We start from the raw sequence: 57,671 nt of genomic DNA, 5'->3' as shown, positions 1-57,671 counted from the left end.
AAACAGAAGAAGATGTCTTGGGAACTATCAACGAGGTCTTCACACCCGGTTCTGTGGTCAAGGGAGCCACTTTGACATCTGGTTGGCAAAATGGTGTTCTGTCTGGCAATGAAATCATGATGGACATGCCGATTGTTTTTGCAGGTGACAGCACTAGCATCAAGTCTTGGTTTACGAATGGTTCTATGCCAATCTCAGCGACGCAGGCTTTGGAATATTCATCCAATACTTACATGGTTCAATTAGCTCTTCGAATGATGGGGCAAAATTATAGCTACAACATGCCCTTGACGGAGGCAGGCTATAAGGAAACTATGGAAAAATTGCGTAACACATACGCAGAATACGGTATGGGGACATCAACTGGTATCGACCTTCCAAATGTAACAGAAGGATTTGTCCCAAAAGGTTTCACGGTATCAAACACCTTAACAGAATCATTCGGTCAGTTTGATAACTATAATACCTTGCAATTAGCCCAGTATGCAGCAACGGTTTCTAATAATGGTAATCGCATGTCTGCACATTTAGTGGAAGGGATTTATGGAGATAAACCTGATGGTAGTTTGGGGGACTTGACCAAGTCAACAGATGTCAAATCTTTAAACAAGGTCAATATCACCCCGGATCAGATGGGAATTATTCGCCAAGGTTTCTACGATGTTGTTAATAGTAACAGTAGTCTTGCGACTGGTTCTGATATGAGGGGCAGAAATACAGTTATTAGCGGTAAAACGGGTACTGCAGAAACCTTTACAAAAGATACAAGAGGTCAGACGGTTAGCACTGTTAACCTCAATGTTGTGGCTTATGATCAAAACAACCAAATTGCCGTGGGCGTCATGTATCCTAACTCTTCTAATTACCTTTCAAAAGCCCATCAATACATTGCGCGTGACATCATTGATCTCTATGTCTCAAGCTTTGCTCAATAATTTTGATAGAAGGAGAACAACGTGTTATACCCAACACCAATAGCTAAATTGATAGATAGCTTTTCAAAGTTACCAGGTATTGGTATCAAAACAGCAACCCGTCTAGCCTTTTACACTATCGGGATGTCTGATGAAGATGTTAATGAATTCGCTAAAAATTTATTAGCGGCAAAACGTGAGTTAACCTACTGTTGTGTTTGTGGGAATTTGACAGACGACGATCCTTGTAATATTTGTACGGATGAAAGCCGTGATCGTTCAGTACTTCTCGTGGTTGAAGAGTCTAAGGACGTTTCAGCCATGGAGAAAATCCAAGAATATCACGGACTTTACCATGTTTTACATGGCTTGATTTCTCCTATGAATGGCATTGGTCCTGATGACATCAATCTAAAGCCGCTTATTACTCGCCTGATGGATGGTGATATTAATGAAGTTATCATTGCGACAAATGCCACAGCAGATGGAGAAGCAACTTCGATGTATATCTCTCGTGTGCTGAAACCAGCAGGGATTAAAGTCACTCGTTTGGCACGTGGTTTAGCTGTCGGTTCAGATATTGAATATGCGGATGAGGTAACCTTGCTACGAGCGATTGAAAACCGAACAGAACTTTAAAATGATAAGATTCCAAAGAGCATTTGGAATCTTTTTTCTCTGCAAAGAATTCAAAAATGCTTATGCTTAACTTTGTCTTTTATTCGAATTATGATATGATAAAAAGGATTGAGACGTTACTGAAATAAGGAGCGTTAGTTCATCCAAGTATCATGTTTTCGGATTCTCATATTATAGTTAAATGAATTAGCTTTCAGATAAGGAGTTGAGATGCGGACAGCACTTGAGTAGGGCAAGTCGAAAGTGACCATGTCTCAAAGTTAATTCAAAAGACTATATTTAAACTAATGATAGAAAAGAGTAATTATGGTTAAACAAACACTAGTATTGCTTTATGGTGGCCGTTCGGCTGAGCGTGAAGTTTCTGTATTGTCTGCTCAGAGTGTAATGCGGGCTGTAAATTATGATAAATTTCAAGTTAAGACATACTTTATCTCTCAAAAGGGTGAATTCATTAAAACGCAAGAGTTCACTAGCCAGCCTGATGAGAATGAAAGTTTGATGACTAACCAGACGATCAACTTGGAACAAAAAATCAAACCTTCAGACATCTACGAAGACAATGCAGTTGTTTTCCCAGTGCTTCATGGTCCTATGGGAGAAGATGGTTCTATGCAGGGTTTCCTAGAAGTTCTGGGAATGCCATACGTTGGCACAAATGTTCTTTCTTCAAGTGTTGCTATGGATAAAATCACAACAAAACAAGTTCTCGAACATGCAGGTGTTCCTCAAGTTGCCTACACGGTTTATATCGAAGGTGATGATTTGGAAAAAGCTGTTGCTGAAAGCATGGCAAAATTGACATTCCCCATCTTTGTTAAACCAGCTAATATGGGGTCATCTGTTGGGATTTCTAAAGCCGAAGATGAAGTGGAACTTCGCGAGGCTATTGCTGAAGCCCTCAAGTTTGACAGCCGTATCTTGATTGAACAAGGGGTCAATGCGCGTGAGATTGAAGTTGGTCTCTTGGGAAATACAGATGTCAAAACAACTGAGCCTGGTGAAGTAGTCAAAGATGTAGCTTTTTATGATTACAAGGCTAAATATATTGATAACAAAATTACCATGGCTATTCCAGCGTCTATACCTGTAGAAGTGAAGGATCAAATGCGTGCCTATGCATCAAAGGCATTTAAAGCTATTGGTGGTTGCGGTTTATCACGCTGTGATTTCTTCTATACAGAGTCTGGTGATATTTTCTTAAACGAACTTAACACTATGCCTGGCTTTACCCAGTGGTCAATGTACCCATTGTTATGGGAGAACATGGGCTTGGCTTATTCTGATTTGATTGAAGAATTGGTAAGTCTGGCTAAAGAGATGTATGATAAACGCGAAAGTCATCTACAATAAGAAAAAGTTTCCAACAGGAAACTTCTAAATGTAGGCAAACTCTCTAAAATGATAGAGAATTTGAAAATGTAAGACCTGATTGTGTCGTCAAAGAATTAGCGTTCAGACAAGGAACAGAAAAAGACGCGAAACAGTACTTGAGTAGGGTGAGTCGAAAGTGATCATGTCTCAAAGTTAATTCAAAAGACTATAAATAAAACGAACTCTTAGAAGTGTTACTTTATATTCAATTCAAATCAAAATCAGAAAAGGCGACGCCGATGTTGATAGAACTGTCTTCATCAAATCAGGTCAACAAGGTCTGAAATTGATTTTCGAAAAGGATTAGTAAGCTTTTTGAGAGTTTTTCTTTACCCCAAAAAATAAAACAAGTTGAAGAAAATTGACCAAAATGGATGTTGTCTTCAACTTGTTTTCTAAGTGTAACTTTTTTCAGCCTAGGCTGAGGGCTTGATAGCTTACTAATTTTTTGGATTTAAGAGTTTGCGGTATTCTGGTATACGGGTTAACTGGGGCAAGATTGCCATAGTCACCAAGATACGAATGGGGATTTCAAAGATTTTGATCCAACGTCCTGCGACGAATTGTGCCACAATAGGAACATGGTAATAGTGTTGAATCAACCAAGGGGTCATAATGAAACTCCCTAAGATTGTGATGACAGTCATAGCTAAGGAGACATAAAGCCAGTCTTTCTTAGACGACCAGGTAAACGACTTGCCGTAAAAGAAGGCTCCGTAGAGGAATCCCATAATGGCTTCCATAATGGTCCAACCAATGAGGAACATGCCAGCTTTCTCAGAAAAGAGGGTATCGATAATATCAAAAAGCCCCAAAGTTAAAAATCCTAGTAGAGGACCAGTAATACTACCAATAATGCTTTCGAAGATAAAGGTGAAACTAATTACTAGTTGTTTCGGGATAATAGTGATGGAAAACCGTCCAACCAAGTAGTTCAGAGCAAGCAAAATGCCGATAGTTGCTAAGCGACGCACGCTTAGCTTTGGAAAAGTGAATAAAGTTTTCATGATAAAAGATCCTTGAAAAAATAGTAGGGCTGTTAATGCCTATTCAGGTCTCTTTTTATGAGAACGTTGAACATAGCTAACAGCAGCTGCAATGATTAATCGCACGATTTGGTATGTGATGTCATCTCATTTACAGACACATGACGCAAATCGTTTACACAGTTGATTATAAGAATAATCTTATATATCATATCATAAGTCTTCAAAATAGCAAGATGTGACAAAGTTTATGAAATAAGTTGGACAAGTGGGACTTTTTCTCATTAAAAGTTCTTTTAAAAATTATGATATAATGGAAACATTACTGAACAACAAGAAGGGTTGTAAGATGAAATTGCGATTACATGAAGTCGCCAAAGTTGTCGGCGCAAAAAATGATATTACAGAATTTGAAGATGTGGACCTGAGTCAGATTGAATTTGATTCGCGGAAAATTACAGTAGGGGATCTCTTTCTTCCTCTAAAAGGTGCGCGTGATGGTCATGACTTTATTGAGATAGCCTTTGAAAATGGTGCCCTAGCCACTTTTTCAGAAAAAGTGGTTGAAGGTCACCCTTATATCTTGGTTGATGATTGTCTAACAGCCTTTCAAACGCTAGCCAGTTATTATATTGAGCGTAGTCGGGTTGATGTCATTGCGGTAACGGGTTCAAATGGTAAAACAACGACTAAGGATATGATTGCCCAACTTCTTGCAACAACTTATAATACTTATAAAACACAAGGGAATTACAATAACGAGATTGGACTGCCTTATACTGTCCTTCACATGCCAGACAATACAGAAAAGCTTGTTTTGGAAATGGGACAGGATCATTTGGGTGACATTAAATTGTTATCAGAAATAGCCAGACCACATATTGGAGTTGTAACCTTGGTAGCAGAAGCCCATCTGGAGTTTTTTGGCAGTCGTGACAAGATTGCAGAAGGTAAGATGCAAATCACTGATGGCATTGACAGCGATGGTATTTTGATTGCCCCAGCGGATGTCATCATCAATCCTTACCTCCCTGAAAACCAGACAACCATTCGTTTTGGAGCGGATGAAGACATTTTTATCACAGAACTTCAAGAAGCAAAAGAATCTTTGAGTTTTAAAACCAACTTCCTAGAGGAGTCAGTGTTTCTACCAATTACCGGAAAATACAATGCCACAAATGCTATGGTGGCAGCCTATGTGGCTAAATTATTGATGGTCACAGATCAAGATATCTATCAAGCATTCCGAAACTTAGAACTCACTAAAAATCGTACTGAGTGGAAAAAAGCTGCAAATGGTGCTGATATTCTATCAGATGTCTACAACGCCAATCCAACAGCAATGAAACTGATTTTAGAAACTTTCTCAAGCATCCCTAAAAATGAGGGTGGGAGAAAACTTGCTGTTCTTGCTGATATGAAAGAGCTTGGTGATGCTTCAATTGCTCTTCATGAAAGTGTTATTGAGAGCCTATCTCCTGAAAGTCTCGACATGCTTTTCTTCTATGGAGATGATATTAGGTCTCTATCAGACTTAGCTATAGAAAAATTTCCAGAGAATCAAGTGTTCTTCTTTGAGAAATCTGCTGATAAGGATGACTTTGAAGCATTATCTGAAGCTATCCTTGACAATTTAGAGAAAAATGATCAAATTTTACTCAAGGGTAGCAATTCGATGAAATTGGCTAATATTGTGGCAAGTCTAGAAACAAACTAGGTAGGTAATTATGTTTACAATTCAATCGATGATAACTGGTACGGCTAGTCATGCGCCTAGGGTTACGCCTGTGGTATGTAGCTTTCTTGTGACGTTAGTGATTCTTTCTATTGGAATGACTCGGATTTGCTGTAGCATGTCTGGCTATCAGACTTTTTGGAAGAAGATACAATACCTTCAAATCATTTCTTTGTATTCTTGGTACCTCTTTGCTCATTTTGATGTGGTAGAATGCCTCCCTTTTTACCATTGTAGAATGGCTACGCTAGCCATTCTTTTTCTACCGAAGGGAAGACTTAAGACTTATTTTGCCTATCTCGGAATAGCAGGAGCTATCTGTGCCCTTTGCTACCCTGTTTTTGATCCCTATCCATTCCCTCATCTGACCATTTTGTCTTATGTTATTGGGCATATGGCTTTGCTAATTAACTGTCTAACTTATCTGTATCAAAATGAAGCTAGTATTCAACTTTCGTTTAAAAACATTCTTCAAATGACATTTTTGATGAATGTCGTTATTGGTGTGGTTGATCTAATCTTTCAAGCCAACTATGGATTTTTACGTGAGACACCGATTTTAGCAAGTAAGAATGGCATGTTTAATCTTTTAATCGTTAGTCTGGTCATTTCGATTTTAATGACACTGATTCAAGGAATCATGTCAAGAGAAATTGAGCGTCTGACAGTGAGAGTCTGACTTGCTAGACTATCCTTATTTAGCTATAATAAAGGAGTTGCAGATAGTGCAGCTCTTTTTATGTTGCGCCTAAAGCAAGTAAATCAATTAAAAACAGTAATCTAATACTCTTCGAAAAGCAAAAGCAGACGTTGTTGCCTTGATTTGATGAAGACAGTTCTATCTGCTATCTGTGTCGCTCAGTCTATTTTTGATTTTCATTGAGTATAAAATAATTATTTAACAGACTAGAAAAGGATAACTATGTCAATTCAAGACGAAATTAAACGCCGTCGTACCTTTGCCATCATCTCTCACCCGGATGCTGGTAAAACGACAATTACAGAACAATTACTCTATTTCGGTGGTGAGCTTCGTGAAGCTGGTACCGTCAAAGGAAAGAAAACAGGTAACTTTGCTAAATCTGACTGGATGGACATCGAGAAACAACGCGGTATCTCTGTAACGTCATCTGTCATGCAATTTGACTACGCAGGTAAACGCGTCAATATCTTGGACACGCCTGGTCACGAGGATTTCTCAGAGGATACTTATCGTACCCTTATGGCTGTGGACGCTGCTGTCATGGTGGTAGACTCTGCCAAAGGTATCGAGGCTCAAACCAAAAAACTTTTTGAAGTTGTTAAGCACCGTAACATTCCAGTTTTTACTTTTATCAATAAATTAGACCGAGATGGTCGTGAACCGCTGGACCTTCTAGAAGAGTTAGAAGAAGTCTTGGGAATCGCCTCCTATCCGATGAACTGGCCAATCGGTATGGGTCGAGCTTTTGAAGGACTTTACGATATTCACAATCAACGCTTGGAACTTTACAAAGGTGATGAACGTTTTGCAGAAATTGCTGATGGCGATACTCTCTTTGCAAATAATCCTTTCTATGAGCAAGCAAAAGAAGATATTGAACTGTTAAGTGAGGCTGGTAATGAATTTTCTCAAGAAGCAATCCTTGATGGTGATTTGACGCCAGTGTTTTTCGGCTCAGCCCTTACTAATTTTGGTGTACAAACTTTCCTTGATACTTTCTTGGAATTTGCGCCAGAACCACATGGTCACAAGACAACTGAAGATAAGCTGATTGATCCGCTGGACAAGGATTTTTCTGGTTTTGTTTTTAAAATTCAGGCAAATATGGACCCTCGCCACCGTGACCGTATCGCCTTTGTACGTATTGTTTCAGGTGAATTTGAGCGCGGAATGGGTGTTAATCTTCCACGTACAGGAAAAGGCGCTAAACTTTCCAATGTCACGCAATTTATGGCAGAATCTCGTGAAAATGTTGAAAATGCCGTTGCTGGCGATATTATCGGTGTCTATGATACGGGGACTTACCAAGTTGGAGACACTCTAACAGTTGGTAAAAATAAATTTGAATTTGAACCATTGCCAACCTTTACGCCAGAGATTTTCATGAAGGTTGCAGCTAAAAACGTCATGAAACAAAAATCTTTCCATAAGGGAATTGAGCAGCTGGTACAAGAAGGAGCTATCCAACTTTACAAAAATTACCAGACAGGAGAATACATGCTTGGTGCTGTTGGACAATTGCAATTTGAAGTCTTCAAGCACCGCATGGAGGGTGAATACAATGCAGAAGTCGTTATGACTCCAATGGGTAAAAAGACGGTTCGTTGGATTAAACCAGAAGACCTTGATGAACGCATGAGTTCAAGTCGAAACATCCTAGCCAAAGACCGCTATGACCAGCCAGTCTTCTTATTTGAAAACGACTTTGCTCTTCGTTGGTTCGCAGACAAATACCCAGAAGTAGCGCTAGAAGAGAAGATGTAGCGAAAGACGAGATTAGCAATCAAGGAAGATGATTGTGACGTCTTTGTTTTGTTATGACTTCCCAAGAATTCAAGTGATAGAAAGTGATGGTTGGATTGGTTAAGGCCTACTGTGATAAGATTTGTTTATTATCCTAGCTAGTGAAAAATACACAGTAAATCATTTGTAAAGGTTAGTATTTTTGGTAACTCACTTAGTCTTTTTTAAAGTCCCATTATTTATCGAACCTTATTCAAAAAACTATAAATAATATTTTTTCATCACCTCCCAATACCTGGCTTAGTCAGGTATTTTTTGACAGTAAAAGTCAGAATCTTGTTTTTATTTTTGATACAATGGTAGAAATAAAGATAAAGCGAGGAAAGATGATGGGTTTATTTTCTGGTCTTTTAGGAAATGCATCGCAAAAAGATAATGACAAGGTTGAGGAGCAATTGCGGGATGTGCTTGTTTCAGGAGAACAAGTGGAATTAGCATTTGCTTTGATTCGTGATTTAGTTGTATTTACTGAAAAGCGTCTTATTTTAGTGGATAAACAAGGAATGACTGGAAAGAAAACTTCCTATAAATCAATTCCTTATCGTTCCATTTCGCGATTTAGCGTTGAAACATCTGGACATTTTGATTTGGATGCGGAGTTAAAGATTTGGATTTCATCTGCACTGGAACCAGCAGAGGTATTGCAGTTTAAGAGTGATAAAAATGTCGTTCAGATTCAACAAGCCTTGGCAGCAGCCGTCTTGAAATAAGTTGAAGAGGCTAGGTTCAAGCCCATCCTCTCCAACTTATTCTAGTAAAATCAAATTGGCACAGTAGCGGCTTCTTGTCATGAGGTTTGCTTTTTAAGTTCCAAAGTTAGTATCACCAGCTGTGCGGTGGGAGTAAATGATTCAACGGATTGTTTTAGCTTGAACCTAGAAACCAAGGAGTGAGGTCTATATTTTTTATTAGAGTTCCTTTTTACTTCCTTTAGATTGAAGAAGAAGTCCATCTTGGACACTTTTCTTCAATCTTTTTTCTTTGCAGTCAAAAAAACTCTTCAAAACGTTGACATAACAGTAGTTCTAAAAGTTTAATGATTATCTGTATCCCTGGAAGCTTTCCCCAAATAGCACTTTTTCAGAAAGTTATCTACATTCTGAGTCGTATCAACTTTCTTTTATAGTCTTTTGAATTATTTTTGCTACATGGTCACTTTCGACTTGTTGTAGTCATATTCAATGAGAATCAAAAGCAGATTAGGCGACACAGATAGCAGATAGAACTGAAGCTCATCGTATCAAGTCAACAAGGTCTCTTTTTGATTCTCGAAGAGTATTAAGCACTGTTTGCGTCTTTTTTGTTTCTTGTTCTGAAAGTTAATTCATTTGGCTATAGTTTCGAAAAAATAGAGAGTTTTTAGAATATTATATTTCATTATTGTTACAAATATTTCAAAAAGATGTTGAAAAAGGGAATGAAAAGATGTTATACTAGACGATGTCAGTGAAAAAAGTCGAATTAACAGTTGACATTTCTATTAGACATGCGATTGGAGATGAGATGATTTTACAAATAAAGAGAGAGGCCAGCATTAGAAATGCTATTTTTAAAAATCTTATATTTGCTTGCGATAATTGGATGTTTCGCACTGATGCCACACACGACCAAGTCTTGTCGATCATTGAAGAAGATTAAATTATTATTTTTATGGTCAGTTCTATTTTTGATGCTTGCTAATAGTTTAAACTTCATTTATATTTGCCAATGGTTAAGCCTCTTAGCAGCCCTTACCGGCTTGGTAGTTGTAGCCAATGTTCCATTTAAAACCTTATCACAGTTAAAGCGGTGCTTATTTATCTTAAATTATATTGTTTTAGTAATCATTCTTTTTAGATTATTTGCCTATGTCGTACAGCATTTAGTTTTATAGTCCAGTTCAGTATCTGAAAAAGGATTTTTAAAGAGAATAAAGTCCTCTATGAAAACGTATTTATAATCTTTATGAAAAGAATTTCTATCAATTTGAAACAGATTGTGTTACACTAGATAAGTTGTCATAATTACTAGCAGATGTGTTGGCTAGAAAAGTTACAAAACTTTGATTTGCCAAATTTTTATCATTAAATAAGGATTTGAACTGGCTTTTAGTGAGCCAATTATCTGCACCAGCCTAATAGAGTGGCTTCGTACCACTTTTAGAAAAGAGAAACATTTGAAATTTACAGAATTAAACCTTAGTGAAAATATCCAAGCAGCCGTTGTAACCGCTGGTTTTGAAAAAGCATCACCTATCCAAGAGTTGACGATTCCACTTGCACTTGAAGGAAAAGACGTGATTGGTCAAGCTCAAACTGGTACAGGTAAAACCGCTGCTTTTGGTTTGCCCACACTTAATAAAATTTCGACTGATAGAAATGTCATTCAAGCTCTTGTCATTGCGCCAACACGTGAGTTAGCCGTTCAATCACAAGAAGAACTTTTCCGTTTTGGACGTGATAAAGGTGTGAAAGTTCGCTCAGTATACGGTGGATCATCCATTGAAAAACAAATCAAAGCTCTAAAATCAGGTGCCCATGTTGTGGTCGGTACTCCGGGGCGTTTGCTTGATTTGATTAAACGTAAAGCATTGAAGTTGGATAATGTCGAAACCTTGATCCTTGACGAAGCTGATGAAATGCTTAATATGGGCTTCTTGGAAGACATCGAAGCCATTATCAGTCGCGTTCCAGAAAATCGCCAAACCCTTCTTTTCTCAGCGACAATGCCTGATGCTATCAAACGTATTGGGGTTAAGTTCATGAGAGAACCTGAGCATGTTAGGATTGAAGCTAAAGAATTAACCAATGTAAACGTTGACCAATACTATGTTCGTGTTAAAGAGCATGAAAAATTTGATACGATGACTCGTCTTATGGACGTTGATCAACCGGAGTTATCAATTGTCTTTGGTCGTACAAAACGCCGTGTTGATGAACTGACACGTGGTTTGAAACTTCGTGGTTTCCGTGCAGAGGGTATCCATGGTGATTTGGATCAAAATAAACGTCTTCGTGTTATCCGTGATTTCAAAAATGACCAAATTGATATTCTTGTTGCGACAGATGTAGCAGCACGTGGTTTGGACATTTCTGGTGTTACACATGTTTACAATTATGATATTCCACAGGATCCAGAAAGCTATGTCCACCGTATTGGTCGTACAGGCCGTGCTGGAAAATCAGGTGAGTCAATCACATTTGTTTCACCAAATGAGATGGGTTACTTGTCAATGATTGAAAAATTGACTAAAAAAGCTATGAAGGGGCTAAAACCTGCAACAGCAGAAGAAGCCTTCCAAGCTAAGAAAAAAGTAGCCCTTAAGAAAATTGAACGTGATTTTAAGGATGAATCTATCCGAGCAAACTTTGAAAAATTCAAAGGTGATGCTATCCAATTGGCGCAGGAATTCACTCCTGAAGAATTGGCGCTCTATGTCTTGAGTCTAACGGTTCAAGATCCAGAAAGCATGCCAGCTGTTGAAATTGCGCGTGAAAAACCATTACCATTCAAACCATCAGGTGGTGGTAAAGGCAAAGGCGCACGAGGTAATCGTGATCGCAACCGTGGTGGTCGTGATAATGACCGTCGTCGTGGCGGACGTCGTGATTTCAAACGTCGTGACGATAAGTTCAAAAAAGATAACCGTCGCCAAGATAATAAAAAATCACACAAAAATACCTCAAGCGAAAAGAAAACAGGATTTGTTATTCGCAACAAAGGTGAGAGATAAATAAGTAGGAAAACTCAAAGTAACATCTACAAATCGTATAAAACCAGCAATCAAGGAGAGAGGATTGCTGGTTTTGATTTGTCTTTTTATTAAAAAATAAGATGGCGGCAGATATAGTCATCATGACCTCACATCTTATTTTTTTTTATATATTCTAATTTCTGCCGTCGTGTTTTTTGTTTGAAATGGGCTTCGGCGCTTTGTGCCTCTTGTTTACTGGTGAAGCTTTCTTGATAGAGTAGTTTTACGGGTAAGCGAGCTCTGGTATATTTGGCGCCTTTGCCAGCATTATGGGTTTTTAGGCGTCGTTCAATATCTGTCGTATAGCCAGTATAGAGGGTCTTGTCGGCACATTCTAAGACGTACATGTAGGCTTTTGTTTCAGTCATGGCTCTGTCCTTTTTTGCCGAAGTAAATCTCAAAAATGTCGTCAGTATAATCGCCATTATCTTTGTGAACAAAGAGTGGTGGTAGGATTTTCAAACCATCGGTAGAGCCATCTTTGATGGCTTCAATCAAGAGCATATTAGCATCTTTTCCCATTTTAGGATAGACAAACTGAACACGCTTGGGCGCTAAGTTATAACGTCTTAGGGTATCAAGGATGTCCAAAAAACGATCGGGGCGATGCACCATGGCTAACCGACCATTAGACTTAAGAGCATGTCTTGAAACCTGGCAAATTTCTTCCAAATTGGTCGTAATCTCATGTCGTGCTAGAAGGTAGTGCTTCGAGAGATTCTTCTTGGATGTTTCGGTTGATTTGAAATAAGGCGGATTGCAGAGGATAAGATCAACCTGAGAGCGAGGCACGTGTTCTAGGAGGTTTTTGAGGTCATCTTGAACCATTGTCACTTGCTCTGTTAGTTGATTGAGCTGGATGGAGCGTTCTGCCATATCAGCCAGCCGTTCTTGGAGTTCAACCAAGGTAATTGGAGCTTTAGTTCTTGTGCTAGCAAAAAGACCGACAGCACCATTTCCTGAACAGAGGTCTACAATAAGCCCTTTTGATGGAATTTTTGGAAAGCGAGATAATAGTACGCTGTCAATGGAATAGCTGAAAACAGCCTTATTCTGAATGATTTTAACATCTGTTGAGAAGAGCTGATCGATGCGCTCTCCCTCTTTTAGTAGAATTTGAGACATGACCTTATTATAGCAAAAATTAGGCTGACTGTACTTGATAGTTGTTTTTCATCCTTATTATGTTATGATTAAAATTTTTAAAAAAAGATGTGGAATTCAGAAAAGTTAAAGTCCTACTTTCTTTGATAAATTGGTTTGGAGTATACCTAAAAGATTCTAAATGGGAAGTTGTCAGATTCTAAGGGCAAAATTTACCTTGACAGTTAAACTAATTTCCACTAAAATTTTCCATATATTTGCTCAAAAGGAGAGTCTATGTCTTTAATATATTTATTTCTATGCTTAATGTTTGTGATTCGTTTGCTCTTTTTACGTTTATCTATTCGAAACGAAAAAGCGATTCTAGCAAACGGTGGTCGAGAATACGGGGAGAAAGTTTCTAAGGCAATTACCATTTTGCATATTAGCTTTTACCTAGCTGTAGCTATTGAAATCTATCTTCGCCAACCCGCCTTTGATGCGCTATCCTTATTAGGCTTAGCATTGATGATTTTTTCAGTTGTTATCTTGAAAGTAGTCACAAGTTTGTTAGGGGATATTTGGACGATTAAATTGATGTTGGTTAATGACCATCAGTTTGTAGATCATTGGTTATTTAAGACCGTCAAACATCCTAATTATTATTTGAATATTATGCCGGAGTTAATTGGTATCTGCCTTTTGGGGCATGCATGGATATCAGCAATGATTATTCTTCCATTCTATGTTATTGCTTTGATGCTTCGCATTCGCGAGGAGAATCGTCTTTTGGCAGAAGTAATCATTCCTAATACACGTGTAAATCAAGAGTAATAAAAAAACTTAGGTCCGCTGACCTAAGTTTAGGGCTTACTATTGAGCCATTCATGGTACTTTTCAACAAGATTGATTGCCATGTGGGTGGCTAAGGCTGCTGAAAAGCTCTCTGTGCCTTCTAAGTTATCACCAGCAACTTCAAGTTTTGTTTCATCGTAAATAGCTCTGAGACTATCTTCTGAGAGAGTTGCTTTAAACGCTTCGAATTGATTCATAAAACTTCCTCCTTTAGTGATTTCCTACTTACTGTCATCATATAGAAAAGGCTTTCAATAGTCAAGTGAGAACAGCATGATATTTTCTTACAGTTCGGCTATTTTCCAAAAATCCATAACATGTTATAATAGTAAGACTGTGTATGGAGGAAGTAACATGTTTTATGCCTATTTACGTGGTTTAGTGGTTTTTTTGCTATGGGTTTTTAATGGCAATGCTCACTACCACAATGAAGAGAAAATTTTACCCGCTGATGACAATTATATCTTAGTAGCACCTCACAGAACTTTCTGGGATCCGGTTTACATGGCGTTTGCAGCACGTCCCAAAGAGTTTATCTTTATGGCTAAGAAAGAACTGTTTACCAATCGTATCTTTGGTTGGTGGATTCGCATGTGTGGTGCTTTTCCAATTGACCGTGACAATCCAGGTCAAGAAGCAATCAAGTATCCTGTTAACATGCTCAAAAAGGCTGACCGTTCGCTGGTTATGTTTCCAAGTGGCAGTCGCCATTCGCAAGACGTTAAGGGTGGTGTTGCTGTCATTGCTAAGATGGCTAAAGCTAAAATCATGCCAGCTGCCTATGCTGGTCCAATGACCCCTGGCGGTCTTTTAAATGGTGAACGAGTGGATATGAACTTCGGAAATCCTATCGATGTTTCGGATATTCGTCGTATGAATGATGAAGGAATCGCTGAAGTAGCACGTCGCATTCAAGCAGAATTTGATCGCCTTGACGCTGAAAATGACAGTTTCCGTACGTCAAAAAAAAAGCGCAACCCATTGACCTTAATCTATCGTATCCCATTAGGAATTGTGGCTCTGTTTGCTGTCTTTCTAACCCTTGTTTTTAGTTTCATTGCTAGCTTCATTTGGAATCCTGAACGGACTGTCAAAAAACCATGATGCGCAAAACTTCAGATTGTCTGGAGTTTTTTTTGTTTTTCTTTCGAATAAATAAGTAGGAGGAAAATCATGTTTGAGGATATTTTAGAAAAAATCCGTACCAACAAAGTTATCGTGGGGCTGGGAGGATTAGTTGCTTTACTCTTTGTAGTCTGTCTTTTTCTTCTGGTAAATCCTTCAAAGAAAGCTCAGGAAGAGCTGTTACCATCATGGTCAGGACAGTCAGAAAATTTCAGAAGCACAGCCATGTCTTCAGAAAAATCTTCTCAAGAGGAAAAATCACAATCATCGGATATGATAACTATTGATGTCAAAGGAGCGGTCAAAAATCCTGGGGTTTACGACTTACCAACTGGCAGTCGTGTCAATGATGCTATTTTATTAGCGGGTGGGTTAAAAGAAGAGGCAGACCGAAAGTCTGTCAATTTTGCTCAGAAATTAAGTGATGAAGCCGTTATTTATGTGGCGAGTCAAGGCGAAAATATCTCAGTCATTACATCAAGCGCTGCCCCTTCAAACGCAACTGACTTCTCAGAAGGCTCTGCCGACAAAGTCAACCTCAATAAGGCTACGCTAGCTGATTTACAGACTATTTCTGGTATTGGTCAAAAGCGAGCTCAGGATATTTTAGACTATCGTGATAGCAACGGCGGCTTTAAATCGGTGGATGACCTCTCAAATGTCTCTGGTATTGGTGAGAAGACGCTTGAAAAACTGCGTGAGGAAGTGACTGTTGATTGAAAATATGACGCTAAAGCCAATGTATTTGGCTTTTTTAGTAGCTTTGAGCTACTTCATTATTTTTACCAAATCTTGGCTAGCCATTTTATTGGCAATGATTGCTTTTACATGTCTTATCAAACAATACCATAAAAAGACGATTTGGCAGACTGTAGTTATTATCGTTTCATTTTCGCTTTATTTTGCTTTCATCGACCACAGACAAGATAAGTTAGAGAAGAATTTACCCAGTCAGGTTTCAGAATTACGCTTAATTCCTGATAGTCTCTCGGTAGACGGTGATTTGCTTTCGGCGCGTGCTGTTCAGGGGAAGCAAACTTATCAGCTTTATTATCAACTGCAGTCCATATCGGAGAAAACGTATTTTCAAGAGCTTAATCAAGTGGTTATTTTAAAAGTAGCAGCAAGAGTTGAGAAGCCGGTTGGTCAACGCAATTTCAAGGGATTTGACTATGCCGCTTACTTGAAGCGTGAGGGAATTTATGGCATTGCGCAAGTCAAAGCTATTGAGTCAATCAAATCAGATAATCCTAAAAATCCAAGTGAATGGGTTAGATTATGGCGGCGACAGCTCCTCGTTCATATCAATCAAAACTTTCTTCCACCTATGAAGCATTATATGACGGGGCTTTTATTGGGCTATTTGGACAAGTCTTTTGATGAGATGAGTGATATTTACACGGACTTGGGGATTATTCATCTCTTTGCTCTTTCAGGCATGCAGGTGGGCTTTTTTATAGGAATTTTCCGGACAATCCTTCTGCGATTAGGCATTTTGAGAGAGCATTTTATCTATTTTCTCTTACCATTTTCTTTTCTTTATGCTGGTTTAACTGGTTTTACCATCTCTGTTGTGCGTAGTTTACTTCAAGTTATCCTTAGGCAGTTTGGTTTTCGTAAGTGGGATAATTTAGGTCTGACGATGCTGATACTCTTTTTCCTTTCGCCTCATTTTCTTGAGACTATAGGTGGTGTGTTATCTTTTGCCTATGCTTTTATATTGTCAAGACTGGATTTAGAGTCACTCTCAGGTTGCCGCAAAGCAGTCGCTGAGAGTTTGGTTTTATCCTTTGGTATCTTGCCCTTACTTATCTTTTACTTTGGGACTTTTCAGCCCTTATCGATCCTTTTAACAGCCTGCTTTTCAGCGATTTTTGATGTGTTCATTTTACCCTTGTTAAGTCTGGTTTTATTAGCGAGTCCTTTGGTGCCTCTAAACTTTTTTAATCCCTTCTTTTCTTTTTTAGAATTAGTTATTAAGTGGGCGGATCAGCTATCGCCTAAACCTCTGGTTTTTGGCAGTCCTAACTCAGCAGTTCTCGTCTTAATGCTTGTTCTTTTAGCTGTTTTGCATGATTTTGGTAAAGAAAAAAAGCTCAGACTTTGGCTTTTGTTAGGCATCATCTTTTTGTTTGCTGTGACGAAAAATCCTTTGGAAAATGAAGTGACCGTCATGGATATTGGGCAAGGTGATTCCATTTTGATAAGGGATATGAGAGGGAAGACGCTTTTAATCGATACTGGAGGTCGAGTTGATTTTACCCAGAAAGAGGAATGGCGCAAACGACAGGTAACGGCTAATGCTGAAAAGACTTCAATACCATATTTGAAAAGTCGTGGGATTTCAACTATTGACCAACTTTTAATTACCCACACTGACACCGATCATATGGGCGATATGACCGTTTTAGCCAAGCACTTTAAGATTAAGGAAATTTTGATTAGTCCTGGGGCGATGACGAAGTCATCTTTTGTGAAAGAACTACAAGCCTTAAAAATAAAAGTGCGCTTGATTCAGGCAGGAGATCAGATTGCTATTATGGGGTCATCTCTTCGTGTTCTCTACCCGTGGTCTCAAGGGGATGGAGGTAACAATGATTCACTTGTCCTCTATGGTCAATTGCTTGATAAACGGTTTCTTTTTACTGGTGATTTGGAGGTTGAAGGGGAAAAAGCCTTGCTTTCCCAATATCCAAACTTGCCAGTAGATGTTTTAAAAGCGGGTCACCACGGGTCGAAAGGGTCTTCTGATCCAGCATTTTTAAAACATATCAACGCAAAAGTAGCTTTAGTCTCAGCAGGTCTTAATAACCGTTACCATCATCCCAATGATGAAACGTTGGAACGATTTGAGGTAGAGAAAATGACAACCTATCGTACAGACCAAGAGGGGGCTATTCGTTATAGAGGAGTATCTCGTTGGAAAGTTGAAACAGTGCGATAAGTAAGTAGCATGATGACCTATCAAAATTTTTCCGCTTGTTGATTTATAGTCACATGAATTACCTTTCAGAACAAAGAACTAAGGTGTGGAAAGTACTTGATACTCAAGGAAAATCAAAAGCAGACTATGCGAAGCCGATTCAGATAGAATTGAAGTTCATCAAATCAGGTCAGCAAAGTCTGCTTTTGATTTTAGAAGAGTATGAGTAGGGCAGGTCGAAAGTGACCGTGTATCAAGGTTAATTCAAAAGACTATATTTTTTGCCCCGTTGGAAAAGAAAGTCAATGCTAGCATTGAAACCGTGACGATTGTCAAAGAAAAAGACTGGATTGAGTCATAAAAAACTGATAATGCTAATAAAGTTGGTAGCCTTATATGAGCAAGACAAAATCCACATGAGTGTGAACATCTTCAGTTGTCATAGAATGCGTTTTGCTAAACTCATTCTATGACAATTTAACGTATTTAAAGTGAGATATAATAATAGTTGAAGAGGAGGATGAACGATGAAGCGGCAGTTAAATCAAGAAATCATTAACTTTTTGAATCATCAATCAGATTTTGTTACCTCTGAACAAATTGCAATTGAACTTGCTGTCTCTAAGGCTACGGTATCAAGGCATATTAAAGAGATTAATTCACAATTCAGAGGGGCAGGGGATACTCAAACAATTCTTTCTAAAAGAGGCAGAGGTTTTAAGCTAAATCAGGGAGTTTATTTGAAACAAGATAACATGACTGAGGAGTCGGCAATTGAAGAGAGGTGCAATGAAATTATTAAAGAGTTACTTTTTGTTGCACCAAAACGAAAAAGAACTTACGATTTGTATGAAAAATTTTATGTTAGTGAATCGGTCATTTCTAAAGATAGGATGATAATTTCAAAGAAAATTGAAAAGTGGGGTCTTAACTTAGTCAGAAGCAATCGGCATATGTCAATTGAAGGGAATGAGAAAGATATCCGTGCAGCAATTATGGAAACTGTTTTAAACCTCAATCAAACGACAGATATTTCTGCCTTGGAAGAATACTCTAATGGGCTTAATAGTTCAGAGGACTTTCTTTTTACCATACAACAAATTGAATATGCTTCAACAGCCTTAGGAATATCTATCAACTACCCATACAATATTAGTTTGTTTGCTCACATCTACGTTTTAATTGAACGAATAAGACTGTTTCGTCACATCAGTCCTCACGATCAAGCGACAATCCTTCTCCGGGAAGAAAAACTGTTCTCACCCGAAATTTACAGTGTTTGTAAGAAAATTGTTGACAATATTGGACAGTATATCGGTGTTGTTCCAAACGACTCTGAAGTAGTTTATCTTTTCGAATATCTTAGCACAGCTCGAATATCTGATGATGCTACAGAACGTATTTATATTCCAAAATCTAATCAAGTCGCACTAAGTTTTATAGAAAGAGTTTCAAAAAAACTGAATAAAAAGTTTTCTCGGGAATTATTCCAAGAACTTGAAAATCATATTAAATACTTACTTCAACGTTTATCAAATCAGGTTTATCTCCCTAATGCCTTGTTAAGTGACATTCAAGTGGAGTATGGAGATATTTTTAGAGCAGTTTCTGAGTCCTCCCTTGAAGTTGAAGAAGAATTTCATCTATCAAAAATATCGGAAGATGAGTCTGGATTTATCTGTTTATATTTTGCTAGGTATATAGAATTAGAGAGGAAAAAAGTAAATGCTTATATTGTATGTACAACGGGAATAGGAACTTCTGAACTCATTGCGGTTAAAGTTCGCAAATCATTTCCAATGCTTAAAATTGTTGGAGTCACTTCCAGCATAGCCATTCAAAAAATCGTAGAATGTATGGACGAGCAGATTGATTTACTAATAACTACCATACCAATCATACAGCAAGTGGACATTCCGATAGTTCTGGTTAGCTCTATTCTGACAAATAGGGATATAGAGTCTTTAACCCATGTCATTGAGGAGATTGTAAATAATGGTTGATTTCTTACTATCAGGTGATTTGAATGGTATCTATGATAAAAATGGAGCTTTATATAAAGTTGCATTATTTTTATCAGATAAATTGGAAGCGGATACAAATGTGATTTTTAATAGCATGGTCGAAAGAGAAGAAATTTCTAGTACAGGACTGGAAAAAGGAATTGCAGTTCCACATGTATTTCTCACCAATGATATTGTCAGAGATGTGCATCTGGCTATCTTAACGTTCGACAAATCTGTGATTGATTGGAGGTGTGTTGATGGAAGCAAAGTTAATAAAGTATTTTGTCTAATTACTCCACATAGTAGAAGTCCAGAAACTGAAAATGTAAAAAGAATGATTTCGATAATGCAGTCTCTTGCGTCAGAAAAATTTACTAATAGCATAGAGTCTATAAAAAATAGTAAAGATATTGTTAACATTTTAGAAACGTACTTAATACAAGGAGATATAAGGAGGTAATATATGGGTGTAGCGGAGAAGGACGGAATAATCTTGGATCAAGTGGTTCATAAAGAGTTGATGATTGTACCTTCTGCTTCAAAAACTAAGGATGATGTCATACATGAATTAGGAAGTTTATTATTTAAGCAAGGATACACTTCTGATGAGGAGGCTTTTATCGATGATGTGTATGTTAGGGAAACTGAAGGGATGACAGGGATTGGTCAAGGTATTGCGATACCTCATGGTAAATCTAATGCTGTCAATGAGACCACAATAGCAGTAGCGGTACTTGAAAATGAAATTGAATGGGAGACTCTAGATGGTAAGCCCGTCAAGGTAGTCATCATGTTTGCCGTAACCGACCACGATACGAATATGACACATATCTTATTATTACAAGAAATTGCCAAACTCTTAGCTCATGAAGAGTTTGTTGATGAACTTGTAAGAGTCAAATCTAAAGATGAGTTGCACGAACTATTTACAGCTAACAAATAAAAAAATTTAGAAAAGAGGAAATATATTATGGTTTTAGTATCAGGAAAAGAATTATTGACAGTTGCTCAAAATAATCACTTTGCAATTCCAGCATATAACTGTGGTTCAGGTCAACTACTTAATGCTACTGTGAAAGCATGTGAGGAAACAAAGACGCCGTTTATTATTGCGATTCACCCAGATGAATTAAGCTTTTTGACAGACAGTTTTGTTGCACAATGTATTGACGAAGCTCATAAAGCAAAAGTACCAGTTGCCATTCACCTTGATCATGGTGCAAGTTATGAACAGGTTATTCATGCGATTCAGCTCGGTTTTACGTCAGTTATGATTGACCAGTCGTTGGCACCTTATGAGAAAAATGTTGAAATGACAAAAAAAGTAGTAGAAGCTGCTCATGCTGTAGGTGTTTCCGTTGAAGCAGAACTTGGAACAATTGGTAACACAGGTAATAATGTTGAAGGTGGTCTAGAAGAAGGGATTTATACTGAACCAGATGTTGCTAGAGACTTTGTTGAACAAACTGGGTGTGATAGTCTGGCAATTGGTATTGGAACTTCGCACGGTTTATATCCGAAAGATATCAAGCCAAAACTTAGAATTGATATTTTAGACGAAATCGTAAGCAAAGTTTCAGTGCCCCTCGTCCTTCATGGAGGTTCTGGTAACCCAGATGCAGAAATTAGTTCAGCTGTTGAACATGGTATCTCAAAAATTAATATCTCAAGTGATATAAAAATTGTATTTGCTGAGAAGCTTAGAGAACTTTTGAATGATGGAAACCTTGAAAAACGTGAGCCAAATGTGATTTTCCCAGAACCAATGATTGAAACAGAAAAAGTCGTACGAGCTAAAAATGAATTATTTAATGCAGTAGATAAGGCTAAATATTATTTCCAATAAAAACTATTAAATTGCTATCAAGAATAGGAGGTAAAGCATCATGAATATTGTTGGAATTGCTGCATGTACAGCAGGTATTGCACATACTTATATTGCTAAAGAAAAATTAGTACAAGCAGGTCTATCTCGAGGACATAACGTACATATTGAAACACAAGGTTTAGCTGGAAGACAAGATTCATTAACTGATGAGGAGATTGCCAAAGCTGATATTGTCATCATTGCTGCTGATATAAAAATTAATGGTCGTGACCGTTTTGAAAATAAAAAGGTTGTTGAGGTTCCAACTAGTCTAGTTGTGAAGTCACCTAATAAGTTAATCGAAAAACTTGAAGAAATAAATAAAGGAGATTAGCCATGAATTCTTTATCAAATTTAGGCTTTAAAAAACATTTGATGACAGCAATCTCATTTTTCTTACCAGTTGTCTGTGCTGCAGGATTCTTGCTAGCAATTGGAAATATAATGGGGGGAACATCTATTACGGACTTCTCAGCAGGTTTTAATTTTGCAGATACGATGACAACGATGGGTGGATATGGTCTAGGCTATTTGCCGATGATTGTATCCGTAGCGATTGCTTATTCTATAGCAGATAAACCTGGTATTGCCCCAGGACTGATTGTAGGTTTTGTTGCCCACGGAATTAATACTGGATTTATTGGGGGTATTGCTGCAGGATTTGTATCGGGGATTATAACCTTATTACTTTATACAAATATAAAAGTTCCTAAATGGATGGAAGGCTTAATGCCAACACTTGTTGTACCATTTATTTCATCCTTCTTTGCTGGAATGGTTATGTATTATGTTCTTGGCTCTCCTATCAATTACCTAGTTGGACTCTTAACCACTTATTTGCAAGGATTGAATAGCTCTCAATTAATTTTGTATGGTCTCATTATTGGAATTCTTTCAAGTATTGATTATGGTGGACCAATTAATAAAACAGTATTTGCTGTAGTATTTGCAATGTTTTCAGAGTCAATTTATGAGCCACTTACAGTTCTGATTGGTGCATCTATGATTACACCTTTTGGATATGGTGTGGCATATATTTTACAAAAAATCGTAGGGAAAAATGTCTTTGACAAACAAGATGTTGACACCCTAAAATCAGCTATTCCTATGGGATTTTGTCAAATTACTGAAGGTTGTTTCCCAATCGTATTTAAAAACTGGCTTAAAAATATGATTGCTACAGGTGTAGGTGGGGGCGTATTTGGTGCTCTTTCAATGTATTGGGGTGCTGATTCCCACATTCCTGCCTCAGGCATGTTTGCTGTTCCTACTATGACTGGTAATCATGGAATGATGTTTGTCATTGCGCTTCTAATTGGTTCTATTGCCCATGCTATTACCTTTATCGTATTAATGAAACCCGTTGATCCGAATGAGTCATTCGAGGAAATCATTAAGGAAGAAGATATTGACTTTAGTGATTTGAAAATTAGCTAATTTCTAAGAGAGGTTTTAGTGATGAATTACAAAGAACGTGTGCTTAAATTTTATGAAGAATCAGGTGTTGTATTTAGCGAAAATGAATTATCAAATATTGAATTTGCTGATTTTGGTTTAAATAATATTGAGCAAGAAGGACTTAATCTCATCGTATATGTCAACAATGACCGCTATTGTGCTAAGGAGATGGTTTTACTTCCAGGTCAAACATGTCCTGAGCATCGCCACCCAAGACGAGGAAATCATTTGGAAATTGAGGGCAAGCAGGAGACATTCCGTGTGAGGAAAGGTCTAGTTTATCTCTATGTGGAAGGGAATGAAACAGATACGATTTCTGCTGTAATTCCTGAAAAGTCGAAAGATTTTTACACTATTTTTCACGAGGTAGTGCTTCAAGCGGGAGAACAGTATACTATAAAACCAGATATTAAACACTGGTTCCAAGCTGGGTCAGAAGGCGCAATTGTTTCAGAATTTTCGTCACAGAGTGATGATGCTTCAGATATTTTTACAAACCCGAATATTAAACGGTAAACCTAAGCTAGGTCGGGTATATCTGACTTAGCTTTTCTTTTTTAAGATAAAGAGAAATGAAAATGAAAGAATACATTCTTGAAAATGACAAAATATGTATAAAGTTTCTTGATTATGGTGGTATCATTACTGCTATAATTAAAAAATCAAATAATATTAACTATGTGTTATCTTATGAAGACTTTACTAATTATGAAAGAAATCCATATTATTTTGGTGCAACCATTGGTAGGACAGCTGGTAGAACTTTTCCTCCAAATTATAAAAATTCAAAGGGCGATGTCATTAATCTGGACATCAATGAAGATTTATTAAATCTTCATGGCGGAAATGAAGGACTCCACAAACAGTATTGGGACGTTAATCTAATTGATAAGGATACTTATGAATTGACATATAATGACACCGATTCACATTATGAAGAAATGCTTTTAAAAATTCGTTATCGTATTGAGGATAATTCATTTATTCTTGAGTATTTTGGTTTCTCAGATGAACCAACTGTTTGCAACCTTACTAATCATACCTATTTTAATTTGAATAAAGACAAAAGAGATGGAATTGAAGCACACTGGTTACAAATGACACCGACTAAACTGCAGATCATAAATGACACATTTGTTCCAACAGAAGAATATAGTGATATGTCTTCAAAGTATTATTCGTCTTTTGATTTTACAGAAAAAAGAAAAATTGGAGATGCCTTTAGAATTTCTAATGAACTTTCCAAAATTTGTGCCGATGGTATTGACTTGGCGTATATTTTTGACACGGATTTCCCAGAGATAGTATTACAAAGTTTTGATAAAGAAAATGTATTGCGCATTACTACCGATAGGGAATGTGCGGTTATATATACCCTTAATAAAATTAATGAACGACTTAAGATAAAGGATGGAGGGATTATTACAAAATACAATGGCATTACTTTTGAAACTCAGGAAAGACCAAATCATCTCCAAACAAAGAGTCACCCACTAATTAGCCATTATCATGCAAGGACAAAATATACTATTGAGTAGGAGGTAAATTAAATGTCAAAATACGTTTTAGGCATAGATATAGGCACAAGTTCCTTAAAAGGAATTCTTGTAGACCAAAATGGAAAAGTAATTACTGATTCAGCTGCTCCATACAAGGTATACACTCCATACAAGGGTTATTCTGAACAAAATCCTGAAGATTGGTATTTGGCAACTGAGTCAGTATTTGATGATTTTTGTAAAAGAGTCGATGATTTTGCAGATAATCTTGAAGGTATAGCTTTTTCTGGTCAGATGCATTCTCTGGTGCTATTAGATGAAAATATGGATGTTGTTAGAAATGCTATTCTTTGGAATGACACTCGCTCCACAAAGCAATGTGACAAATTAATGAAGTATTATGGCGAGGAACTTTTATTTATTACTAAAAATAAAGCATTGGAAGGTTTTACTTTACCTAAAATAATGTGGGTTCAAGAGAATGAGCCCGAATTATGGAGCAAGGTTCGGCATATACTTCTTCCTAAGGATTATGTGCGTTTTCGCTTGACTGGCACACTGGGAATTGACCTTTCTGACGCATCAGGGACTTTACTATTAGATTTGGAGAGTAACACATGGTCGAAAAATATCACCAGTAATTATAATATTCCTATAGATTATTTACCGAATTTACTCAAATCTCAACAATATGTGGGGAAATTAAAAGGATCAATAAGTAAGAAATATAAATTCTTAAATAAGATAGACGTTTTTGCGGGTGGGGCAGACAATGCCTGTGCAGCACTGGGAGCTGGAGTTTTATCAAATGATACTGGACTTTGTTCAATTGGGACTTCTGGAGTAATTCTGGGCATTGATCAATACAAAAAGACTATTGCAGATGGCAAGATACATCATTTTTATCATACAATTCCATCGACGATTTATTCAATGGGAGTAACTTTAGCAGCTGGTAGTGCTTTATCATGGTATAAAAATTTAATGACTCCGACCTCTTCTTTTGATGAATTGCTTAACGCTTCAAAAAGGATAGCGATAGGAGCTGCAGGGCTATTATTTTCACCGTATATAGATGGGGAAAGAACACCCTATTCAGATTCTAAAATACGAGGATCATTTATTGGTATAGATAGGCATCACAGTCTTCCTCATTTTACTAGAGCAGTTGTTGAGGGGATCACTTACTCGTTGAAAGATTGCTTGGAACTTATAGAGAAAGAGAGGGATTCGGCATTTAAAGAAATTGTTTCGATTGGTGGAGGAGCAAGAAGTGATTATTGGCTTCAAATGCAGGCTGATATTTTCAATAAAGAAATCGTCTGTTTAGAAGAAGAACAAGGACCAGCTATGGGAGCGGCCATGCTTGCTGCTATTGGACTAAATTGGTATTTATCATATGAGCAAATTATTCGTGATTGGGTGAAAATCAAAAGGCGATTTGTTCCAATATCAGAAAATGTAGCAGAATATCAAGAAATTTATAGCAAATATCAAAAAGTTTATAAGGCTTCTAAAACTGTGATGAGTTGATGAGAAATAATAATATTTATAAATAAGACTAGAATTTTGATGTTCCTTTCAGATTTCCTATGGATTTTTGATAAATTTAAAAATAGAGTCACATGAATTACCTTTCAGAACAAGGAACTAAGGTGCGGAAAGTACTTGGTTTTAGAAGAGTATGAGTAGGGCAGGTCGAAAGTGACCGTGTATCAAAGTTAATTCAAAAGACTATATTTTTTGCCCCGTCGGAAAAGAAAGTCAATGCTAGCATTGAAACCGTGACGATTGTCAAAGAAAAAGACTGGATTGAGTCATAAAAAACTGATAATGCTAATAAAGTTGGTAGCCTTAGTTGATGCAAAACAAAATCCACATGATGATTACGTTCATGTGGATTTTGTCTTTATTCAGCCCCTTGTGCCCACTTCTTAGCAAGTCGACGGGAATAGGTCGATATGGCGAAGTTGATGACAAAGTAGATGGCTGTGATGATGAGGTAAAGAGTGAACACTTGGCTTGGTTCAAAGTATTTCCCCATAAGAATTTGGCTTTTTCCGAAAAGCTCTTGTAAAGCGATAACAGAATAAAGGAGCGAGGTGTCCTTGATGACTGTTACGAATTGTGAAATAATAGCTGGCAGCATTTTACGGACAGCTTGTGGAAAGACAATGTAAATGAAAATCTGCCAGTGTGTCATTCCTTGCGATAAACCAGCTTCGGTTTGACCGTGATCCACACCGTTTAAACCACCTCGGATGATTTCTGCAAGAGCAGCTGAGGTGAAGACGGTAAAGGATGTGATACCTGCTGGTGTTGATTTCATTTGGAAAACCAAGAAAATAATGAAAATCCAAAGAAGATTGGGAACGTTACGAACAAATTCAATGTAGATGCTTGATACCCAGCGAAGGATTGGATTCTTCCCGTTACGCATAACGGCTAAAATTGTTCCAATAATGGTTGAAAATACAATTGATAAGAATGAGATGTAAAGTGTCAACCAAAGTCCTTGAAGGATAAAGCTAATATTAGTTGGTGTTAAAACTGACATCATTTATCCTCCTAAGTGTATGCTTTTTTATTTTCTTCTTCTTTGCGTCGTGCCCAAGTTGCAAGTGGGAAGCAGACGATGAAGTAGAGTAGTGCAGCGCCGGCAAAGGCAGGCACGTAGTTAGTGGTTTCATAGGCCCATGCTTTTGAAACGAACATAATATCAGCTCCTGAAATAATGGCAACTGTTGACGTATTTTTAATCAAGTTAACCACTTGGTTGGTCATAGGAGGTAAGATAGTCCGAATAGCTTGCGGAAGGATGATGAGTTGCATGGTTTCTTTGTAGGTAAATCCTTGAGAAAGTGCAGCTTCGGTTTGACCTTTGGGAACGGCTTCAATCCCAGAACGGATAACTTCTGATATGTAGGCACCGTGATAAAGACCAACACAAATAACTGCTGTCCAGAAGGCTGAAATCATAACGAAACCGTTAGTCATGATTGCCAAACCGTAATAAACAACGACAAATTGGACCAGAAGTGGTGTGTTTTGATAGAGTTCAACATAAACACGAGCGATAGTTCTTAAGGTTTTATTTTTAGAAGATGACATGGCGCCAAAAATTAGCCCTAGGATAAGGGAGAGAAGTAGGGCGCCAATTGACATGCCTAAGGTATATGCGAAACCTTTGGCGAAATCACCGAAGTTGGCGAAAAAGTCACCCCAGCGAGAAAGGGCGAATGGACTTGTCACTAAATAGTTCATAAATAATTCTTCCTTTCTCTTAATTTTGTGCCTTAGCTGGTTTTAAATCGTATTTTTTGTAGATTTCTGCCAAACTACCATCTTTGGACCAGTCTGATAGGAGGTTGTTGATGTAATTTGTTAAGGCTTTATTGCTTTGTTTGCTGGCAATACCGTAACTTTGCGTATTGAATCCTTGCTCAAGAATTTCAGTTTTCTTGCTGCGGTAGCCTGTTAGAATTGATTTATCAACTGAGAAGGCTTGAATACGTTTTGAATAAAGCGAGATAGCTAATTCAGGATAAGAACCCAATTGAACATAGTCAAAGTGTAAATCATTAGCTTTAGCATATTCTTCAATAGCCATCTTTGTGGTAGAACCTTGCGCAACACCGATTGTTGCGCCATCCATGTCTTTGATCGATGAATAGTTGCTAGATTTATTAACCAAGAAGCCCACTTCATCAGTGTAATAAGGATCGCTAAAACTATAAGATGCTTGACGTTCAGGGGTGATGGTGTAGGTACCAATAACGATGTCAACTTGGCCGTTATCAATAACAGCTTCGCGAGTCTGAGCTGTCACAGCAGTGAATTCTACCTTAACCCCAAGACTTTTGGCAATTTTACGAGCAATGTCAATTTCCATACCTTCGTAGCTATTTGTTTCAGCACTAAAGTAACCAAAATTGGGAACATCCTGTTTAACCCCAGCTTTTAGAACGCCAGCCTTTTTTATACGTTCAATGACTTTAGAAGACAGTAGCTGCTCGTTTGTTTCTGCCTTAACTTTTGGTGAAAGGGCAATAACAGACAAGACAAGAGTTAAGGATAAGCAAGCTATTAGAAGTTGTTTGATTGATTTCATCTTACATCCTCCTTGCTTACGCTTTGCGCTCTTTTTTCTTGGCAGGAACTTTTTCACTGGCATGATTAATAATTTTGCTGAGGAATTGCTGTGCGCGTGGCTCTTTTGGATGATCAAAGAAGCCGTGGACATCAGTAGTATCTTCTAAGATTTGGCCTTCAGCCATGAAAATGATACGATCAGCTACTTCACGGGCGAAGCCCATTTCGTGAGTCACAACAACCATGTTCATCCCTTCAGCAGCTAGGTTTTGCATAACAGCCAGAACATCGCCGATTGTTTCTGGGTCAAGGGCAGAAGTTGGTTCGTCAAAAAGAAGTAGTTCAGGATTCATAGCGAGTCCGCGAGCGATAGCGATACGTTGTTTTTGCCCCCCAGAGAGCATGCCTGGGTAGGAATCCTTGCGATCCCACATGTTTACGTAGGTCAAGTATTTTTCAGCAACAGTTTCGGCTTCAGTACGAGACATTCCTAAAACTTTAATAGGTGCCAAAGTAACATTTTCTAACACTGTTTTATGAGGATAGAGGTTAAAGTGTTGGAAGACCATGCCAACTTCCTTTCGAAGTTGAACCAAATCCTTACTGCTAGCATTGGCTAATTCATGACCGTTTACTTTTAAGCTACCTGTTTCAATGGATTCAAGAGCATTCATGGTACGGATAAGTGTTGATTTACCTGATCCTGAAGGACCTAGGAGAACAACGACCTGACCTTTTTCAATCTCTAAGTTAATGTTACGAAGAGCATGGTAGTCACCGTAATATTTTTCAACATTTTTATATTCGATAAGTGCCATTAGAAACTCCTTTTAATATTAAATTGTTACGTTAGAAAACATAACATAGATAAGTTAATATAACATATCGGATTTAACTTGTCAACTCATCGTTTGAAATATTCTGAAAAATTAATATAAAATACGGTTGTCTATTTTTTAAAAAAGGTGATAAAAGTCTATGATATAAGGCTTTTTATAGTCAATATTTTCCATTTAAAGGATAATCTGTTATAATCAGAAAAAAGGTAGGTATTAATATGAAAACAATTCTTGTCGTGGATGATGAAAGACCCATCTCAGACATTATTAAATTTAATCTCAGTAAGGAAGGATATAACATCGAGACAGCTTTCGATGGCAATGAAGCCGTTCAAAAGTTTGAAGAAGTTAAGCCGGACTTAGTTATCCTAGACTTGATGCTTCCAGGTATCGATGGGCTTGAAGTTGCTAAAGAAATTCGTAAAACAAGTCATACGCCTATTATCATGCTGTCAGCTAAGGATTCTGAATTTGATAAAGTTATCGGATTAGAAATTGGTGCAGATGACTATGTCACAAAACCTTTCTCTAATCGTGAGTTACTGGCACGTGTTAAGGCACAATTACGTCGTGTAGAGACTATTGAAACAGTTGCTGAGGAGTCACTTCAGTCCTCACCGACTGAGCTTGAAATAGGTAATCTGCAGATTTTGCCAGAAGCATTTATTGCTAAAAAGAACGGAGAGGAAGTTGAATTAACCCACCGTGAGTTTGAGTTGCTCTATCATTTAGCGCAGCATATTGGTCAGGTGATGACGCGTGAACACTTGCTTGAAACCGTTTGGGGCTATGATTATTTTGGTGATGTTCGTACAGTTGACGTGACCATTCGTCGTCTACGTGAAAAAATCGAAACGACACCGAGTCGCCCAGAATATATTTTAACTCGCCGTGGAGTGGGTTACTTTATGAAAGCTCATGACTGATCAATTTATTTTTACTTTTCGAGATTTGATTATTGCAGGACTAATGTCTATTTTAGTCCTGATTTATGTTTTCTTGATTATTAATGACACGCTAAATAGTCGGCGGGTGCAGCAGTTGACGGAACAGGTTCAGTCATTGATTTCAGGTGAGTACGTTGTTAATCAAGTAACACGTGGTTCGGCAGAGGTTAGGACTTTGGCGGAGCATCTTAATGATTTGTCAGAGGTCTTTCGGTTGACTCATGAGAATCTGGGGCAAGAAAAAAACCGACTTGCCAGCATTCTTTCTTATATGAGTGATGGTGTGTTGGCGACGGATCGTCGCGGCAATATTATCATGATTAATGACATGGCGAAACAACAGTTGAACCTGACAGATGAAGAGGAAGTTTCTGTCAATATCATGACGTTATTGGAAGAAACTTCTTATACGTATCATGATTTGATTACGAAAACGCCTGAAGTAACGCTCAATCGTGTCGATGAGTTTGGTGAGTTTACCGTTTTAAGGGTTAATTTTGCCCTGATTAAACGAGAAAGTGGCTTTATTTCCGGTTTGGTTGCAGTCCTTCATGATACAACTGAACAGGAAAAAGAAGAGCGTGAACGTCGTCTCTTTGTTTCTAATGTTAGTCATGAATTACGAACCCCTCTAACCTCAGTAAAGTCCTACTTGGAAGCTCTTGATGAAGGTGCTCTTAAGGAGTCGGTCGCACCTGGTTTTATTCGTGTGTCTCTGGATGAGACGAATCGAATGATGCGGATGATTACCGATTTGCTTTCTCTGTCACGGATTGACAATAACAACTCGCATTTAGAAGTTGAATTGACTAACTTTACAGCCTTTATTACCTACATTCTTAATCGTTTCGATCAGATTAAACTTCAGGAAACTCAAGCTGGCAAATCCTATGATATTATCCGAAATTATCCCTTAGTCCCTGTTTGGATTGAGATTGATAACGATAAGATGACACAGGTTATTGACAATATCATTAATAATGCTATTAAGTATTCACCTGATGGTGGTGAGATTACAGTTAGCATGCGAACGACTGACACCCAGGTGATTATTTCGATTTCCGATCAAGGTTTGGGGATTCCTAAAAAAGATTTACCGCTTATTTTTGATCGATTTTACCGCGTTGACAAGGCTCGCAGCCGTGCACAAGGTGGTACAGGTCTGGGGCTTGCCATTGCTAAAGAGATTATTAAACAACACAATGGCTTTATTTGGGCTAAAAGTGATTATGGTAAGGGCTCAACGTTTACCATAGTCTTACCGTATGAGAAGAATATTTTAGAAGTAGATGAAGAATGGGAGGTAACTGAAGACTAAGGTGACTGATAAAGGATTTAAGTACAGTATTTTAGCTTCAGGGTCGACAGGTAATGCTTTTTATCTGGAAACACCGAAAAAACGTCTTTTGATTGATGCTGGCTTGACTGGTAAGAAGATTACCAGTCTTTTAGCTGAAATTAATCGACGTCCTGAAGATTTAGATGCCATATTAATTACGCACGAACATTCAGACCACATCAAAGGTGTTGGCGTCTTGGCTCGTAAATACAATCTTGATTTGTACGCTAATGAAAAGACATGGGAAGCTATAGATGCTCGTAACATGATTGGTAAGGTTGATAACAGTCAAAAACATATTTTTTCTCGTGAAAAAATGATAACTTTTGGAGATATTGATATTGAGTCTTTCGGTGTCAGTCACGATGCGGTTGATCCTCAGTTTTACCGTTTTATGAAAGATGACAAAAGTTTTGTCATGTTAACTGACACGGGCTATGTTAGCGATCGAATGGCTGGGATTGTGGCTAATGCAGATGGCTATCTGATTGAATCTAATCATGACATTGAAATTCTTAGAGCTGGTTCTTATCCATGGAAAACCAAACAACGGATTCTTTCTGATTTTGGGCATTTGTCCAATGAGGCAGGAGCTCAAGCTATGATTGATACCCTTGGAAATCGTACCAAGAAGATTTACTTGGGACACTTGAGTAAGGAAAACAATATCAAAGAGTTAGCTCATATGACTATGGAATCCAATCTCATGCAGGCTGATTTGGGTGTTAATCATGATTTCAAAGTATTGGATACATCCCCTGATACGGCAACGCCATTAACAGATATTTAATGTAGAATTTACAGTCTGGCTATAATAGCTAGACTATTTTTTTGGTATAATGGAAAGGATTATGATGATAAGTTATGGTCGCTTTTAAAAAATGTTTGAGTGAAACGCATTTTTAAGTAGAAAAGAGGAATCTTATGGAACAGTTAGAAGGGCTAAAAGCAAAATTAAAAGCAGATTTTCAAATTGAATTTGCGGACGGTGGTTTGCTTGATACTGCCTTCACCCACACGTCATACGCTAATGAGCATCGCCTCCTAAACATTTCACACAATGAGCGTTTGGAGTTTTTAGGAGACGCCGTTCTACAATTGATTATTTCAGATTATTTGTATCGAAAATACCCTAACAAGCCAGAGGGAGATTTGTCTAAACAACGCTCTATGATTGTTCGTGAGGAGAGTTTGGCAGGATTTTCTAAAGATTGTGGCTTTGATGCTTTTATCAAACTAGGCAAGGGAGAAGAAAAGTCTGGGGGTCGTCATCGTGAAACAATCCTTGGAGACCTTTTTGAAGCCTTTTTAGGGGCTTTGCTCTTAGATAAAGGTGTAGAGGCAGTTAAGACTTTCCTTTATTTGGTGATGATACCTAAAGTAGAAAAGGGGCAGTACGAACAAGTCAAAGATTACAAAACAGCCCTTCAAGAAGAACTTCAAGTTGATGGTGACATCAAAATTCGCTACGAAGTTATCGGCGAAGAAGGGCCTGCCCATGCCAAGTGGTTCGAAGTTCGTGTCACTGCAAACGGTAAAGAATTGAGCAGTGGAAAAGGGCGTTCTAAAAAAATGGCAGAGCAGGAAGCTGCTAAAAAAGCGCTCCACCAGTTGGGTGAGGACTAAGATGTATTTAAAAGAAATTGAAATTCAAGGGTTTAAATCCTTTGCGGATAAGACTAAAGTCACCTTTGACCAAGGAGTGACGGCTGTCGTAGGACCTAACGGGTCGGGTAAATCAAATATTACAGAAAGTTTACGATGGGCGCTGGGGGAATCCTCTGCTAAGAGTCTGCGTGGCGGTAAAATGCCTGATGTCATCTTTGCAGGAACTGAGACGCGTCGCCCTCTTAATTATGCTCAAGTTCGTGTCACTCTTGATAATAGTGATGGCTTTATCAAGGATGCACCGCAGGAGTTGTCAGTTGAACGTCATATCTACCGTAATGGAGATAGTGATTATTTGATTGAAGGCAAAAAAGTTCGCTTGCGTGATATTCATGATCTCTTTATGGATACTGGTTTGGGTCGCGACTCTTTCTCGATTATTTCCCAAGGTCGTGTTGAGGCGATTTTTAACAGTAAGGCTGAAGACCGTCGTGCTATTTTTGAAGAGGCCGCTGGAGTTTTAAAATACAAGACTCGTAAAAAAGAAACTGAAGCAAAATTAGCTCAGACTCAGGATAATCTAGACCGCTTGGAAGATATTATCTATGAATTGGAGCAGCAGATTCGTCCTTTGGAGAAACAAGCGCAAACGGCTAGACAGTTTCTAGCCTTGGACGAGGAACGTAAAGAACTACATTTGCAGGTTCTTGTTCATGATATTTCCACAGGTAAGAAAGAGCTACAAGTGCTAGCTGATCGATTAAGTGAGGTTAGGGTCAACCTTGAGACTTACTATCAGGAACGTCAAAAACTGGAAACGTCCAATCAAAGTCTCAAGACCAAGCGTCATCAGCTCTCCCAAGATTCTAGGCGACATCAGGATGATTTGGTTGCTTTGACTAGCTTGATTGCGGACTTAGAGAAGCAAATCCAAGTGAGCCAGCTACAACAGTCACAATCGCAAGAAAAAGAAAGTGATTTAAAAGCTCGTCTAAAAGAGCAAGAGACGCTGATTAGCAATTTGGAAGTTTTCATAAGAGATTTAGAGGAAAAGCTGACCACAGTTCTCAGTGAGAGTCAGGAAAAAGCAAGTGCGATTAAACAGCGAGAAGCTGATTTGAAAGACTTTGCCCAATCACCTGATCAGATTATCGAAAGTTTGCGTGAGCAGTTTGTGGATCTCATGAGTCAGGAAGCTGATTTATCTAACCAATTGACCGCTTTGGAAAACAGACTCTTACAGGAAAAACAACAGTCTGAACAAGCCCAAGCTGAATTACTAGACTTGGAAGACCGTCGGTTATCAATGACTGAGATGGCTAAAGAAACCTTGGCTAATTTTGAAGCAGCTAAGGAAGCTGTTAAAGCTTTGTTGGATGATTACCAAAAGCAACTTGAGGAAGTTAAAAAGTATGAAGAAACGTATCAAAAAAAGCAGAAGGCTCTTTTTGATAAGTATGATAGTTTAAAGGGCAAGACGGCTCGTCGTAATAGTTTAGAGGCTATCCAAAAAAACCACAGTCAGTTCTTTGCTGGAGTCAAAGCTGTCTTGCAAAATAGCGAGCGTATTGGTGGCATCGTTGGTGCTGTTAGTGAGCACTTGAGCTTCAAACCAGAGCATCAAACAGCGATGGAAATTGTGTTGGGTGGGGCAGCGCAAAATATCATTGTTGAAGATGAGAGGACGGCTAAAAAGGCCATTCAGTTCTTGAAAGAGGGGCGCCATGGTCGTGCGACTTTCCTTCCTTTGACAACCATAAAAGAGCGTTATTTGAAGCCTGCCTTTAAAGATAAATTATTGCAACAAGCTGGATTTCTTGGATTGGCTAAAGATTTGGTTAGCTATGATAGCCGTTTGAACAATATTATGGGTAATCTTTTGGGGATGACAGCGATTTTTGACACTATTGATCATGCAAATCAGGCTGCGCGTGATTCTCAGTATCAAGTGCGCATTGTCACACTTGATGGTACTGAATTGCGTCCGGGTGGCTCTTTTGCAGGTGGTGCCAATCGTCAGAAGAACACGACCTTTGTTAAACCAGAATTGGATCAATTAGAGACCGAAATAGCGCAAATGTCTTCTGAAATAAAAGCTGATGAAGAAACTTTAGCTAGCTTGAAAGATGTTTTAGACCAATCACGCCGACAGTTATCAGAATTGAAACAAGACGGTGAAGAAGCCAGACTAGCCGAACAAAAAGCAGATTTTGCCTATCAACAAGCTGCTAGTCAGGTTGCTGATCTCAATAAGCTCTACCAAGCTAAACTTGCTAATCAGAAAGGTTTGACATCGTCAGATGATAGTCAGCTCAAGGAAGACTTGCAAGTTCAGTTAGAAAGGATTCGTTCTCAGAAAGACCAACTTAATCAAGATATTGAAGCAATCAAGACTGATAAAGATAGTATTGAGGCGAAACGTCAGGAACTGCAAGACTCCTTATCTGAATTAAGATTGTCAGAGCGTGAACTTCAGGGAGAAAGGCAGTATCTTTCCCGTGATTTAGACAAGCAGAAAGAAGATTTGCAACAAGCTAGAGAGCTGGCTGAGAATTTAGCTTATAGTCTTTCGCACCATAATGATACTTTAGAGGCGGACAAAATTCCTGAGTGGCAGAGACAACTAGAGGAAGCCAAGGAACGTAAGACAGTGTTGGAACAAGAACAGATTCGTCTGCGTTTTGAACTGGAAGATTTGGAAGCGCAAGGTGAAGATATTGCAGAGCATTTGCAAAAATTAAGCCAGCAAAATGAAACCTATATCCGCCGTCAGGCTGAACTGGAGACACAAGAAAAGCAGGTGAAACAGAGCTTGCAGTCATTGGCGCAAGATTTGGTTGATTCGTATCAACTCTCTTTCTCAGAAGCACAAGAGCAGGTTGCTTCACTTGAAGATATTAATCAGGCTAGATTAACCCTCAAGGATTTGCAAAAAGCCATTAAAGCCTTGGGACCAGTTAATCTGGATGCCATTGAACAATACGATGAAGTTGGGCAACGCTTGACTTTCTTGTCTGATCAGAAAGCTGACTTGGATAAGGCGAAGGACTTGCTTTTAGAGACGATTTCTGAGATGAATGAAGAGGTAACCAGCCGCTTTAAAACGACTTTTGAAGCGATTCGGAATTCCTTTAAAGAGACTTTCACTCAGATGTTTGGTGGAGGTTCAGCTGACTTGTTATTGACGGATGGGAACTTGCTTTCTGCAGGAGTTGAGATTTCGGTTCAACCTCCCGGTAAGAAAATCCAGTCACTCAACCTCATGTCGGGTGGTGAAAAAGCCTTGTCGGCTCTGGCTTTACTTTTTGCCATTATCCGTGTAAAAACCATTCCATTTGTTATTTTGGATGAGGTCGAAGCTGCCCTTGATGAAGCCAACGTTAAACGCTTTGGTGATTATCTCAATCGTTTTGACAAATCTAGTCAATTTATCGTAGTCACTCACCGTAAGGGAACAATGGCAGCAGCTGATAGTATTTATGGTGTGACCATGCAGGAATCAGGTGTGTCACAAATTCTGTCAGTTAAGTTGAAAGAAGCAGAGCAGATTAAGGGTGTAGATTAGAGCATTCTTTTTGATAGAAGATGATAAGAGTTAGCAGTGGCTAGCTCTTTTTCTTCTAACTATTTCCTTGTAAGCGGATTTTTTGGTACAATGGTAGGGATTATATAGCCGATACTCAATGAGAATCATAGTCAAATGCATTAACTTTCAGATAAGGAACAGAAAAGACGCGGACAGTACTTGAGTAGGACAAGTCAAAAATGGCGATGTAGTAAAGTTAATTCAAAAGACTATAAAATCAGAACAGGCAAGGCTGATGCAGATAGAACTGCAGTTTATCAAATTAAGTCGGCACTGCCTAATGTTGATTTTCAAAGAGTATGACTAAAAAACAATAGGATAGTATTGAAAAGCTGGAGGTATGACGTGTTTAAAAAAATAGTAGCGTCCGATATGGATGGGACTTTTTTAAGACCGGATGGGTCTTATGATAAAGAAAGATTTGCGGCACTTCTGGACAAACTGACTGAAGCAGGTTATCTTTTTGTAGCCGCTAGCGGCAGGTCACTCTTAACTTTGAAAGGATTGTTCCATGAATTTAAAGATAAGATGGCTTTTATCGCTGAAAATGGTTGCATTGTTGAATGCGCGGGGCAGGTTATTTTTGAGGCTGAGATGATGCCTGAGGACTACCAGCTTATTTTGGCTGAATTACGTGCTCATCCTGATTGTCAGGGCTATCTTTTATCTGGTGAGAATGGAGCTTATGCTGCTTTGGATGCTTCAGATGACTATATTCAAAGGGCAAACTATTTTTATGCCAATGTTCAGCGAGCCGACCTCAATAAGGTGACTGATAAGATTTTAAAAGTGACTGCTCGATTTGATTCAGATAAGATTCATGATTTTTCGAAGCATTTAAATGGCCGTTTAGCCGATTTTCAAGCTGTTGTTACTGGCTTTGATGGAATGGATATTATTCCAAAAGCATATGACAAATCAACTGGCTTGGCAGTACTTTGTGGCAAACTAGGTTTGTCAGCCTCTGATGTGTATGCTTTTGGGGATAACTATAATGACCTTGAGATGCTAAAGTTTGCACGGACAGCCGTCGTACCTGAAAATGCTGTTGAAGCTGCAAAAGAATTAGCTGAAGAGGTTATTGGAGATAACAGCACAGATGCTGTTTTGAGCTATTTGGAAAGTTTGGTTTGAGATGACAGAGATAAAATTAGTTGCTTTAGATTTAGATAATACTCTTTTTGACGATGAGAAGAAGGTGTCAAAGGCTAATAAAGAAGCTATCAAGAAAGCCACACAATTAGGTGTCAAGGTTGTGATTACAACAGGTCGTCCTTTGAAAGCCATTGGTGATTTGCTGGAGGAGTTAGACCTTAATCATCCTATGGATTACAGTGTGACCTTTAATGGAGGGCTGATTCAGCGCAATGATGGGCATATCTTGGCTCAGCAGGCTTTGTCGCGAGATGAGGTAACCAATCTCTATCAGCAACTATCTGCGATGGGCTTGCCGGTTGACATCTTGAGTGAAGAGACGGTTTATAGCCTATCTGAGCCAGACCGTCCATCTCGCTACCCAGAAGCCAACCCTTTATTGACCTTTAAAAACTTGGATCGATTGGCTGATTTACCAGAAGACATCATTTATAATAAGATAGTCGTTGTGACGGATAAGGACTTCTTAGATGACAAAATCAAGGAAATGCCAGCCATGATTTTTGATGATTTTGAAGCTTTTAAATCACGAGAAATTATCTTTGAAATCATGCCAAAAGGTGTTCATAAGGCATCTGGTTTAGCTAAACTATGCAATCTCTTAGCCATTGACCGAGAAAATGTCATGACTGTCGGCGACGAGGAAAATGATTTGACCATGATTGACTGGGCGGGGTTAGGAGTTGCCATGAAAAATGCTGCGCTCATTGTCAAAGAAACAGCTAACGTCGTCACAAACAAAGATAATAACCATTCAGGAGTGGCAGAAGCCATTGAAAAATACGTATTAGGTGGAGAGTAAGATGGGATTATTTGACCGTTTATTTGGAAAAAAAGAAAAAACAAAAGAGCAAGAGCTTAATCAAGAAGCGTTTGAAAATCAGGAAAATGTGGCTATAGAGTCTCATCAAGCAGAGCAAGAAGCTATTCAAGAAGAGATTGTAGAGAATACCTCTTCCGAGCAAGAAAGCCTGGTTATTGTTTCAGAAAAAGATGACAGAATCAGCCAATCATCAGAGGATGATTTTGTGACGCAAGTCGATTCTGCTCTTGATGAGGCTAATAATGACAGTGAAGCAAGTTTTGAAGCAGTTGCAACGGACCTCGTTTTAGAAGATTCTGAGCCAGTTGAGTGGAAAGATGAGTTCGATTTTGAAGATTCAAAAGAAACAGACTCTGATAGTCGTCCTACATCTGACAAGGCTGTGCCAAAATACCAAAGGGATTCATCAGTTGAGTGGAAAGATGAGATAGCAGTTGAACTGAGCCAAGAAGAAACAAGAGACACTGAGGAGCAAGACTCATCAGAGCCATCTAGTCAAAGTCTGGATAAGTCATCGCCATCTTTTGATGAACAAGGTGATTCATCAGAACTTTCTAGTAGCGAAGTAGACAGTGTATCTGTTAGTGAAGTAGCATCACAATCGAATGACCCTCGTTTCGAATCCATTATGGCAGATTACTATGCGAAAAAAGCTGCCGTTGCTGAGGCTGCTGAGCGTGGTGAGACCTTAAGTTTTGACGCCATGCCAACACGCCAAATCGAGGAACTCTCTAAAGAAAATGCTCCGGCAAGCACGCCAGAAATCGAAGAAACGACTGAAGAAAAATATAATCGCAGTTTGAAAAAAACGCGAACAGGATTTGCCGCTCGCCTCAATGAATTTTTTGCGAATTTCCGTAAAGTTGATGAGGAATTCTTTGAAGAATTAGAAGAAATGCTCATCATGTCTGACGTCGGAGTGACTGTTGCAACGCAGTTAACTGAAGACCTACGTCAAGAAGCACGCCTAGAAAATGCTAAAAAACCAGACGATTTACGACAAGTAGTCATTGAGAAACTGGTAGACATCTACGAAAAAGATGGTATTTATAAAGAAAACATTAATTTCCAAGACGATTTGACCGTCATGCTCTTTGTAGGCGTTAATGGTGTTGGTAAAACGACTACTATTGGGAAATTAGCTTATCAATACAAGAATCAAGGTAAAAAAGTGATGCTAGTTGCTGCAGATACCTTCCGTGCAGGAGCGGTTGCTCAGCTGGTTGAGTGGGGACGTCGCGTTGATGTGCCGGTAGTGACAGGTCCGGAGAAAGTCGATCCAGCTTCAGTTGTCTTTGATGGGATGGAACGCGCTGTGGCTGAAGGTGTTGATGTTCTTATGATTGATACGGCGGGTCGTTTGCAGAATAAGGATAATCTTATGAAAGAGCTGGAGAAAATTGGTCGTATTATCAAACGTGTTATTCCAGAAGCACCACACGAAACGCTCTTAGCTTTAGACGCTTCAACTGGTCAAAACGCCCTTAGTCAGGCTAAAGAATTTTCAAAAATCACTCCACTAACAGGATTAGTCCTAACCAAAATTGATGGAACTGCCAAAGGTGGTGTCGTTCTGGCTATCCGCCAAGAGTTGGATATTCCCGTTAAGTTGATTGGTTTTGGCGAAAAAATCGATGACATCGGACAATTCAATTCAGAGAATTTCATGCAGAGTTTATTAGAAGGCTTGATTTAAGTGTTGTTAGCTGACACAAAAATACTAAGCAGCTGTCGCCTGCTAACTCATGACAGAAAATAATAATCGGCTTATAATGACGTTGAACAATACAAATCCGTATCCGTAAATAGAGCTTTACCTAACCTGTACCAAAATGCTGGATAAGTAGGAGTTATGAGCTAACCCGACTACGCCTTGGGTATTTGACTATAAAATGATAACTAAGGAGTCTAGGACAAAAAAGATTTTGATTTTTGAAATTCTTTATCATCCATTCTTAAAATTGATAAATTAAATATAAAAAGCGAACAAAATTAGTTTTCTGACACTCAGAATTCTGTCTTGTTTGCTTTTTATATTTAGGGTTGGATTTTTTCCCAGACTCATTTTTTATAGGGAAGTCATGATTGAAACTTGCCGTGGTAATGATGTCCTCTAGAAATCCCCTGTGTGTCGTAGTCTGGCTGGTCTACCAATACTGAACAAAAATAGATATATCATACCTACTGTGAAACTAAAGCATTTTTTTAATGATGAAATGAATGAAAACAAGCATAAAAACCAAGTCTTATGGTTTCTACCACAGATTTAGTCCATGGGTTCTTCTAGGCTATGAGGGCTTAATGTTTTTAGATATTGCCACTGCACCACAAAATCTTAAGAATAGGCTTTTCAGACGCTTGATGAAGTGAGTGATAAACTGTATAAGTCTTTCGAAACTTTTGCCTTAGTCTGGCTTAATACTCTTCGAAAATCACATCTAGACTTTGTTGGCTGGATATGATGAATTTCATTTTATAGTCAAATGAATTAACTTTCAGACAAGGTACGGAAGATGCGGACAGTACTTGAGTACGGCAAGTCGAAAGTGACGATATACCAAAGTTAATTCAAAAGACTAGCGTTTTATCTGCATCGGCGTCGCCATACCTGATTTGGATCGTTATTGAGTATAAAATCGATTGTTTATAGAAGTCGGGATGGCATTTATTTTTTGATTTTTTATTTAGCATAAATACCAACAAATCGACAACAATCAAAAAGTGCTAGGACTGTGGTAACAGTTCTAGCACTGAAACTTAAAAAATTTTCAATGTCAGTATAGCACAGGGAGTAATTTTTTGCGCTTTTTTACTATTATTGTTTCATAAGGAGTTTTTTTTATTGCTAAGCATTTTTTTGTTTATAAAGATAAACTGGAATACCGATAGCAGTGAGTAAGATACCAATCATGGCTAACATAAATTGACTCTTAAGTGTCAATACAAGGATGAAAATACCACCAATGATAGCTATTATTGGAACGACAGGATAAAATGGTACTTTATATGGACGTTCGAGGTTTGGCTCATCTTTTCTAAGTTTGATAACTGCAAAGAAGACAAGTGTGTAGAAAATCCAAATAACGAAGATCAACATATCTGTCAAGACATTGAAACCACCAAGGCAAACCATGATAACTGCAATGAGAACTTGTAACCAACCTGCGATATGTGGAACTTTATTGTTGTTTAATTTTGCTAAATAATTTGAGAAAGGAAGAGTGTTTTCACGAGCCATTGTGTATGGTAGACGCATTCCTGTCATTGTATAACCATTGATTGTACCGTAAACAGAAATTAAGATACCAATAGTGATAATTTTTCCACCGATTGGTCCAAAATAGTGCTGAGCAACTTGCATAGCGGCAGCATCGTTTCCAGCTAATTGTTCAACAGGCATAGCCTTGAGGTAGGCAAAGTTAATCAAGCCATAAACAATCATAATGCCTAGCATTCCTAGACCGATAGCCCTAGGTAGGTCACGAGCTGGATTTTTTAATTCTCCAGCAATATTTCCGACATGAATCCAACCATCATAAGCGAACATGGTTGCTAGTAAGCCAGCACCTAAAGCAGTTACCATACCACCTGTGTTTGCACCGGCTTGAACTGGGAAAAGACTAACTTCGACAGCAGCGTTTGAGAAAAGACCAAAAACAATGATTGCACCGATTGGAATCAATTTAGCAACAAGCGTTATAGATTGGAACGCCCCACTAGCTTTTGCACCTAAAAAGTTAATGAGAGTAATAGATACTGCTGCTAAAATAGCAATTGGTATCAGCATGGCACCATCTAAACCAAATAAATTTTTAACTTGAGTTGCAAAGATAATTGCTAAAGCAGCGATATTAGCAGGAAAGTAAATAATGACTTGTGCCCAACCAAGAAGAAACGCAGGGAATTTACCATAAGCTCGTTCAATATAACGAATCATTCCCCCTGTTTCAGGGATTGCAGCAGCGAGTTCAGCTCCTGTTAAACCAGCGCAAAGTGAAATGATACCAGCTAGAACCCAGACGAGCATGTGCAGACTAGTGGAACCTGTTGCACTTGAAACACTAGCTGCCTTAAAGAAAACACCTGCTCCAATAACAGTTCCCATAACCGTTGAGAGAGCTGGAAAGAAAGTCATGGTTCTTTCAAGTTCATTGTGTTGTTGACTCCCTACATTTTGAGGGCCATTCATTTCCGACATAGGAAAATCCTCCAAATAATATTCATTAAAAAGCTAGCAGCTTTCGTGTGATCACTGCTAGCATAAAACAGAACTTAAGTATACCTTATTATACGAAATTATCAAAATGATACTTTTGTATCAATACCTTCATCAGCGAATTTTTTTGATAATTGTTTAAGCATCTCTTCAGTCATTTTATCGAGATCAAATTTAGGGTTGAAATCCCACTCTTTTTTAGCACAACTTGCATCAATTGAATTTGGCCATGAATTTGCAATTCCTTGACGAACAGGATCAACTTCGTAGCCCATTTCAAAATCTGGAATGAATTTTTTGATTGAAGCAGCGATTTCTTCAGGATCAAATGACATAGCAGTAATATTGAAACTATTTCGATGTTCTAAACGCTCAGGATCGGCATTCAACAAATCAACAATAGCATCGATAGCATCATCCATGTACATCATATCCATGTAAGTGCCTTTATCAATGAATGATTTGTATGATTTGTTTTTGAGTGCTTCGTAGTAAATATCTACAGCGTAGTCGGTAGTTCCTCCACCTGGCTCAACTTTATAGGAGATGAGACCTGGGAAACGTACAGAGCGTGTATCAACACCATATTTAGTATGATAGTAATCTTCTAATAATTCACCAGCAACTTTGGTAACCCCGTACATCGTTGTTGGACGCATGATAGTATCTTGTGGCGTATTGTCCGCTGGAGAGTTAGGACCAAATGCCGCAATAGAAGAAGGAGCAAAGAATAGCGCGTCCATTTCACGTGCTACTTCAAGAGCGTTCATTAAACCACCCATATTTAGCCCCCAAGCAAATGCAGGACGTGCTTCTGCAGTAGCAGAAAGTAGCGCTGCTAAATGAACAATCGTATCAACTTCGTATTTTTTAGCGATTGCTAGATATGCTTCATAATCTGTTACATCAAGAGTTTCAAAGATACCGCCTTCAACGGTTTTATTATTTTCAGGTTTTCGAATATCTGAAGCAATAACGTTATCTACTCCAAGATCTTTACGAAGACGTTCTGCAAGTTCTGAACCGATTTGTCCGAGTGATCCTGTAATCAATACTTTTTTCATTTAATAGTCCTCTTTTCTATAGTTAAGATTATCAATTATTTGAGAATACCAAGTTCTTTACCAACTTTTTCGTAGATGGTAATAGCTTGATCAATCATTTCTTTTGTATGAGATGCATTTGGCATATTCCGAACTCGACCAGTTCCAAGTGGAACAGTTGGGTAAACGATTGGTTTTACGTAAACACCATTTTCAATCAATTTTTTAGAGAATTGTTGAGCCAATTTTTCATCACCAACAATAACAGGAGTGATTGGTGTTTCAGAAACCCCAATATCATAACCGATACGTTTTAATTCTGATTTGAAGTAATTAGCATTTTCCCAAAGACGATCAACAAGTTCAGGCTTGGTTTCAATTAATTCAATAGCTTTGATAATTGCTCCAGCAGCGCCAGGTGTTAATGAGGTAGAAAATAGGAATGGACGTGCTTGAGATTTGAGCCATTTAATGAGTTTGCCAGAACCAGCGATATAACCGCCAACAACCCCAATCCCTTTTGAGAGAGTACCAAGCTGCATATCAATGTGATCTTGCATACCGAAATGTTTCACAGTACCATGTCCATGTCCCATAACACCAGTACCGTGAGCATCATCGACGTAAGTGATGAGGTTATATTTTTCAGCAATCTTAACAATTTCATCAATTTTTGCAACATCCCCATCCATTGAGAAGACGCCATCAGTGATGTACATTATTTTATTGTATTCGCCACTTTCAGTTGCCTCTTTAGCTTTAGCTTCAAGATCTTCCATATCTTGGTGTTTAACACGAATAATTTTTGCACCAGATAAACGACAACCGTCAATAATAGAAGCATGGTTCAATTCATCAGAGAGAATGGCATCGCCTTTTTTCATTACAGCAGGAATGCCCCCCATGTTTCCATTAAAACCAGATTGAAAGGCGATAGCTGCTTCAGTTCCTTTAAACTCAGCTAACTTTTCTTCTAATGTTCTATGGATGTCGAGTGTACCATTGATTGTGCGAACAGCACCAGCACCAGCACCGTATTTTTCAGTTGCCGCGATATCAGCAGCAATAATGTCATCATAAGTCGCAAAACCGAGGTAGTTGTTGGAAGCAAAATTGATTAATTCCCTACCTTCAACAGTGATCACAGGACCATTTCCTCCCTCAACCACATCAATTGTGTTTAAGAGACCGCGACTCTCCAAGTCATTTAGATTAAAATCTAAAAATTCTTCTAACTGTTTAGATGTCATAATGACCTCCTTAATTTTTTTGAGCTTCTTGCTCTTGACAATTTGTATTCTAACATTGTGAAAGCGCTTAATCAATGTAGAAAAAGCGCCATATACCCATTTGTGAAATGTTCGAAAAATAAAAAATAATCCAAAAATAATAACTAAATAAGAATTCATCAACAAAAAAAGATAACGTTTTCAAGAGATACTGTAATTTTACTTGAAGCGAAAAATTATCTAAATAATCTGACAAAACTTTATTTTTATCTTTTTATTTTTTATTTAAAAAGAAAAACTTATAGGCCTATAAAAAAGAACTATAAAATTAAAATTAAAAATACCAGTATCTATTTCTTTTGTTTTTGACAAAAATATATAGGTAATAGCTGATATAGCAAGACTTATCGCTGTTTTGGTCTTTCTCAAAAATTAAGTTTGTGAAAAAGGAATTACTTCACAAATTCATTGACACGAAATTTTGTAAGTGCTATCATTTCTTCGAAAACAAATATTTTTAAAGGAGAATCAATTATGAGAATTGGTGTTATTAAAGATCCAAAACAAGGTGAAGCACGTGTAGGGATGACCCCTGAAAATGTAAAGATTTTAGTTGAAGCAGGTAATGAGGTTCTAGTAGATAGTAATGCAGGAGCTGGTTGCGGATTTACAAATGATTTATATGAAGCAGCTGGAGGTAAGATCGTAGATACTGAGACAGCTTGGGAAGCTGATTTAATTGTTAAAGTTAAAGAGCCAATGGAGTCAGAATATAAATATTTCAAACCTGGCCAAATTATTTGGGGCTTCCTTCATTTAGCAGCTAATAAAGCCTGTGTTGAAAAAATGATGGAAGTTGGCGTAACAGCTATTTCAGGAGAAAACATCTCAATTAATGGTGTGCTTGAATTACTTAAACCGATGTCTGCTATTGCCGGACGTCGAGCTGTAAATATTGGGCAATATTACCTTGAAAAACAACATGAAGGTCAAGGAATTCTTCTACCTGGTATACCAGGAATTGAAGCTGGAACAGTCGTTATTTTCGGTGGTGGTAACGCTGCGGAGAATGCTGCGGATATGGCAGTAGCTCTTGGGTGCAAAGTTATTATCATTGAACTTGGTGACGAACGTATCGCTCAATTGAAAGAACACTATGCAGGTAAGACAGTTGAAATTGTTAAATCAACCACTGAAGCTTTAGAAGAAAATATCAAAATTGCTGATATCTTCATCTCAACCATCTTGATTCCAGGAGCTAAACCACCAAAATTGGTGAAAGAATATATGGTTGAGTCAATGAAACCAGGTTCTGTACTTGTGGATATTGCGATTGACCAAGGTGGTACTGTTGAAACAATTGATCATGCTACAAATCATGCTGATCCAGTGTTTATTAAGCACGGTGTTATTCACTATGCGGTACCAAATATGCCGGGTGCTACACCACGTACAGCTACAATTGCTCTTGCTCAAGGTAATATTTCATTCCTAAAAGCTATTAGCACTAAAGGCTTAGATGAGGCTTTGAAAGATGAAGAACTCTTCTCTGGCTTGAGTGTTTATAAAGGAAAAGTTGTTTCTAAAGCACTTGCTGATTCAATTGATGTTGCCTATTCAGAGTTTTAAAAAGAAGGGTGAGGAGAATGACTATGTCAAATGTAACTAATTTACCAATTTCAATTAAGGATGTGAAAAGTGCACAAAATGTTATTAAACGATACGCACGAGAAACACCACTCATTCAGTCAATGTTTTTGACCGCTAAAACAGGTGGTGAAGTCTATTTGAAACTGGAAAACATGCAACTCACTGGTTCTTTTAAATTTAGAGGGGCTTTTAACAAAATCGCTCAACTAACACAGGAAGAAAAAGATCGTGGTGTTATTGCCTGTTCAGCAGGGAACCATGCACAAGGTGTTGCCTTAACATCAAAACTGCTAGGTATTAAAAGTATTATTGTAATGCCTAAAGGTGCACCACAAGCAAAAGTTGATGCAACACGTGGCTATGGTGCAGAAGTAATGCTTGAAGGGGAACAATTCGATGATTCCAAAGCATTCTGTGAAGCCTATGCTAAGGAACATAACATTACTTACATCCCTCCTTATGATGATTCAGAAGTCATGGCAGGACAAGGTGTTATCGGTCTTGAAATTTTAGAAAATCTCTGGGATGTAGACACTGTTCTAGTACCTGTTGGTGGTGGTGGTTTGATTTCTGGTGTAGCAGTCGCCTTGAAATCATTTAACCCTAACATTAAAGTTATTGGTGTGCAGGCTGAAAATTGTCATGGTATGACAGCATCATTTAAAGAACGTAAAAAAGTTTTCCATGATGAAGCACCAACAATAGCAGACGGTTGTCATGTAGCCTTTCCAGGTGAATTGACATTTGATGTTGTAAATCAAATTGTTGACAATATGGTCTTGGTAACAGAAGAAGAAATTGAAGTTGCCATTAAGGACTTAATCCAACGTACTAAGATTGTCGTTGAAGGAGCTGGTGCCTTAACAACCGCAGCCATCCTTGCTGGAAAAGTTGATGACTATGTCAACGGTAAGAAAACTGTTGCAATCGTCTCTGGAGGTAATGTTGACTTGGCTCGTATTGAAGACATTGTTGACCATTTCCTTATTGCTAATGACGAGGAACACTAAACAGTATAACAAACATAAAATCGCCTGAAGTTTCTCTCAGGCGATTTTTATGCTAATTCATTTTTTATCAGAAGTTTGAGCCTTTTGGGTTCAATCGATTGGATGCAGTCTTTTGAATTAATGTTGATGCATGGTCACTTTCGACTTGCCGCATTCATACTCTTTGAAAATCCAAAGCAGACCTTGTTGACTTGATGTGATGACCTTCAGTTCTATCTGCTATCTGTGTCGCCTAGTCTGCTTTTGATTTTCATTGAGTACCCAAGCACTGTTTGCGTCTTTTTTGTTCCTTGTCTGAAAGGTAATTCATTTGATTATATAAAACGTCTGGAGCAAAAAGATTTTTCTTTAGAAATGCTTTACTATCTGGATGTATGAAGTTGATAAGACTATAAAAAACGAACAAGATAGTTTTTTGTTGGCCGGAATGCTATCTTGTTCGTTTTTTGATATTTTGTGTCAGACTTTTGTCTAGACTCTTATTGTGAAGAACCATTAAAACACACGATAAACATATGGATTGTCTGGTTGAGAAACTTCTTGACTGTCTTCAATATGGAGAACAGGCAGGGTTTCTTCGAGTTGGTTATTGTATTCGGTTGAAATGGTACCAGATACCCTTACCCAAGTATTGTTATCAAATGTCTTAGGGTTACCGGTCGTAGAAAGACCGTAGACACCGGAGTCGGCGATACAATGAATGACCCCAAAGCGGAAGAGATATTGATAACCTTGATGACCAGGCTCGTTATAGACAAAGCCTGTATAGGAAATCTGTTTACCAGTAAAAACATCAGGATAGAGATAAATCAATTCCATAATTTCCATATAGTTTTGGGTCGTAATCTCAATCGTATCAAGGTTTTGATAAGTTTTTAACTCGCGTTTCATCTCCTTCTGATAGGCATTTTTGGTGAAATAAAGACTGGTATCAGGTTTTAGGTATTGAACGCGGGTACCATCATCTGATGCCCCTTTTCCGACAGATCCGACAGCCGTTGGAAAGGTGTACCCCTTAGCCGAAACAGTTGTAGAATCAAGGGTTACAGTGGGGACAAGCAAACCAACTAAGACTGGAAATACTAGAATCATCGGACTGGTCAGCTTTGCTATTTTTCCAGATAAATGAGAATGGAGCTTGAGATTTTTCATCCAGATCATCAGCTGAACCACAGCTAAAATAAAAGATAATATCATGGCGATAAAAGCAAGATATGAGTAGTGAGTATTAATGTACTGGTCTAATTTACCCGACAGGTAAAGATACATACTAAGCTCAAAATAACCAGTTAGGATTAAAAATCGAATCATGTAAGAACTCCTAAAGCGAGACAATAAAGGGACACGATAACAGCAGAAACCGCGATAAACTGAAGGATGAAGCCCTTTTTAAAACTCGTCCACATCATCATTAGGTTTTTGATGTCAATGATGGGACCGATGAGTAGAAAAGCCATGACAGGTGCTGCTCCAAAGCTAGAGAGGAGGCTGGCACCGATAAAGGCATCCGCTTCACTACAAAGTGAAAGGACAAAGGCTAAGGCCATCATGACCAAGATTGCTGTTAAAGAGTTTCCAGCCAAAGATGTCAGAATGCGAGTTGGCAGGTAAATCTGCATGGCAGAGGCAATCAGAGTCCCAAAAATCAGATAGCGTCCTGTGTCGAAGAATTCATCAATGGCATGAGACAGGGAGTAAAAGATTTTTTTCAGGTGGCTATGCCCACTGTAATCATGAAAATGCAGGGCTTCTTTTGAAGGATTTTGAATATCTTCATCCGTTAGGTAGGCTAAGAGTACTCCCAGAGCAACTGCGACCAGAATAGCACCCGTTAAGCGCCAGATGACAAACTGCCAAGAATTCCCAAAAGCAGAATAAGTCGCCAGAATAACAATGGGATTAATCACCGGAGCCGTAGCCAAAAAGGGAACAGCTGTATAACTGGGCACTTTTTTCTCCATGAGACGATTGACAATGGGGACAATACCACACTCACAAGAGGGAAAAATAATCCCAATAAAAGTACCGAACAAAATACGCAAAAAGCGATTTTTGGGAAGGTGTTTGGTCACTTTATCAGGGGTGACGTAAACTTCGATAAAGCCTGTTAAAATAGCACCTAAAAGAACAAAAGGGAGTGCCTCAATGATAATGGACATGAAAATAGCCATCCATTGAAGCACGCTGTCAGGTAAATGATTAAAAAAAGACACGAGCAACCTCACTTTATCCAGTATTTAAGATAATGGAAAAGACTTCCTAGATAACAGGCTAATGCTGTTATCTAGGAAATTGACAAATTGATAGAAAATGACCATGGCAAGATCTCTGATAGAAATGCACTTAATCCTCCAATAACCATATAAAATGTAGGGGCAATTTTAGGATAATGCCTTATTTTTCTCTTTTTTGCCATCGTCTTTTTTCCCTTTTTTAGGATCTGAATCCATATTGTCGGGCAATTTGGCAAAACTGGCAAACATGCTTTCTAGTTTATCGTCTTTTTTATATGAAATGGCCATAGATAGCACCTCCGATTTTATAGTATTTCTATTATACTATCATTTTTTCAGATTAGCTTAAAGCAACTATAGTTTGATAGAAAGTTGACAGTAGAGAGAGTTCCTTTCTAAAAGAACCTGAACGTAGACAAACCTTGAAACTTTGATGAATGGGACATCTTGCACGATGGATAATCATTAAACACCCAAAAAACTGTTGTTTCAACAGTTTTGGAAATTTTTATTTTTGAATCCAAAAAAAGATTGGAGAAAAATGTCCAAAGTCGACTTTTTCTTCAATCTGAAGAACCGTTTGGATACGGCTCTTTAGTTATTTTCAATCTTTATGATATTTTATTGATAGGAATTGATAGAGAGAATTTGCTGCCTTTAGCCTTTTGGCTATCAACGCTAATAGAACCGCCAAGTTGCTGCGCTAATTCTTGAGCAATGTAAAGTCCTAAACCATGTCCGCCTGTTGTCATATTTCGAGAACTTTCCACACGATAAAGGCGGTTGAAAATTTTAGCTTGATTCTCTGGGGCAATCCCTATGCCTTCGTCAGAGACGGTGACGGTGAGATTCTCCTTATCTTTGATAAGATTGATAGCAATTGGTGTCTTAGCAGGAGAATACTTGAAAGCATTACTCACCAAGTTTTGAAGAATGCGATACAATTTATGATAGCTACTGATAATATAGGCAGATTCAGGCTGCACGGAAATATCAATATCTCTTTTTTCCTCAGAAATTTGTAAGTGAAATTCTGATAAAATATCTAAAATCAACTTGTCTAAATAAATGACTTCTGGCTTTTCAAGACGTGGTTCTGTATCGTAGACTTTCGAAGCAACAAAATCTAATTCTTCAACGAGATGGTTTAACCGTCCTGTCTGTCTATGGATGGTTTGCAAGTAACGAGGCACGTCATCATGTGGAATGACCCCATCAAGTATGCCCTCAATTCCTGATTGGATGGAGGTAATGGGGGTTTTGATGTCATGCGATAGCTGAGCAATCATCAAGGCTTTATCACGTTCACTTTCAATGAGGGAATCAAAGGCTTCTTCTAAAGATTGTGCCATACGACTAAAAGCCGTGCCCAACTGGGCAAACTCCAGTGGCGAAGTGATATTGATGTCACCTTGAAAATCTCTTTGCGAGATGTCATTCATTCTTGAAACGAGTAATGACAAGGATTTAATGATTTTATTAAGTAACAGCAGGCTAAAGAGCGCTCCTAAAAGGCTGGCAAGGATAACGATTGTCATAATGAAAATAACTTGCTTTTGCTCGATAAACATATAATTGAGACCGATGAAAACCCCAATTAAGGTAATCAAGATAGCTATCAGGTGCCCTGTGATTAAGTAATATCTGAGTGTCATGGTGCCACCTCGAGTTTGTAACCCAATCCCCAAACCGTTTTGATGCTTGGCGTTTGGGGAGTGCTGTGTCTGGCTAAGTCATTTCGCAAAGCGTGGATATGAACATTGAGCGTATTGGTATCTTCGATAAAAGTTTCATCCCAGACACTTTCGTATAATTCTGACTTGGAAAAGACACGATTTTTTTGATGGGCTAAAAGCCACAGGATGTCGAATGCCTTATTGGTTAATTCAAGAGAATGCCCGTTGACCGAAACGGCTCGTGTTTGGTGGTTAATGACTAAATCACCAATAAGCAACTCTTCTTGAGCTTGTTGTCTACCATAAAGTCTCTTTAAAATATTGGTGACTCTAAGAACCAACTCTCTCGGACTAAAAGGTTTACAAATAAAATCATCAGCTCCCAAACTTAGAGAATAAATCTTATCAGGCTCGGCAGTTTTAGCTGTGATGAAAAGGAAGGCTTGCTCCTCCTTGATACTCAATACTTCTGAAATAAAATCATATCCATCCATCTGGGGCATCATGATGTCACTAATAATGAGGTCAACAGGATGCTTTTGGAAAATCTCTAGCGCCTCAAGACCATTATTTGCGGTCAACACCTCAAAACCAGCTTGATTCAAATAACGTTTGTTGATGTCGATAATGTCAGGTTCATCATCAACCAAGAGAATAGAATGTGTCATAGTTATAATCCTTATTTTTCAAATGAAATGTGTCGAAGACGTAGTTAAAATAGTGCTATACTTTGCTAAGTATAACACTATTCTGATATAAGACCAAGCGGTTTTTTTAGTTGTAAAACCTTAGCAAATAAGGTCTTTTAAAATTTGTTTATTGAGGGCGTTTAGCTCTCTTTTTTCTTAGATAGAAAACTTTTAAGGGAAATCCCAAAGGCTACTAAAAGAGTGACGAGTCCAAATCCAGTTAACAAGTGACGGTTTGATTCACCAGTCATAGGGAGGTTATTTTTGGCCATTTCTTTTTTACCTTGATCCATCATGTCAGATTTTTGATTTGTTTTCATCATTTTAGATGACATATCATCATTGGATTGAGCAGACGGCATGCTTTCTTTTTTAGGCATGTTCTTCTTGTTCATTGTTTGCTCATCCATCTTGTTATCCATATTTTTACCGGTATTATTGTCATCCATTTTGTTATTCATGTTTTTGCCGGTATTATTGTCATCCATTTTGTTATTCATGTTTTTACCGGTATTATTGTCATCCATTTTGTTATCCATATTTTTACCAGTATTATTGTCTTCCATCATTTTTTCTTTATTCGAATGTATGGTGACCATTTTGCTAGCAATGATGTTGGATAAATCTGGCATATTATCTTTGGCTGCATAGACAAGAATCTTACCTGTGATGGTTTCATCGGTCATTGCTTTTAAGGCTTTTAAAAGATCACTGTCCATTTTTCCTTGAAGCGATCCAGTAAGCTCTAAGCTGTAGAAATATTGTCCTTTTGAAAGATTTTTCAGAGGAAGTAAGGCGGGATTCATGGCTGTGCCATTATCAGACCAAGCGGCGCCATCAGAAGATTTTAAGAGTAGGCGTGTTAACATACCGTCGCCCCCGAAAGCTTCGAATGGAATCACTTGATTGACACCGGCAGTGAATGATCCAGGGAAGTTGGCATTTTGAATATAGGATTTAGGAACAGTAATGTCTTCATGAATAGCCTGTTCAACAGCTGATTTGACTGCTTCAGGAGTTGTAACAGTAGTTTCGGTCATTTTAGTAGTGGACATGTCATCAGAGCTAGCTTTTGGCTGAGAATACATTGCTTCTGACATTTCTTCCATAGGTTTTGTTTCAGAAGTATTAGGCATATCAGGCGTCATTGTTGGCTGATTAGCAACTTTCATGTCTGACATTTCCATGCTCATTTCTGTAGTGGCATCAGCACTTGGACTTGTAGTAGTTACACTGGATGCTGGTTGATTGCTCATGTCGTCAGCCCTAACCTGATTTCCCTGTGCTAAGACAAGAACACCTCCGCTAGCGATAATCATTGAAGCTAAACTAACCTTGCCATGATGGAGTGACCATTTCATGAATGATTCCTTTGTTTTGTTTGTTGATAAGTTTGACATAAACTTCTCCTTACTTTTTGTGATACCTCTATTGTAAGAAGTAACCTTAAGTATTCGTAAGTTATTTCTTAACTAAATCTTAAGTAAGCGTTAGGAAAGCCTTAAGTAAATAGTTTAGAAAGTCTTCATATTAAATCCAAAGTCTTCATTTGACAGTGATGACGGGCGGCACGATTTTTTATGAAATGTTACACTTAAAGAGTGACTCAAGGGTCTCAGAACTTTCTAGTAGGTGAGTTTTAACTACTGCTATCACAACGGCAAGTTTTAGTTAGCACTCACCTATCTGTCAATACCGTTTTTTGCATAATACTTAGTCATTGGAAGGATTTTTAAAATATCATTTGTTTTTGTTTGTTATCAGTCTTCTTTTTTATCACATTTCTAAATTCCAGACTAAATTCTAGTAATTGATAGCAGAAACTTTAGTAGTCTCATGTTATACTAGAAGTCAGAAAGTGACGAGGTTTCTAATGATAACAAGAGAACATTTCGACAGCTTTAGCTGGATTGATATTGATATTGATGAAGTTAGAGATGCTGAGAAAATTGCCATGGACTACGGTATTGACCCAGAAGTAGCTGCCTATGCCCTAGACAAAAATGAACTTGCCCATGTGGAATACAGTCGCAAAACAGGCCAATTACTTTTGATTTACAATGTGTTAAAATTGATTAAAGAGGATAACAATTTCCAGACAGTCCCCATCACCTTTATCGCTCAGGGAGATCGTCTTATTAGCATGTCTACCAAGGACACCGACTACATTGTCAGACGCTTGCAAACTTTAGCACAGGATAATCATGACATGAGTCTGTATGATTTTCTTTTCTCTGGTCTTGTGGAAATCTCAACGCATTATTTTTCAGTTATTGAAAAATTGACACACGAACGTCAAGTGATTAACCATCAACTTCGTGCTAAGACGACTAAACAAGGACTGTTAGCCCTATCCGATATTGAGACAGGTAATGTCTTTTTAGCTTCTGCCTGCCGTCAAAATGCTGTTAGTATTGAGCGTATCAAGAACCAATCCTTATATTTTAAGCTAAACGAAGAAGAAAAAGAGCAACTAGATGATGCCTTGGTTGAAGCTAAGCAACTGGTTGAAATGACCGAGATGACTTCGGAGATTTTGGGGCAATTAAGCGCAACTTATAATAACATCCTAAACAATGACCTAAACGATACCATGACCATGCTGACAATCGTGTCTCTTCTCATGACTATTCCAAGTATCGTGACAGGCTTCTTTGGGATTAATGTACCGCTACCGACTGTTTTTACCCAGAGCAAATACGGCTGGATTTTGGTCATTCTTTTGTCCATGTTTTTATGGGGGATTATGTCTAAAATCTTGACTTACATGATGGGAAAATCTTTCCTGATGGGCTTCAAACAGTTTCTTAAAATGGTTTTCAAAGGCAGACGAAAATCATAAGCTAGTATCAAAATGCGTTTATAACACTACCACGTTTTTTGAGATAGTTCTATAATAAGAGGTATTTTTGTGAACCGTTCAATCGAACGTATTTGACTATGGTGACAGGATTTAGAAGCTAGGCGTGCCTTTTATGAAACTTATTTTAAGACCAGATTATCAGAAAAATATCACCATCCAAAGCCTGATTTTTCATCTTACTTTTTAGCCTTCTCATCAGGTGTATGTTTGGCATTGTGCCACCGCACTGACAGTAAATACGGTGATGAAGCGACGTTTGGTTTAACACAGCTAGCCTTTTCATCGGCTTTAAAAGAAGCGGCAGATGCCTTCTATTATGCCATAGAGGGCAAGGTGGTTCCTAGCGTAAATGCCCCACGAACCACCGAGGATGGTTATTATGAAGCGGTGATTTTTGACCCAGAAAGCAACCAGTTAGAACGAACTATCTAAGAAAGGAAAATTTTTTATGACAACACCTAATTTGAAGCATTTCCAATGGACGCGTCCACCAAAAAATTATAAGGTGAGCGATCATCAAGTGTCCATCACGACAGAGCCACATACAGACTTGTGGCAAAAAACCTACTATCATTTTGTTAATGACAATGCACCACTTTTTCAGATGGCAACGCAAGACAAGTATTTTTCATTTACGGTTAAAACAAATTTTGAAGATAGTCACCATCGTTTTGACCAATGTGGTGTTATTCTCTACCAAGATAGTGAGAACTGGATTAAAGGGTCTATCGAGTACGAAAATGAAAACTTTCAGCACTTGGGCAGTGTGGTAACCAATCACGGTTACTCTGATTGGGCCACGACGGAAATTCCGACACAGGTCAAGAGCATGTGGTATCGCTTGAGTCGTCGCAATCAAGATTTTTGCATTGAATCTTCTGTAGATGGTGTGACTTTCCAGCAGATGCGCATCTGTCACCTTCATGAAACAACTGGAACAGTTCATTTTGGTATCTATGCTTGTTCACCTGAAGAATCCAGTTTTACGGCTATTTTTAGCCATTTTGATTATGGAGAATGCCAATGGCAAGCTCACGATGGGCAGGCACCTGACTAAAGAGAACATAGACGCGCTTTAACGTGTATAGAATTGTTGCCAATCTTTCTAATCGCTATTGCCTCTTAGTTGTTTGTGTTATTGTCATTGCTTATGCTACATCAGGTACTCTATTATGAGTTGTTTTTACGAAAACGTTCTAGCAGTTTTAGTAATTCAGCCTAGCCACATCAGCTTGACAGACTTCTTATCACTAGTGACAATGCCTGTTATGACTCACAACTATTTATTTGATTAATAAAGACAAAAAAGGACTTTTTCCGGTCCTTTTTAGCATGTAGACGAAGTAGTTTCGGGTGCTCTTACCGTTGCTAAGTTCAGGAAGAAAAAATTGACTTAGCAAGCCAGTTCTAATCAAAACTTATTTCCGCGATATAGTCTTTTACATTAATTTTGACACATCTATACTTTCGACTTGCTCTACGCATATTCAATGAAAATCAAAAGCAGACTAGGCGACACAGATAGCAGATAGAACTGAAGGTCATTATAGTCAACTGAAACAAGAGCAGGACAAAAGTGCCTCAATGAAAGTATGGCCATTTGGCAATATTTTTCTGAGGTGTTTTTTAATGTGAGCCCATGTTTTCTCAATGGGATTGTACTCAGGTGAGTACGGAGGAAGTGGTAAAATTCTATGCCCCTGCTCCTTAGACAAGGCCTTTAGCCTGCTCATTCTATGAAACTTTGCATTATCCATAATGATAACTGATGGCGTCTCCAAAGTGGGTAGTAAGAATTTTTGGAACCAAGCTTCGAAAAAATCACTAGTCATAGTATCTTTATAAGTCATCGGAGCTATAAGCTCACCATTTATAAGACCTGCAACTAAAGATATCCGCTGGTATCTTCTTCCAGAGACCTTACCTTTTATCAACTGACCTTTCAAGGAGCGACCATATTCTCGATAAA

Annotated in this window: 53 protein-coding genes and 1 pseudogene (1 of these 54 running past the window's edge); 36 read left to right on the top strand and 18 right to left on the bottom strand. The window is 38.2% G+C overall.

Features of this window, described 5'->3' with window-relative positions; genetic code table 11:
• The 3 genes from pbp2b to A3IA_RS0110365 form a co-directional block, all read left to right on the top strand.
• Positions 1–935 carry the end of a penicillin-binding protein PBP2B gene (pbp2b, locus tag A3IA_RS0110375; protein ID WP_051072815.1) on the top strand. Its footprint begins 1,132 nt before the window's first position, so only the last 935 of its 2,067 coding nucleotides appear in the window; the start codon falls outside the window, past its left edge; its stop codon occupies positions 933–935.
• A gap of 21 nt (positions 936–956) precedes the next feature.
• Positions 957–1,553 (top strand): recombination mediator RecR, encoded by a 597-nt coding sequence (recR, locus tag A3IA_RS0110370; RefSeq protein ID WP_018381259.1) that lies wholly within the window; start codon positions 957–959, stop codon positions 1,551–1,553.
• Positions 1,554–1,859: 306 nt separating this feature from the next.
• Positions 1,860–2,906, top strand: coding sequence for a D-alanine--D-alanine ligase (locus tag A3IA_RS0110365; RefSeq protein ID WP_018381258.1), 1,047 nt, complete (start codon positions 1,860–1,862; stop codon positions 2,904–2,906).
• Between the two features lie 461 nt (positions 2,907–3,367).
• Here A3IA_RS0110365 and A3IA_RS0110360 read toward each other — a convergent pair whose 3' ends face one another.
• Positions 3,368–3,934 carry a folate family ECF transporter S component gene (locus tag A3IA_RS0110360; RefSeq protein ID WP_018381257.1) on the bottom strand — a complete coding sequence of 189 codons (567 nt, stop codon included), beginning with the start codon at positions 3,932–3,934 and terminating at the stop codon, positions 3,368–3,370.
• Between the two features lie 328 nt (positions 3,935–4,262).
• Here A3IA_RS0110360 and A3IA_RS0110355 point away from each other — a divergent pair, with 328 nt between their 5' ends.
• From A3IA_RS0110355 to cshA, 6 genes are all read left to right on the top strand, one after another.
• Positions 4,263–5,630, top strand: a complete 1,368-nt coding sequence (locus A3IA_RS0110355; protein WP_018381256.1) for a UDP-N-acetylmuramoyl-tripeptide--D-alanyl-D-alanine ligase — start codon at positions 4,263–4,265, stop codon at positions 5,628–5,630.
• 10 nt (positions 5,631–5,640) lie between these two features.
• Positions 5,641–6,327, top strand: coding sequence for a YwaF family protein (locus tag A3IA_RS0110350; RefSeq protein WP_018381255.1), 687 nt, complete (start codon positions 5,641–5,643; stop codon positions 6,325–6,327).
• Positions 6,328–6,570: 243 nt separating this feature from the next.
• Entirely contained in the window at positions 6,571–8,115 is a 1,545-nt protein-coding gene (locus A3IA_RS0110345; protein WP_018381254.1) for a peptide chain release factor 3, read from the top strand.
• A 368-nt stretch (positions 8,116–8,483) separates the two neighbouring features.
• On the top strand, positions 8,484–8,864 hold the full coding sequence (locus A3IA_RS0110340; RefSeq protein ID WP_018381253.1) for a PH domain-containing protein: 381 nt from the start codon (positions 8,484–8,486) through the stop codon (positions 8,862–8,864).
• 730 nt (positions 8,865–9,594) lie between these two features.
• Complete coding sequence (locus A3IA_RS0110335) at positions 9,595–9,792, top strand: hypothetical protein (protein WP_026217678.1); 198 nt, start codon at positions 9,595–9,597, stop codon at positions 9,790–9,792.
• 517 nt (positions 9,793–10,309) lie between these two features.
• Positions 10,310–11,866: a degradosome RNA helicase CshA gene (gene cshA, locus A3IA_RS0110330; protein WP_018381251.1), complete on the top strand. Its 1,557-nt coding sequence runs from the start codon at positions 10,310–10,312 to the stop codon at positions 11,864–11,866.
• Between the two features lie 128 nt (positions 11,867–11,994).
• On the opposite strand, the gene A3IA_RS0110325 is transcribed toward cshA, so the two are convergent.
• A complete protein-coding gene (locus A3IA_RS0110325) occupies positions 11,995–12,255 on the bottom strand; it encodes a GIY-YIG nuclease family protein (protein WP_018381250.1) in 261 nt (86 codons plus the stop codon).
• Positions 12,248–13,012 carry a tRNA1(Val) (adenine(37)-N6)-methyltransferase gene (locus A3IA_RS0110320; RefSeq protein WP_018381249.1) on the bottom strand — a complete coding sequence of 255 codons (765 nt, stop codon included), beginning with the start codon at positions 13,010–13,012 and terminating at the stop codon, positions 12,248–12,250. The genes A3IA_RS0110325 and A3IA_RS0110320 overlap by 8 nt, the downstream gene beginning before the upstream one ends.
• A gap of 255 nt (positions 13,013–13,267) precedes the next feature.
• Between A3IA_RS0110320 and A3IA_RS0110315 the strand changes: the two genes are divergently transcribed.
• Positions 13,268–13,804: an isoprenylcysteine carboxyl methyltransferase family protein gene (locus tag A3IA_RS0110315; protein ID WP_026217677.1), complete on the top strand. Its 537-nt coding sequence runs from the start codon at positions 13,268–13,270 to the stop codon at positions 13,802–13,804.
• A gap of 29 nt (positions 13,805–13,833) precedes the next feature.
• On the opposite strand, the gene A3IA_RS0110310 is transcribed toward A3IA_RS0110315, so the two are convergent.
• The gene (locus A3IA_RS0110310) at positions 13,834–14,022 is read right to left on the bottom strand and encodes a hypothetical protein (RefSeq protein WP_018381247.1); all 189 of its coding nucleotides are present in this window, start codon (positions 14,020–14,022) and stop codon (positions 13,834–13,836) included.
• A 157-nt stretch (positions 14,023–14,179) separates the two neighbouring features.
• On the opposite strand from A3IA_RS0110310, the gene A3IA_RS0110305 reads away from it, so the two are divergent.
• The 13 genes from A3IA_RS0110305 to xylB all read left to right on the top strand — a co-directional run bounded on the left by A3IA_RS0110305 (position 14,180) and on the right by xylB (position 26,236).
• Complete coding sequence (locus tag A3IA_RS0110305) at positions 14,180–14,929, top strand: lysophospholipid acyltransferase family protein (protein WP_018381246.1); 750 nt, start codon at positions 14,180–14,182, stop codon at positions 14,927–14,929.
• 69 nt (positions 14,930–14,998) lie between these two features.
• Positions 14,999–15,670, top strand: a complete 672-nt coding sequence (locus tag A3IA_RS0110300; RefSeq protein ID WP_018381245.1) for a helix-hairpin-helix domain-containing protein — start codon at positions 14,999–15,001, stop codon at positions 15,668–15,670.
• Positions 15,663–17,894, top strand: coding sequence for a DNA internalization-related competence protein ComEC/Rec2 (locus tag A3IA_RS0110295; RefSeq protein WP_018381244.1), 2,232 nt, complete (start codon positions 15,663–15,665; stop codon positions 17,892–17,894). Before A3IA_RS0110300 ends, A3IA_RS0110295 begins: the two co-directional genes overlap by 8 nt.
• 83 nt (positions 17,895–17,977) lie before the next feature.
• Positions 17,978–18,103: a hypothetical protein gene (locus A3IA_RS13570; RefSeq protein WP_018381243.1), complete on the top strand. Its 126-nt coding sequence runs from the start codon at positions 17,978–17,980 to the stop codon at positions 18,101–18,103.
• A 297-nt stretch (positions 18,104–18,400) separates the two neighbouring features.
• On the top strand, positions 18,401–19,876 hold the full coding sequence (locus tag A3IA_RS0110285) for a BglG family transcription antiterminator (protein ID WP_018381242.1): 1,476 nt from the start codon (positions 18,401–18,403) through the stop codon (positions 19,874–19,876).
• On the top strand, positions 19,869–20,339 hold the full coding sequence (locus tag A3IA_RS12345; protein ID WP_018381241.1) for a PTS sugar transporter subunit IIA: 471 nt from the start codon (positions 19,869–19,871) through the stop codon (positions 20,337–20,339). Before A3IA_RS0110285 ends, A3IA_RS12345 begins: the two co-directional genes overlap by 8 nt.
• Positions 20,340–20,342: 3 nt before the next feature.
• Positions 20,343–20,822: a PTS sugar transporter subunit IIA gene (locus A3IA_RS0110275; RefSeq protein ID WP_018381240.1), complete on the top strand. Its 480-nt coding sequence runs from the start codon at positions 20,343–20,345 to the stop codon at positions 20,820–20,822.
• Positions 20,823–20,849: 27 nt separating this feature from the next.
• On the top strand, positions 20,850–21,725 hold the full coding sequence (locus A3IA_RS0110270; RefSeq protein WP_018381239.1) for a ketose-bisphosphate aldolase: 876 nt from the start codon (positions 20,850–20,852) through the stop codon (positions 21,723–21,725).
• A 40-nt stretch (positions 21,726–21,765) separates the two neighbouring features.
• Positions 21,766–22,080 (top strand): PTS fructose transporter subunit IIB, encoded by a 315-nt coding sequence (locus A3IA_RS0110265; protein WP_018381238.1) that lies wholly within the window; start codon positions 21,766–21,768, stop codon positions 22,078–22,080.
• 2 nt (positions 22,081–22,082) lie between these two features.
• On the top strand, positions 22,083–23,183 hold the full coding sequence (locus A3IA_RS0110260; protein WP_018381237.1) for a PTS fructose transporter subunit IIC: 1,101 nt from the start codon (positions 22,083–22,085) through the stop codon (positions 23,181–23,183).
• A gap of 21 nt (positions 23,184–23,204) precedes the next feature.
• Positions 23,205–23,720 (top strand): D-lyxose/D-mannose family sugar isomerase, encoded by a 516-nt coding sequence (locus A3IA_RS0110255; RefSeq protein ID WP_018381236.1) that lies wholly within the window; start codon positions 23,205–23,207, stop codon positions 23,718–23,720.
• Positions 23,721–23,782: 62 nt separating this feature from the next.
• Complete coding sequence (locus A3IA_RS0110250) at positions 23,783–24,742, top strand: aldose epimerase family protein (protein WP_018381235.1); 960 nt, start codon at positions 23,783–23,785, stop codon at positions 24,740–24,742.
• A gap of 12 nt (positions 24,743–24,754) precedes the next feature.
• Positions 24,755–26,236 (top strand): xylulokinase, encoded by a 1,482-nt coding sequence (xylB, locus tag A3IA_RS0110245; protein ID WP_018381234.1) that lies wholly within the window; start codon positions 24,755–24,757, stop codon positions 26,234–26,236.
• Between the two features lie 376 nt (positions 26,237–26,612).
• Here the strand turns inward: xylB and A3IA_RS0110240 are convergent, their stop codons facing one another.
• The 4 genes from A3IA_RS0110240 to A3IA_RS0110225 are packed head-to-tail and all read right to left on the bottom strand — an operon-like array spanning position 26,613 to position 29,613.
• Complete coding sequence (locus A3IA_RS0110240; RefSeq protein WP_026217675.1) at positions 26,613–27,263, bottom strand: amino acid ABC transporter permease; 651 nt, start codon at positions 27,261–27,263, stop codon at positions 26,613–26,615.
• Positions 27,264–27,271: 8 nt separating this feature from the next.
• Complete coding sequence (locus A3IA_RS0110235) at positions 27,272–27,967, bottom strand: amino acid ABC transporter permease (RefSeq protein WP_018381232.1); 696 nt, start codon at positions 27,965–27,967, stop codon at positions 27,272–27,274.
• A 19-nt stretch (positions 27,968–27,986) separates the two neighbouring features.
• The gene (locus A3IA_RS0110230; RefSeq protein ID WP_018381231.1) at positions 27,987–28,814 is read right to left on the bottom strand and encodes a transporter substrate-binding domain-containing protein; all 828 of its coding nucleotides are present in this window, start codon (positions 28,812–28,814) and stop codon (positions 27,987–27,989) included.
• A 16-nt stretch (positions 28,815–28,830) separates the two neighbouring features.
• Positions 28,831–29,613 (bottom strand): amino acid ABC transporter ATP-binding protein, encoded by a 783-nt coding sequence (locus A3IA_RS0110225; protein WP_018381230.1) that lies wholly within the window; start codon positions 29,611–29,613, stop codon positions 28,831–28,833.
• Positions 29,614–29,852: 239 nt separating this feature from the next.
• On the opposite strand from A3IA_RS0110225, the gene yycF reads away from it, so the two are divergent.
• From yycF to ftsY, 8 genes are all read left to right on the top strand, one after another.
• The gene (gene yycF, locus A3IA_RS0110220) at positions 29,853–30,560 is read left to right on the top strand and encodes a response regulator YycF (protein WP_018381229.1); all 708 of its coding nucleotides are present in this window, start codon (positions 29,853–29,855) and stop codon (positions 30,558–30,560) included.
• Positions 30,553–31,899, top strand: coding sequence for a cell wall metabolism sensor histidine kinase VicK (gene vicK, locus A3IA_RS0110215; RefSeq protein ID WP_018381228.1), 1,347 nt, complete (start codon positions 30,553–30,555; stop codon positions 31,897–31,899). The genes yycF and vicK overlap by 8 nt, the downstream gene beginning before the upstream one ends.
• A gap of 1 nt (position 31,900) precedes the next feature.
• A complete protein-coding gene (locus tag A3IA_RS0110210) occupies positions 31,901–32,710 on the top strand; it encodes an MBL fold metallo-hydrolase (protein WP_018381227.1) in 810 nt (269 codons plus the stop codon).
• Positions 32,711–32,844: 134 nt separating this feature from the next.
• Positions 32,845–33,546, top strand: coding sequence for a ribonuclease III (gene rnc, locus A3IA_RS0110205; protein WP_018381226.1), 702 nt, complete (start codon positions 32,845–32,847; stop codon positions 33,544–33,546).
• A gap of 1 nt (position 33,547) precedes the next feature.
• Positions 33,548–37,093, top strand: coding sequence for a chromosome segregation protein SMC (smc, locus tag A3IA_RS0110200; RefSeq protein WP_018381225.1), 3,546 nt, complete (start codon positions 33,548–33,550; stop codon positions 37,091–37,093).
• A 366-nt stretch (positions 37,094–37,459) separates the two neighbouring features.
• The gene (locus A3IA_RS0110195; protein ID WP_026217674.1) at positions 37,460–38,248 is read left to right on the top strand and encodes a Cof-type HAD-IIB family hydrolase; all 789 of its coding nucleotides are present in this window, start codon (positions 37,460–37,462) and stop codon (positions 38,246–38,248) included.
• A gap of 1 nt (position 38,249) precedes the next feature.
• Complete coding sequence (locus A3IA_RS0110190) at positions 38,250–39,071, top strand: Cof-type HAD-IIB family hydrolase (RefSeq protein WP_018381223.1); 822 nt, start codon at positions 38,250–38,252, stop codon at positions 39,069–39,071.
• Positions 39,072–39,474: 403 nt separating this feature from the next.
• Positions 39,475–40,788: a signal recognition particle-docking protein FtsY gene (gene ftsY / locus A3IA_RS0110185; protein ID WP_051072818.1), complete on the top strand. Its 1,314-nt coding sequence runs from the start codon at positions 39,475–39,477 to the stop codon at positions 40,786–40,788.
• 1,149 nt (positions 40,789–41,937) lie between these two features.
• On the opposite strand, the gene A3IA_RS0110180 is transcribed toward ftsY, so the two are convergent.
• The 3 genes from A3IA_RS0110180 to A3IA_RS0110170 form a co-directional block, all read right to left on the bottom strand.
• Complete coding sequence (locus A3IA_RS0110180) at positions 41,938–43,290, bottom strand: APC family permease (protein WP_018381221.1); 1,353 nt, start codon at positions 43,288–43,290, stop codon at positions 41,938–41,940.
• A gap of 101 nt (positions 43,291–43,391) precedes the next feature.
• Positions 43,392–44,372 (bottom strand): L-threonine 3-dehydrogenase, encoded by a 981-nt coding sequence (locus A3IA_RS0110175; RefSeq protein ID WP_018381220.1) that lies wholly within the window; start codon positions 44,370–44,372, stop codon positions 43,392–43,394.
• Positions 44,373–44,407: 35 nt separating this feature from the next.
• Positions 44,408–45,601 carry a glycine C-acetyltransferase gene (locus tag A3IA_RS0110170; RefSeq protein WP_018381219.1) on the bottom strand — a complete coding sequence of 398 codons (1,194 nt, stop codon included), beginning with the start codon at positions 45,599–45,601 and terminating at the stop codon, positions 44,408–44,410.
• A gap of 513 nt (positions 45,602–46,114) precedes the next feature.
• Between A3IA_RS0110170 and ald the strand changes: the two genes are divergently transcribed.
• Together ald and tdcB are read left to right on the top strand one after the other, a co-directional pair.
• Entirely contained in the window at positions 46,115–47,209 is a 1,095-nt protein-coding gene (gene ald / locus A3IA_RS0110165) for an alanine dehydrogenase (RefSeq protein WP_018381218.1), read from the top strand.
• Between the two features lie 23 nt (positions 47,210–47,232).
• The gene (tdcB, locus tag A3IA_RS0110160; RefSeq protein ID WP_018381217.1) at positions 47,233–48,240 is read left to right on the top strand and encodes a bifunctional threonine ammonia-lyase/L-serine ammonia-lyase TdcB; all 1,008 of its coding nucleotides are present in this window, start codon (positions 47,233–47,235) and stop codon (positions 48,238–48,240) included.
• Between the two features lie 495 nt (positions 48,241–48,735).
• On the opposite strand, the gene A3IA_RS0110155 is transcribed toward tdcB, so the two are convergent.
• The 6 genes from A3IA_RS0110155 to A3IA_RS12340 all read right to left on the bottom strand — a co-directional run bounded on the left by A3IA_RS0110155 (position 48,736) and on the right by A3IA_RS12340 (position 54,239).
• Positions 48,736–49,551, bottom strand: a complete 816-nt coding sequence (locus A3IA_RS0110155) for a TIGR03943 family putative permease subunit (protein ID WP_018381216.1) — start codon at positions 49,549–49,551, stop codon at positions 48,736–48,738.
• Positions 49,548–50,453, bottom strand: a complete 906-nt coding sequence (locus A3IA_RS0110150) for a permease (protein ID WP_026217673.1) — start codon at positions 50,451–50,453, stop codon at positions 49,548–49,550. The genes A3IA_RS0110155 and A3IA_RS0110150 overlap by 4 nt, the downstream gene beginning before the upstream one ends.
• Positions 50,454–50,621: 168 nt before the next feature.
• Positions 50,622–50,762, bottom strand: a complete 141-nt coding sequence (locus A3IA_RS0110145; protein ID WP_018381214.1) for an SPJ_0845 family protein — start codon at positions 50,760–50,762, stop codon at positions 50,622–50,624.
• Positions 50,763–51,085: 323 nt separating this feature from the next.
• Positions 51,086–52,129, bottom strand: coding sequence for a sensor histidine kinase (locus A3IA_RS0110140; RefSeq protein WP_018381213.1), 1,044 nt, complete (start codon positions 52,127–52,129; stop codon positions 51,086–51,088).
• Positions 52,126–52,818: a response regulator transcription factor gene (locus A3IA_RS0110135; protein WP_018381212.1), complete on the bottom strand. Its 693-nt coding sequence runs from the start codon at positions 52,816–52,818 to the stop codon at positions 52,126–52,128. The genes A3IA_RS0110140 and A3IA_RS0110135 overlap by 4 nt, the downstream gene beginning before the upstream one ends.
• A gap of 161 nt (positions 52,819–52,979) precedes the next feature.
• Positions 52,980–54,239 carry an SSURE domain-containing protein gene (locus A3IA_RS12340; RefSeq protein ID WP_018381211.1) on the bottom strand — a complete coding sequence of 420 codons (1,260 nt, stop codon included), beginning with the start codon at positions 54,237–54,239 and terminating at the stop codon, positions 52,980–52,982.
• Between the two features lie 473 nt (positions 54,240–54,712).
• On the opposite strand from A3IA_RS12340, the gene A3IA_RS0110125 reads away from it, so the two are divergent.
• The 3 genes and pseudogenes from A3IA_RS0110125 to A3IA_RS0110115 all read left to right on the top strand — a co-directional run bounded on the left by A3IA_RS0110125 (position 54,713) and on the right by A3IA_RS0110115 (position 56,759).
• Positions 54,713–55,681, top strand: coding sequence for a magnesium transporter CorA family protein (locus A3IA_RS0110125; protein WP_018381210.1), 969 nt, complete (start codon positions 54,713–54,715; stop codon positions 55,679–55,681).
• Between the two features lie 120 nt (positions 55,682–55,801).
• Positions 55,802–56,134, top strand: a pseudogene (locus A3IA_RS13520) (VOC family protein); the annotation flags it as partial.
• A 16-nt stretch (positions 56,135–56,150) separates the two neighbouring features.
• Positions 56,151–56,759, top strand: coding sequence for a DUF1349 domain-containing protein (locus tag A3IA_RS0110115; protein WP_018381208.1), 609 nt, complete (start codon positions 56,151–56,153; stop codon positions 56,757–56,759).
• A gap of 493 nt (positions 56,760–57,252) precedes the next feature.
• On the opposite strand, the gene A3IA_RS12120 is transcribed toward A3IA_RS0110115, so the two are convergent.
• Positions 57,253–57,671, bottom strand: a 419-nt coding sequence (locus A3IA_RS12120) for an IS630 family transposase (protein ID WP_018381207.1), incomplete at its 5' end; no start/stop codon positions are given.

Source organism: Streptococcus thoraltensis DSM 12221, from assembly GCF_000380145.1.
Classification (GTDB): Bacteria; Bacillota; Bacilli; order Lactobacillales; family Streptococcaceae; genus Streptococcus; species Streptococcus thoraltensis.
Note: the sequence above shows the minus strand (reverse complement) of the source record. Positions and strands in the feature narration are given on the sequence as shown.

Coding starts and splice junctions, on each gene's coding strand:
- A3IA_RS0110155 (WP_018381216.1), bottom strand. CDS start 49,551: ATGATTCGATTTTTAATCCTAACTGGTTATTTTGAGCTTAGTATGTAT.
- A3IA_RS0110345 (WP_018381254.1), top strand. CDS start 6,571: ATGTCAATTCAAGACGAAATTAAACGCCGTCGTACCTTTGCCATCATC.
- A3IA_RS0110135 (WP_018381212.1), bottom strand. CDS start 52,818: ATGACACATTCTATTCTCTTGGTTGATGATGAACCTGACATTATCGAC.
- A3IA_RS0110350 (WP_018381255.1), top strand. CDS start 5,641: ATGTTTACAATTCAATCGATGATAACTGGTACGGCTAGTCATGCGCCT.
- yycF (WP_018381229.1), top strand. CDS start 29,853: ATGAAAACAATTCTTGTCGTGGATGATGAAAGACCCATCTCAGACATT.
- A3IA_RS0110115 (WP_018381208.1), top strand. CDS start 56,151: ATGACAACACCTAATTTGAAGCATTTCCAATGGACGCGTCCACCAAAA.
- ald (WP_018381218.1), top strand. CDS start 46,115: ATGAGAATTGGTGTTATTAAAGATCCAAAACAAGGTGAAGCACGTGTA.
- A3IA_RS0110255 (WP_018381236.1), top strand. CDS start 23,205: ATGAATTACAAAGAACGTGTGCTTAAATTTTATGAAGAATCAGGTGTT.
- vicK (WP_018381228.1), top strand. CDS start 30,553: ATGACTGATCAATTTATTTTTACTTTTCGAGATTTGATTATTGCAGGA.
- A3IA_RS0110180 (WP_018381221.1), bottom strand. CDS start 43,290: ATGTCGGAAATGAATGGCCCTCAAAATGTAGGGAGTCAACAACACAAT.
- A3IA_RS0110310 (WP_018381247.1), bottom strand. CDS start 14,022: ATGAATCAATTCGAAGCGTTTAAAGCAACTCTCTCAGAAGATAGTCTC.
- rnc (WP_018381226.1), top strand. CDS start 32,845: ATGGAACAGTTAGAAGGGCTAAAAGCAAAATTAAAAGCAGATTTTCAA.
- A3IA_RS0110360 (WP_018381257.1), bottom strand. CDS start 3,934: ATGAAAACTTTATTCACTTTTCCAAAGCTAAGCGTGCGTCGCTTAGCA.
- A3IA_RS0110225 (WP_018381230.1), bottom strand. CDS start 29,613: ATGGCACTTATCGAATATAAAAATGTTGAAAAATATTACGGTGACTAC.
- A3IA_RS0110240 (WP_026217675.1), bottom strand. CDS start 27,263: ATGATGTCAGTTTTAACACCAACTAATATTAGCTTTATCCTTCAAGGA.
- A3IA_RS0110270 (WP_018381239.1), top strand. CDS start 20,850: ATGGTTTTAGTATCAGGAAAAGAATTATTGACAGTTGCTCAAAATAAT.
- tdcB (WP_018381217.1), top strand. CDS start 47,233: ATGTCAAATGTAACTAATTTACCAATTTCAATTAAGGATGTGAAAAGT.
- A3IA_RS0110320 (WP_018381249.1), bottom strand. CDS start 13,012: ATGTCTCAAATTCTACTAAAAGAGGGAGAGCGCATCGATCAGCTCTTC.
- A3IA_RS12345 (WP_018381241.1), top strand. CDS start 19,869: ATGGTTGATTTCTTACTATCAGGTGATTTGAATGGTATCTATGATAAA.
- A3IA_RS0110260 (WP_018381237.1), top strand. CDS start 22,083: ATGAATTCTTTATCAAATTTAGGCTTTAAAAAACATTTGATGACAGCA.
- A3IA_RS0110340 (WP_018381253.1), top strand. CDS start 8,484: ATGGGTTTATTTTCTGGTCTTTTAGGAAATGCATCGCAAAAAGATAAT.
- A3IA_RS0110250 (WP_018381235.1), top strand. CDS start 23,783: ATGAAAGAATACATTCTTGAAAATGACAAAATATGTATAAAGTTTCTT.
- A3IA_RS0110190 (WP_018381223.1), top strand. CDS start 38,250: ATGACAGAGATAAAATTAGTTGCTTTAGATTTAGATAATACTCTTTTT.
- A3IA_RS12340 (WP_018381211.1), bottom strand. CDS start 54,239: ATGTCAAACTTATCAACAAACAAAACAAAGGAATCATTCATGAAATGG.
- A3IA_RS0110175 (WP_018381220.1), bottom strand. CDS start 44,372: ATGAAAAAAGTATTGATTACAGGATCACTCGGACAAATCGGTTCAGAA.
- A3IA_RS0110355 (WP_018381256.1), top strand. CDS start 4,263: ATGAAATTGCGATTACATGAAGTCGCCAAAGTTGTCGGCGCAAAAAAT.
- A3IA_RS0110235 (WP_018381232.1), bottom strand. CDS start 27,967: ATGAACTATTTAGTGACAAGTCCATTCGCCCTTTCTCGCTGGGGTGAC.
- A3IA_RS0110285 (WP_018381242.1), top strand. CDS start 18,401: ATGAAGCGGCAGTTAAATCAAGAAATCATTAACTTTTTGAATCATCAA.
- A3IA_RS0110305 (WP_018381246.1), top strand. CDS start 14,180: ATGTTTTATGCCTATTTACGTGGTTTAGTGGTTTTTTTGCTATGGGTT.
- A3IA_RS0110325 (WP_018381250.1), bottom strand. CDS start 12,255: ATGACTGAAACAAAAGCCTACATGTACGTCTTAGAATGTGCCGACAAG.
- A3IA_RS0110300 (WP_018381245.1), top strand. CDS start 14,999: ATGTTTGAGGATATTTTAGAAAAAATCCGTACCAACAAAGTTATCGTG.
- smc (WP_018381225.1), top strand. CDS start 33,548: ATGTATTTAAAAGAAATTGAAATTCAAGGGTTTAAATCCTTTGCGGAT.
- A3IA_RS0110170 (WP_018381219.1), bottom strand. CDS start 45,601: ATGACATCTAAACAGTTAGAAGAATTTTTAGATTTTAATCTAAATGAC.
- xylB (WP_018381234.1), top strand. CDS start 24,755: ATGTCAAAATACGTTTTAGGCATAGATATAGGCACAAGTTCCTTAAAA.
- A3IA_RS0110275 (WP_018381240.1), top strand. CDS start 20,343: ATGGGTGTAGCGGAGAAGGACGGAATAATCTTGGATCAAGTGGTTCAT.
- A3IA_RS0110315 (WP_026217677.1), top strand. CDS start 13,268: ATGTCTTTAATATATTTATTTCTATGCTTAATGTTTGTGATTCGTTTG.
- A3IA_RS0110230 (WP_018381231.1), bottom strand. CDS start 28,814: ATGAAATCAATCAAACAACTTCTAATAGCTTGCTTATCCTTAACTCTT.
- A3IA_RS0110145 (WP_018381214.1), bottom strand. CDS start 50,762: ATGGCCATTTCATATAAAAAAGACGATAAACTAGAAAGCATGTTTGCC.
- A3IA_RS0110335 (WP_026217678.1), top strand. CDS start 9,595: ATGTCAGTGAAAAAAGTCGAATTAACAGTTGACATTTCTATTAGACAT.
- A3IA_RS0110125 (WP_018381210.1), top strand. CDS start 54,713: ATGATAACAAGAGAACATTTCGACAGCTTTAGCTGGATTGATATTGAT.
- A3IA_RS0110140 (WP_018381213.1), bottom strand. CDS start 52,129: ATGACACTCAGATATTACTTAATCACAGGGCACCTGATAGCTATCTTG.
- A3IA_RS0110365 (WP_018381258.1), top strand. CDS start 1,860: ATGGTTAAACAAACACTAGTATTGCTTTATGGTGGCCGTTCGGCTGAG.
- A3IA_RS0110265 (WP_018381238.1), top strand. CDS start 21,766: ATGAATATTGTTGGAATTGCTGCATGTACAGCAGGTATTGCACATACT.